The 56,298-nt window shown below is 57.9% G+C and carries 52 protein-coding genes, 3 pseudogenes and 1 riboswitch (1 of these 56 only partly in view); of the genes and pseudogenes, 32 read left to right on the top strand and 23 right to left on the bottom strand.

All coding sequences use genetic code 11. From position 1 onward, the window contains the following. The 8 genes from ligA to rsmH form a co-directional block, all read right to left on the bottom strand. Positions 1-303 carry the start of an NAD-dependent DNA ligase LigA gene (gene ligA / locus ACVWXF_RS05485; RefSeq protein WP_457473872.1) on the bottom strand. The gene continues 1,758 nt to the left of window position 1, outside the view, so only the first 303 of its 2,061 coding nucleotides appear in the window; it begins with the start codon at positions 301-303; its stop codon lies off the left edge, out of view. A 32-nt stretch (positions 304-335) separates the two neighbouring features. Beyond that, positions 336-2,372: an ArsA family ATPase gene (locus ACVWXF_RS05480; protein ID WP_457473859.1), complete on the bottom strand. Its 2,037-nt coding sequence runs from the start codon at positions 2,370-2,372 to the stop codon at positions 336-338. Between the two features lie 122 nt (positions 2,373-2,494). Beyond that, entirely contained in the window at positions 2,495-3,142 is a 648-nt protein-coding gene (locus ACVWXF_RS05475) for a hypothetical protein (RefSeq protein WP_457473858.1), read from the bottom strand. Between the two features lie 3 nt (positions 3,143-3,145). Further along, positions 3,146-4,015, bottom strand: coding sequence for a (2Fe-2S) ferredoxin domain-containing protein (locus tag ACVWXF_RS05470; RefSeq protein ID WP_457473857.1), 870 nt, complete (start codon positions 4,013-4,015; stop codon positions 3,146-3,148). A gap of 11 nt (positions 4,016-4,026) precedes the next feature. Next, positions 4,027-4,434 (bottom strand): DUF1636 domain-containing protein, encoded by a 408-nt coding sequence (locus ACVWXF_RS05465; RefSeq protein ID WP_457473856.1) that lies wholly within the window; start codon positions 4,432-4,434, stop codon positions 4,027-4,029. A gap of 128 nt (positions 4,435-4,562) precedes the next feature. Then, complete coding sequence (locus tag ACVWXF_RS05460) at positions 4,563-6,533, bottom strand: TonB-dependent receptor plug domain-containing protein (protein WP_457473855.1); 1,971 nt, start codon at positions 6,531-6,533, stop codon at positions 4,563-4,565. Positions 6,534-6,575: 42 nt separating this feature from the next. Then, positions 6,576-6,727, bottom strand: a riboswitch (cobalamin riboswitch). Positions 6,728-7,335: 608 nt separating this feature from the next. Further along, positions 7,336-7,884, bottom strand: coding sequence for a hypothetical protein (locus tag ACVWXF_RS05455; protein ID WP_457473854.1), 549 nt, complete (start codon positions 7,882-7,884; stop codon positions 7,336-7,338). 176 nt (positions 7,885-8,060) lie between these two features. Then, a complete protein-coding gene (rsmH, locus tag ACVWXF_RS05450) occupies positions 8,061-9,020 on the bottom strand; it encodes a 16S rRNA (cytosine(1402)-N(4))-methyltransferase RsmH (protein ID WP_457473853.1) in 960 nt (319 codons plus the stop codon). A gap of 186 nt (positions 9,021-9,206) precedes the next feature. On the opposite strand from rsmH, the gene aroA reads away from it, so the two are divergent. Together aroA and ACVWXF_RS05440 are read left to right on the top strand one after the other, a co-directional pair. After that, entirely contained in the window at positions 9,207-10,541 is a 1,335-nt protein-coding gene (aroA, locus tag ACVWXF_RS05445) for a 3-phosphoshikimate 1-carboxyvinyltransferase (protein WP_457473871.1), read from the top strand. Between the two features lie 35 nt (positions 10,542-10,576). Then, a complete protein-coding gene (locus ACVWXF_RS05440) occupies positions 10,577-10,927 on the top strand; it encodes a TIGR03792 family protein (RefSeq protein WP_011432948.1) in 351 nt (116 codons plus the stop codon). Here ACVWXF_RS05440 and ACVWXF_RS05435 read toward each other — a convergent pair. Beyond that, positions 10,924-11,700, bottom strand: coding sequence for a DUF502 domain-containing protein (locus ACVWXF_RS05435; RefSeq protein WP_238376947.1), 777 nt, complete (start codon positions 11,698-11,700; stop codon positions 10,924-10,926). The genes ACVWXF_RS05440 and ACVWXF_RS05435 overlap by 4 nt on opposite strands. A 294-nt stretch (positions 11,701-11,994) precedes the next feature. On the opposite strand from ACVWXF_RS05435, the gene ACVWXF_RS05430 reads away from it, so the two are divergent. The 3 genes from ACVWXF_RS05430 to ACVWXF_RS05420 all read left to right on the top strand — a co-directional run bounded on the left by ACVWXF_RS05430 (position 11,995) and on the right by ACVWXF_RS05420 (position 15,251). Beyond that, a complete protein-coding gene (locus ACVWXF_RS05430; RefSeq protein WP_414329520.1) occupies positions 11,995-12,462 on the top strand; it encodes an SRPBCC family protein in 468 nt (155 codons plus the stop codon). 73 nt (positions 12,463-12,535) lie between these two features. Next, positions 12,536-13,039: a GNAT family N-acetyltransferase gene (locus ACVWXF_RS05425; RefSeq protein ID WP_457473852.1), complete on the top strand. Its 504-nt coding sequence runs from the start codon at positions 12,536-12,538 to the stop codon at positions 13,037-13,039. A gap of 106 nt (positions 13,040-13,145) precedes the next feature. After that, positions 13,146-15,251 carry a thioredoxin domain-containing protein gene (locus tag ACVWXF_RS05420; RefSeq protein ID WP_457473851.1) on the top strand — a complete coding sequence of 702 codons (2,106 nt, stop codon included), beginning with the start codon at positions 13,146-13,148 and terminating at the stop codon, positions 15,249-15,251. 47 nt (positions 15,252-15,298) lie between these two features. On the opposite strand, the gene ACVWXF_RS05415 is transcribed toward ACVWXF_RS05420, so the two are convergent. After that, entirely contained in the window at positions 15,299-15,733 is a 435-nt protein-coding gene (locus tag ACVWXF_RS05415) for a Fur family transcriptional regulator (RefSeq protein ID WP_414351968.1), read from the bottom strand. A gap of 219 nt (positions 15,734-15,952) precedes the next feature. On the opposite strand from ACVWXF_RS05415, the gene ACVWXF_RS05410 reads away from it, so the two are divergent. The 6 genes from ACVWXF_RS05410 (at position 15,953) to ACVWXF_RS05385 (ending at position 20,219) form a co-directional block, all read left to right on the top strand. Further along, the gene (locus ACVWXF_RS05410; protein ID WP_041437268.1) at positions 15,953-17,146 is read left to right on the top strand and encodes a metallophosphoesterase; all 1,194 of its coding nucleotides are present in this window, start codon (positions 15,953-15,955) and stop codon (positions 17,144-17,146) included. A gap of 376 nt (positions 17,147-17,522) precedes the next feature. Continuing rightward, complete coding sequence (locus tag ACVWXF_RS05405) at positions 17,523-17,867, top strand: ArsR/SmtB family transcription factor (protein ID WP_414427828.1); 345 nt, start codon at positions 17,523-17,525, stop codon at positions 17,865-17,867. Positions 17,868-18,114: 247 nt separating this feature from the next. Then, positions 18,115-18,366: a hypothetical protein gene (locus tag ACVWXF_RS05400; RefSeq protein ID WP_457473850.1), complete on the top strand. Its 252-nt coding sequence runs from the start codon at positions 18,115-18,117 to the stop codon at positions 18,364-18,366. 89 nt (positions 18,367-18,455) lie between these two features. Then, positions 18,456-19,025, top strand: coding sequence for a DUF3110 domain-containing protein (locus tag ACVWXF_RS05395; RefSeq protein WP_457473849.1), 570 nt, complete (start codon positions 18,456-18,458; stop codon positions 19,023-19,025). Positions 19,026-19,066: 41 nt separating this feature from the next. Further along, positions 19,067-19,792 (top strand): hypothetical protein, encoded by a 726-nt coding sequence (locus tag ACVWXF_RS05390; protein ID WP_457473848.1) that lies wholly within the window; start codon positions 19,067-19,069, stop codon positions 19,790-19,792. 31 nt (positions 19,793-19,823) lie between these two features. Next, positions 19,824-20,219: a hypothetical protein gene (locus ACVWXF_RS05385; RefSeq protein ID WP_414343192.1), complete on the top strand. Its 396-nt coding sequence runs from the start codon at positions 19,824-19,826 to the stop codon at positions 20,217-20,219. A gap of 24 nt (positions 20,220-20,243) precedes the next feature. On the opposite strand, the gene ACVWXF_RS05380 is transcribed toward ACVWXF_RS05385, so the two are convergent. From ACVWXF_RS05380 to larE, 3 genes are all read right to left on the bottom strand, one after another. After that, entirely contained in the window at positions 20,244-20,528 is a 285-nt protein-coding gene (locus tag ACVWXF_RS05380; RefSeq protein WP_457392674.1) for a DUF1830 domain-containing protein, read from the bottom strand. A gap of 278 nt (positions 20,529-20,806) precedes the next feature. Next, positions 20,807-22,639 (bottom strand): DUF3769 domain-containing protein, encoded by a 1,833-nt coding sequence (locus ACVWXF_RS05375; protein ID WP_457473847.1) that lies wholly within the window; start codon positions 22,637-22,639, stop codon positions 20,807-20,809. 52 nt (positions 22,640-22,691) lie between these two features. Continuing rightward, on the bottom strand, positions 22,692-23,612 hold the full coding sequence (larE, locus tag ACVWXF_RS05370; RefSeq protein ID WP_457473846.1) for an ATP-dependent sacrificial sulfur transferase LarE: 921 nt from the start codon (positions 23,610-23,612) through the stop codon (positions 22,692-22,694). Positions 23,613-24,078: 466 nt separating this feature from the next. Between larE and ebsA the strand changes: the two genes are divergently transcribed. The 9 genes from ebsA (at position 24,079) to ACVWXF_RS05325 (ending at position 34,191) form a co-directional block, all read left to right on the top strand. After that, on the top strand, positions 24,079-24,450 hold the full coding sequence (gene ebsA / locus ACVWXF_RS05365) for a type IV pilus biogenesis protein EbsA (RefSeq protein ID WP_414343182.1): 372 nt from the start codon (positions 24,079-24,081) through the stop codon (positions 24,448-24,450). Further along, a complete protein-coding gene (gene cimA, locus ACVWXF_RS05360) occupies positions 24,440-26,158 on the top strand; it encodes a citramalate synthase (protein WP_457473845.1) in 1,719 nt (572 codons plus the stop codon). The genes ebsA and cimA overlap by 11 nt, the downstream gene beginning before the upstream one ends. 17 nt (positions 26,159-26,175) lie before the next feature. Beyond that, entirely contained in the window at positions 26,176-26,892 is a 717-nt protein-coding gene (gene coaE, locus ACVWXF_RS05355; RefSeq protein ID WP_414343178.1) for a dephospho-CoA kinase, read from the top strand. 36 nt (positions 26,893-26,928) lie between these two features. Beyond that, a complete protein-coding gene (locus ACVWXF_RS05350; RefSeq protein WP_414332021.1) occupies positions 26,929-27,447 on the top strand; it encodes a hypothetical protein in 519 nt (172 codons plus the stop codon). A gap of 122 nt (positions 27,448-27,569) precedes the next feature. Continuing rightward, positions 27,570-29,918 (top strand): DNA polymerase III subunit gamma/tau, encoded by a 2,349-nt coding sequence (locus ACVWXF_RS05345; protein ID WP_457473870.1) that lies wholly within the window; start codon positions 27,570-27,572, stop codon positions 29,916-29,918. A 53-nt stretch (positions 29,919-29,971) separates the two neighbouring features. Next, the gene (locus tag ACVWXF_RS05340) at positions 29,972-30,511 is read left to right on the top strand and encodes a hypothetical protein (RefSeq protein ID WP_414331790.1); all 540 of its coding nucleotides are present in this window, start codon (positions 29,972-29,974) and stop codon (positions 30,509-30,511) included. A gap of 517 nt (positions 30,512-31,028) precedes the next feature. Then, entirely contained in the window at positions 31,029-31,883 is an 855-nt protein-coding gene (locus tag ACVWXF_RS05335; RefSeq protein ID WP_457473844.1) for a PD-(D/E)XK nuclease family protein, read from the top strand. Positions 31,884-32,107: 224 nt separating this feature from the next. After that, positions 32,108-33,247, top strand: a complete 1,140-nt coding sequence (locus ACVWXF_RS05330; protein WP_148202818.1) for an ABC transporter ATP-binding protein — start codon at positions 32,108-32,110, stop codon at positions 33,245-33,247. After that, positions 33,241-34,191: an ABC transporter permease gene (locus tag ACVWXF_RS05325; RefSeq protein WP_457473843.1), complete on the top strand. Its 951-nt coding sequence runs from the start codon at positions 33,241-33,243 to the stop codon at positions 34,189-34,191. The genes ACVWXF_RS05330 and ACVWXF_RS05325 overlap by 7 nt, the downstream gene beginning before the upstream one ends. Here ACVWXF_RS05325 and ACVWXF_RS05320 read toward each other — a convergent pair. After that, the gene (locus ACVWXF_RS05320) at positions 34,174-35,193 is read right to left on the bottom strand and encodes an aromatic ring-hydroxylating dioxygenase subunit alpha (RefSeq protein WP_457473842.1); all 1,020 of its coding nucleotides are present in this window, start codon (positions 35,191-35,193) and stop codon (positions 34,174-34,176) included. The genes ACVWXF_RS05325 and ACVWXF_RS05320 overlap by 18 nt on opposite strands. Positions 35,194-35,396: 203 nt before the next feature. On the opposite strand from ACVWXF_RS05320, the gene crtH reads away from it, so the two are divergent. The 3 genes from crtH (at position 35,397) to ACVWXF_RS05305 (ending at position 41,148) form a co-directional block, all read left to right on the top strand. Then, on the top strand, positions 35,397-36,953 hold the full coding sequence (gene crtH, locus ACVWXF_RS05315; RefSeq protein ID WP_457473841.1) for a carotenoid isomerase: 1,557 nt from the start codon (positions 35,397-35,399) through the stop codon (positions 36,951-36,953). Between the two features lie 569 nt (positions 36,954-37,522). Next, positions 37,523-38,422, top strand: coding sequence for a hypothetical protein (locus ACVWXF_RS05310; protein ID WP_457473840.1), 900 nt, complete (start codon positions 37,523-37,525; stop codon positions 38,420-38,422). Between the two features lie 26 nt (positions 38,423-38,448). Then, the gene (locus ACVWXF_RS05305; RefSeq protein ID WP_457473839.1) at positions 38,449-41,148 is read left to right on the top strand and encodes a class I SAM-dependent methyltransferase; all 2,700 of its coding nucleotides are present in this window, start codon (positions 38,449-38,451) and stop codon (positions 41,146-41,148) included. A gap of 33 nt (positions 41,149-41,181) precedes the next feature. Here ACVWXF_RS05305 and ACVWXF_RS05300 read toward each other — a convergent pair whose 3' ends face one another. Together ACVWXF_RS05300 and ACVWXF_RS05295 are read right to left on the bottom strand one after the other, a co-directional pair. Continuing rightward, positions 41,182-41,907 (bottom strand): Uma2 family endonuclease, encoded by a 726-nt coding sequence (locus tag ACVWXF_RS05300; RefSeq protein ID WP_457473838.1) that lies wholly within the window; start codon positions 41,905-41,907, stop codon positions 41,182-41,184. Between the two features lie 23 nt (positions 41,908-41,930). Beyond that, entirely contained in the window at positions 41,931-42,659 is a 729-nt protein-coding gene (locus ACVWXF_RS05295) for a Uma2 family endonuclease (RefSeq protein ID WP_457384496.1), read from the bottom strand. A gap of 150 nt (positions 42,660-42,809) precedes the next feature. On the opposite strand from ACVWXF_RS05295, the gene ACVWXF_RS05290 reads away from it, so the two are divergent. Next, positions 42,810-43,235 (top strand): DUF1499 domain-containing protein, encoded by a 426-nt coding sequence (locus ACVWXF_RS05290; RefSeq protein ID WP_457473837.1) that lies wholly within the window; start codon positions 42,810-42,812, stop codon positions 43,233-43,235. Between the two features lie 53 nt (positions 43,236-43,288). Here ACVWXF_RS05290 and lpxD read toward each other — a convergent pair whose 3' ends face one another. From lpxD to ACVWXF_RS05275, 3 genes are all read right to left on the bottom strand, one after another. Then, positions 43,289-44,320 carry a UDP-3-O-(3-hydroxymyristoyl)glucosamine N-acyltransferase gene (gene lpxD / locus ACVWXF_RS05285; protein WP_457473869.1) on the bottom strand — a complete coding sequence of 344 codons (1,032 nt, stop codon included), beginning with the start codon at positions 44,318-44,320 and terminating at the stop codon, positions 43,289-43,291. Positions 44,321-44,335: 15 nt separating this feature from the next. Further along, the gene (locus ACVWXF_RS05280) at positions 44,336-44,854 is read right to left on the bottom strand and encodes a DUF4330 domain-containing protein (protein WP_414373270.1); all 519 of its coding nucleotides are present in this window, start codon (positions 44,852-44,854) and stop codon (positions 44,336-44,338) included. Between the two features lie 66 nt (positions 44,855-44,920). Beyond that, positions 44,921-46,444 (bottom strand): hypothetical protein, encoded by a 1,524-nt coding sequence (locus ACVWXF_RS05275; protein WP_414417184.1) that lies wholly within the window; start codon positions 46,442-46,444, stop codon positions 44,921-44,923. Between the two features lie 107 nt (positions 46,445-46,551). Between ACVWXF_RS05275 and ACVWXF_RS05270 the strand changes: the two are divergent. After that, a pseudogene (locus ACVWXF_RS05270) lies at positions 46,552-46,735 on the top strand (hypothetical protein); the annotation flags it as partial. Between the two features lie 46 nt (positions 46,736-46,781). Here the strand turns inward: ACVWXF_RS05270 and ACVWXF_RS05265 are convergent. Further along, positions 46,782-48,044, bottom strand: coding sequence for a class I SAM-dependent methyltransferase (locus tag ACVWXF_RS05265; RefSeq protein ID WP_457473836.1), 1,263 nt, complete (start codon positions 48,042-48,044; stop codon positions 46,782-46,784). An 86-nt stretch (positions 48,045-48,130) separates the two neighbouring features. Here ACVWXF_RS05265 and ACVWXF_RS05260 point away from each other — a divergent pair, with 86 nt between their 5' ends. Together ACVWXF_RS05260 and ACVWXF_RS05255 are read left to right on the top strand one after the other, a co-directional pair. Further along, on the top strand, positions 48,131-48,949 hold the full coding sequence (locus tag ACVWXF_RS05260; RefSeq protein ID WP_457473835.1) for a hypothetical protein: 819 nt from the start codon (positions 48,131-48,133) through the stop codon (positions 48,947-48,949). Between the two features lie 329 nt (positions 48,950-49,278). Next, positions 49,279-50,232 (top strand): PspA/IM30 family protein, encoded by a 954-nt coding sequence (locus tag ACVWXF_RS05255; protein ID WP_414418492.1) that lies wholly within the window; start codon positions 49,279-49,281, stop codon positions 50,230-50,232. A 63-nt stretch (positions 50,233-50,295) separates the two neighbouring features. On the opposite strand, the gene ACVWXF_RS05250 is transcribed toward ACVWXF_RS05255, so the two are convergent. Then, on the bottom strand, positions 50,296-51,051 hold the full coding sequence (locus ACVWXF_RS05250; RefSeq protein WP_414382819.1) for a 5'-methylthioadenosine/adenosylhomocysteine nucleosidase: 756 nt from the start codon (positions 51,049-51,051) through the stop codon (positions 50,296-50,298). Between the two features lie 221 nt (positions 51,052-51,272). Between ACVWXF_RS05250 and ACVWXF_RS05245 the strand changes: the two genes are divergently transcribed. The 5 genes and pseudogenes from ACVWXF_RS05245 to nuoK all read left to right on the top strand — a co-directional run bounded on the left by ACVWXF_RS05245 (position 51,273) and on the right by nuoK (position 55,113). After that, positions 51,273-51,737: a YbjN domain-containing protein gene (locus ACVWXF_RS05245; protein ID WP_414328810.1), complete on the top strand. Its 465-nt coding sequence runs from the start codon at positions 51,273-51,275 to the stop codon at positions 51,735-51,737. A gap of 17 nt (positions 51,738-51,754) precedes the next feature. Further along, positions 51,755-52,504 carry a lipoyl protein ligase domain-containing protein gene (locus ACVWXF_RS05240; RefSeq protein WP_457473834.1) on the top strand — a complete coding sequence of 250 codons (750 nt, stop codon included), beginning with the start codon at positions 51,755-51,757 and terminating at the stop codon, positions 52,502-52,504. A gap of 145 nt (positions 52,505-52,649) precedes the next feature. Further along, a pseudogene (locus tag ACVWXF_RS05235) lies at positions 52,650-53,998 on the top strand (TPM domain-containing protein). Between the two features lie 119 nt (positions 53,999-54,117). Further along, positions 54,118-54,726, top strand: coding sequence for an NADH-quinone oxidoreductase subunit J (locus tag ACVWXF_RS05230; protein WP_011432903.1), 609 nt, complete (start codon positions 54,118-54,120; stop codon positions 54,724-54,726). 81 nt (positions 54,727-54,807) lie between these two features. Then, the gene (gene nuoK / locus ACVWXF_RS05225; RefSeq protein WP_414328814.1) at positions 54,808-55,113 is read left to right on the top strand and encodes an NADH-quinone oxidoreductase subunit NuoK; all 306 of its coding nucleotides are present in this window, start codon (positions 54,808-54,810) and stop codon (positions 55,111-55,113) included. A gap of 452 nt (positions 55,114-55,565) precedes the next feature. On the opposite strand, the gene ACVWXF_RS05220 is transcribed toward nuoK, so the two are convergent. Next, the gene (locus ACVWXF_RS05220) at positions 55,566-56,000 is read right to left on the bottom strand and encodes a hypothetical protein (protein WP_011432900.1); all 435 of its coding nucleotides are present in this window, start codon (positions 55,998-56,000) and stop codon (positions 55,566-55,568) included. Positions 56,001-56,169: 169 nt separating this feature from the next. Continuing rightward, positions 56,170-56,298: pseudogene (locus tag ACVWXF_RS05215) on the bottom strand (RNA-guided endonuclease TnpB family protein); the annotation flags it as partial.

Below are 56,298 nucleotides of genomic sequence, written 5' to 3'. Positions count from 1 at the left end.
TCGCAGCAGACGCTCTTGCCACTCCTCCAGTTCTTCTGGGTTGAAAGCGTTTTCCAAACTGTAGAGGGGGATGCGGTGGAAGACGGTGGGAAAATGCTCTGCAGGTTTTTCTCCCACCCGCTGAGTAGGGCTATCGGGAGTGACCAGTTCAGGGTAAGCCCGCTCCAGCTCTTGCAGCTCGCGGTAGAGGCGGTCGTAAACGCTGTCTTCCAGGATGGGCGCATCGTGGACATAGTAGGCAATGCTGGCCTTCTGCAGCAGGGTGCGCAGCTCGCGGGCGCGTTCTTCCAACTTGGGATCCATAACGCTTTGGGTGAGCAAGGTCTACCCCTAGGTTAGGGCTCCTGAGGAGCCAATAAGTAGGAGCCGATATTCTCCAAGCTGGGAGGATGTAGGAAGGGGATGGTCAAGATGGCCTGCTGGGAAAATGGCTGGGGGAGCTGGGCCAGAAGAGTCTGGTGACGACGGCGGAGGGCCTCTCCAAAGGGGGTAGAATCCTCCAACCACACCCGATTGAGAACGGCGTAGGGATGAGGGATCCCCAAAGCATCCAATTCCGCCAAGAGACGCTCGGTTTCCGCCAGAACTGCTTGCTCGGGGTTAAAGACGGGGATAAAGGTAACAAACTGGGGATCCTGGAGCTGCTGCCGAAGCTGCCGCACCTGGGCCAAAAGCTCCCGCATCCGCTGCGCCCATTCCGGCCTGCCCACCACATCCCGATATTTCAGCCACAGCTTCAGGGCCAAGCTCACCCAACCTTCCAGAGCCTGGGGCATCTGCAGAAACCGCAAGAGATGGCCTGTGGGAGCCGTGTCCAGCACCACCAGGTCAAACTGCCCGCTCGTCTCCTGTCGGAGAACACTCAACAGGGCCATCACCTCATCCAGGCCGGGTGGAGGCATCTGCAGCAGTTGCCGCCACGCCTGCGGGTCGTATTGGACTTCCACCCCTGCCGTCCCCTCCCCCGCCAAGATGGCCGCCACCTCCTCCAGGTAATCCTGCCGGAATTGCTCCAGCACCACCGCCGCATCGATCTCCTGCCCCAGCAGGTTGGGCAGCAGGGGGATGGGATCCTGACCCAGTTTCGTCTGAAACAGATCCCCCAGGGAGTGAGCCGGATCGATAGAGACCAGCAACAGCTGCTTGTCGGGATGGCGCTTGGCTAAGGTCCAAGCCAGGGCCCCGGCCACCGTCGTCTTGCCCACACCCCCTTTGCCCCCCACCAACACCAGTCGGATCCCTTGGGTCAAAAAATCCGGTAGGGACGGGATCCCCCTGAAGGAAGGGAAGAGGGTGGAGAAGGGAGGCTCTCTCTCCGCTCTCTGCTCTGGGATCCCTTCCAACTCCAGCAGCACCTCTGGCAAGGGGCGAAGCTGCTGAACCAGCTCATCCAGGGCCGCCAACCCAACCGGCTCCTGCAGTTGATAAGGACAGACCCAGATAGAGTATCCGGGCAGCTCCTCCTGTAGGGCTTTGAGCACACGCCGCTGTTCCTGTTGCCGCGCCGAGTAGAGAGGAGAGGGGAGAGCGGTGGGCAGTGAGGATTGACTGGTATTTTCTCCTAGAAACAGCACCTGATTGACCAGAAGACCGCCGATGGGCACGCGGCGGCTTTGCAGTTGCTGACAAAAGCGGCGGGTTTCCGCCACGCTCAACTGCTCCGGGATCATCACCAGCCAAGCAGAAGTGCTCTCCGGAGTGGTCAAGCGGGCTTTGCCCCCCTCCAGTTCCCTCTGCAACTGGGCTAAAAATGCATCCGCCTCATCCGGTCGATAGGTGCCCGTCAGGGCTTGGGCGATCTCCCGATGCTTGGCCTGAAAGGTGGCAAACACAGCCAGCAGATTATCCAAAAAGTCGGGCAGCTCCAACAGCCGCAGGGTGTGCCCGGTGGGGGCCGTGTCCAAGATAACGGTATCCACCTCCTCCCTCGCCAGCAGCCGGTTGACCTCCAGAATGGCCATCAGCTCATCCACCCCCGGCCACGCCAAATCCCAGATCGGCAGCAGATCCTCTCGGCCAAACCAACTGCCCCGCTCGGCAATGAGCTCCAGGGCCGGCCCATAGGTTTGCCGAAAAGACCGCAGCAAAATCTCCGCCTGCAAAGCCCGCACCTGTAAATTGGGGCGATCCGGCAAGGGTTGGGCCACATCCGTAACCGAGATTTGCAGCACGTCCCCCAACGAGTGGGCGGGATCTGTGGACATCAGGAGCAGACGGCGCTGGGGATCCACCTGGGCCAGTTGGCGGGCCAGCGCGCAGGTCAAGGTTGTTTTGCCCACTCCTCCCTTGCCGCTGAACAGCAAGAGGCGTTGGGAAGCCAAGAGCAGAGGATGGCAGGAATGCTCCTCACTGTTAACGCGACTGAGTTGCAAAGGGATCCCCTCCCACATAGGTCGCCCCTATTTTGGCCTGGATCCCTCTTGGGGATGTTCCAGATCACTGCAAAGGTGCTCCGCACCGCTGACGGGATGGGAAGAGCTTGTACGGGAGCAGCTCACCGCAGTTTCTCCTCTCCAAGCCACACCCGGCGACGTCCTCTGTCCCACACCAGCAGCGTGTGGATCCCGATCCAAAGTCCTGTCCACAGCCAGTTGTGCAGCCAGATTTTGCCCAGAATGGGCAGGGTCAGGCCCTCCGTTCCCCCCAAAACCAGGCCGGCGGCCAAAATTAGCCCTTCAAAAGCCAGAAACCCCAAGATGAGCATGGCCGGGATCCAGAGATAGTTCAGCAGCAGTTGCCTTGGTCGAAGGGTCTTGGACTGGAAAAACAAAGGGCGATAGCTGGCAGCAAGAGCAACCCCCACCGTGCCGATCCCCAGCACCAACCCCCAGGCAAACGAATCGGGAGTGCGGGGATAGTTGTGCCAGGTGTAGCCAAAGATTTGGTTGGCCAGCCAAATCATCAAAGCACTAATGGCTGCCCTTTGGCGGGTTAAAGTTGTGCCCGCAACAATACCAACAGTTACAAAGGGAAGGGTACATGTATAAGCAATATTGCTGAGGCAGCCGACGGTGGTAAACAAGCTGGGCCAGAACCAGCCTCGGGCCAAATCTTGAGCAGCTTGTATCCAAAGTGGGGCTGGGATTAAGCGGCGAGAGCTGGGAATGGGGATAGGTTGAGCACTCGATTGCAGGCCAATCATGCTTTAATCTCCTGGAAAAAGGTGGTCTTTCAGAGGACAGCTATTAAGCAAATGCTCAAAAACAATTTGCCGAGCTACTTGGGGAGTAACCCGCTTGTACCAGGTGCGATCCCCAGAGTAAAAAACCACGGGCCCCTGTTGGCAAACTTCCAAGCAGCCTGAGGTGATAACCTGTACGTCCAGGTTGGCTTCTCGAAGGGCGGATTCCAGAGCTTCTACAACCGGTTGGTAGTTGCGGGAAGGATAACAACGGCTGGAACGACAGACGGCAAGGTAGGGACGTTTAAGAGGGTTATCCTCATAGGGGATCCGCTCTTTCCCCTGCACATAGATGGCGCGGATGCGCTCGTAAAGAGAAAGCTTTTGGTAATCTGCTTTGCCTTCCGGCAGGTAGTCTTCCTCTGGCCCCAAAAAGGGGCTGGGCAGAAAAATCTGCAGCAGAGGCTCTTCTGCTCCATTCCAGAATTGGATCCCCCACATGCGGGGCTGACCTTGGGGATTGAGGCGCCGGTAGAGAGCAGCACGGCTAACCAATCTTTTGCGGCGCAGCTCGGGTGGGGTCTTGCGATGGGGGCCGCCTTGGTGCTCCTCCAGGCACAAATGCAGGTGCCAAGTTTCGGTGGCAACGGTTAGATAGCCATCGTAGAGCACGCACAAAGCTGGAGGTTTCTTAAAATCCAGCTCCAGCACCCCGCCTTCCGCCACATGGCCCACCTGGATCTCGGCCCAGTGCTCTTGAAACAGCTCGTAGAGCAACGGCCCCAAGCAGTCAATATGGGCAGGGATCCCTTCATAAAGGGTTGTCCAACCCGTCAGAGAAACTTCCTGCCAAGTTTGATGGAGAGGGGTTATCCAGGGCGTGAAAGCGGCCATGAGAGAGCTCCTCAAGGTAGTGGTGGAATACGAGCAATCACCTCTTTTTTGAGAGGGCGCTCGGCCCAGGGTAGGATCCCATCTGGCTTGGTGAGGTAGAGCTCTGCTGTCTGCAGAATGAGATCCACATCTTTTGGATCGAGATCTCCAAAAACATAGGTCATCTTTTGAGGTGCTGCCAACGCAACGACACAAGCATGGCTGCAGCCGCTCATACAGGCAACCGGCTTCAGGGTCAGTTGAGGATTGAGGGTTTGAGATTGCAGGGCAGACAGCAGCATTTCTCCCTTGCTAATCCCTTCTTTTTGGCCGTTAACCCACCGAGATCCGCAAGTGACACAAACCCAAAGACAATGGCTGCTGGGTTGCTGGGCAGCGCTGCCAGCTTGGATGGGCAACTGGGAAGTTGATCGAGACATGGTGCTCCTTGATATAGTCATAGGTTTCTGTCCAAGCAAAGGGTGTGAGAAGAGGCAAAGACGATCTCAATGTCTTGGCCAAGGATTCAGCAGTGAGTTAGACAGCTAAAAGTCAGCCTCAAGTCGCTCTAAAATTGGCCCCTTAAATTAAGCCGAACGGTGCGACCCACTCCTGGGTAGCCGGGGAAAACCTCATATTGCTCATCCAGCAGGTTATCGACTCCCACCTCGAGAGCGAGATTTTCTGCAACCGGGATCCCTCCCCGCAGAGCCAGGTTGGTGTAGCCGGGCAGAGATTGGGTATTGGCGTTGTTGGTAAAGAAAGTGCCAATGTGATGCAGGAAAACTGAGGCATACCGATCCTCTGCATCGCGGTAGCTCAGGCCCAGGTTGAAGCTGTCTGCTCCCACGAAGGCTAGCTGTTTGCCAACCGCTTTGGGATCCAGCGCCGAGCGGATGATGGGATCGTTCAGGGTGTAGTTGGCAAAAAGAGTCCAGTTTTCCCCCAATCGCAAATCCAGGGCTGCTTCCAAGCCCGTGTATTCCACGAGCTCAATGTTTTCGTAGGTTCCCCTGCGCGGGCCAGTGCTGACAAAGGTAATGCCATCGCGGATGCGGTTATGGGCAAAGGTCAAGCGCAGTAGGCCAAAATCTCCCAAAGCCTGATCCAGGCCAATGTCAAAACTCTCTCCCCGCTCCGGGCGCAAATTGGGGTTGCCGTCGACTTCAAAAAAGCCCCGCAAACGAAAGAATAAGTTTGAGATCAAGGGGGTGCGAAAGCTGCCGGCATAATTGGCCCTCAGGGTGGTGCCTTCTGCCAAAACCCAGCGGATCCCTGCGGCAGGAGAGGTGGCCGAACCGTTGACCAGATTGCTCGAATCTTGGCGAACGCCTAAGTTGAGATAAAAGTTGGGCTGTGGCCTGTAATCCAGGCGGGCGAAGAATGCCCCCTGATTCACAGTATTGTCATAGTTGACGTTGGTGGATCCCCTGGCAAAGGAGAAGGTGGTGTTGCGAGCTGAAATGGATCGGTAGTCTGCTCCTAGAGTAAGCTCCAGGTTTTCAGCAGCCTTCCAGGTGTATTGCAGTTGGGATCCCCACCCCGTTCGCAGGATCTCATCCCGGGATCCCTGGCTTTGTGGGGCGCTGAAGCGATAGTTGAGGTCGTCAAAAAATACCCTGGCTTGCAGGGATCCCCTCTCTTGATCCCACAGCCAACTGAGATCTAACAGCAGGTCGTTGGTGTTTTGCACTGCATCGGGGGAGGGAAACTCGGTGCTGCCAGGCACCTGAAACGCTTTGTTGAGATAAAGGGCATTTCCGGTTAGGACTTGGCCTTCTGCCAATTGCCAGGTGAGCTTGGCTTGTAGGTTGTGGTACTCCACCGCCGAGTTTTCCCGCCTGCCGGCTTTGCCCAAACGCCCAATTTCAAAAGGAAAGTCGTTGTTGCTCTGCAGACGGCGATAGCTGACCACCCAGCCCAGATCCTGCACCTGGCCGCGGTTCTGGATCCCTTGCTCGTTGAGGCCGTAGCTGCCGATAGCCGCTTCCAGCACGGTCTCGGATCCCGGCTTTGGATCCAGCGTCACGATGTTGATGACCCCGCCAACGGCATCGGAGCCGTATAAGGTGGAGCCCCCACCTGGAGAGATCTCAATACGCTCGACCACATCTGTAGTGATCTGAGACAGATCGAACCCGCCAAAAAAGCCCAGGTCGTTAATGGGGCGGCCATCCAAGAGCACCAACACCTGGGCCGTTCGTCCTCCCCGCATAAACTGGGAGCTAAGGGCTCCCAACTGGGTTCCTGCCGTGCCGTCGCTGAGGATCCCGGGCAGGTAGCGCAGGGCCTCCTGAACCGTTCTTGCCCCTTGCTCTCGAATTTGCTGGCGGGTAATGACGTAAACCGGGCGGGAAGAATCCCGCAGCAAACCAGGACGGCGAAAAGGTGTGGTGACGGGTTGATTTAAAATCTCGGCGCTAACGCCGGTTTCCAACACCTCTTGAGCTGAGGGCGGGGAAGCTGCCGGCTGCGCCCACGCTGGGATCCCCAAAACAAGACCCCCCAGCGCCAGGCTGAGACCTAGAATGGGATTCATTTTCTTTCTTGAAGCTCCTGATTCCGTGCGACGCGGAAGAAATGCGAGCCAAAACCGCAGGCGGGCATCCTGACTGAGGGCATAGGTCTAGCCCAAGCCCATCACAGTTGCGGCACAGCGCCGGATTTGCACCGGACTTTCCCCTTTACATGCCCTGGCTGATCCCCAGGACAACCTGTCGGTACAGCTTTCTCTGCGATTGCTCCGAAAAAGCCGTGCTAGGCATCATACATCCCCTGCTCTGGAGTTCCTATCCTGCCAGGGGGGATGTCATCCCCAGGGGTGAACGGGATCCCAACGGCAATCCCAGGGCTTCGGATGGGCCACATCCCATTTAGGCCAGATTTCTTCACTGCTTTGTAAGCAGTTGAAGGATAGCCCGCTGCTACTCCAGATCGCGAGGCCCAAGGATCCCTTAGCCTTTTAGAGAACAGAGCATGACTCTAGTCAATAATAAGCTCAACTATACTGAAAATAATGTATAATATGTTCAGTACGGATTACTACCAGTTGATCTTTCTGTTTACTTTCGAGTCTGCCAACATGGTAGCCAAAGCAAAGCAGAAAATTGGTAGTAAGACGACACGGAAACTGCGCTTTGGGTATTCTACTCAAAGCTTTGCGGGATACCGCCATTCTGTTTGGAAACAAACAGAATGCTATCGCTGCATAGTTGAACAGTGATGTTCAGCAGTGTTCAGCGTAAATGTATCAGATACGCTGAGACTTCACAAGACCCACAGCTTTTGGGAAAGCAAGATGGGGACGCTGGCCTAGCCGTCATGGGCGGGATCCGTATGAATTAGTACCCAACCGGATAGAAAAGAGGGGCTTTTTCGGTCGCGTGAGCGGCGCGGAGCGCTCTTTCTGGCAAAGCCGTTGCCTGGTGGGCTGGATCCGGTTTAACTTGGCTGGGAGAGGCAATTGGCACCTCGATCATCCGATCCGGTACCAGCGGCACCATTTCGGAGCGGTCGGCGATTTCCCGGAGAGAATTGGCGATGGATTCCTGAGTCAGCAGAAACTGTCGTTCGTTGCGCTGCATCTGCTGCCACACCTGGTAACGCTGGCTCCACCGGCTTTGGGTATGCACAGTCCAACTGTAAAGGCTCAACACTGAAACGCCGGAGAGGATAGCCATCCCTGTGGAGATTTGCTTCCACCAGGCTAGGTGTTCTGCCCAAGCAAGATGCTGGCTGCGAGGATGGGCTGATTTCAACTTCAAATTCAAAGGTTGGGTGCGGCTGGCCTGAACTGTACCGGAGAGGGGTCGGCTCAGAGCAGAAGACCGTCTGTGGCGACGAGGGCTTTTGGGACGATCAAGACCTGCGTTCAAAGGCTGGCTAACCATAGGGCTTAACCTCACACACACCAAGGAATCCGACGGTGTGGGACCGCCGGTTCCGCTTCACCCTAGTTCCCCGCGCCCCCCAACAGCAACCCCCTTCTCCCGATTCCTGGTCTCGGCGGGCTAGCCGTCCGCTTCACGGTAGCCGATCTCTTGAGAGCGGGAGAACCAACCTAAACCTACATCTGACTGCTGCGGGCAGCCACTCGCAGTTTGGCAGAGCGGGCCCGTGGATTACGTTGCCGTTCCAGTTCGGAAGGGGACAAGGGCTTGGGGGTGAGCACCTGCCAACGGGGATCCCTGCGAAAGGCCCATTTCACCAGGCGATCTTCAAGGCTATGGAAGCTGATCACGGCCAACCTGCCGCCGGGTTTCAACCAAGTGGGGGCTTGGGCCAGCAAGGTTTCTAAAGCCTCCAGTTCTCGGTTCACGGCAATGCGCAACGCCTGAAAGACCCGAGTGGCCGGGTGAATGCGGCCTCGCCGAGCTGCCGGAGGTACCGCCTGCCAAACCACCTGGGCCAACTGAGTGGTTGTGGCGAGGGGACGAGCCTGCTCGATGTGATGGGCAATGCGGCGGGCAAATCGCTCTTCGCCGTAACGGGTGAAAATCTCGATCAACTCTTCGACCGGGCGATGATTAACCCAATCGGCAGCGGTTTCCTGAGCGGCACTGGGATCCATGCGCATGTCCAGCGGCCCCTCCCCGCGAAAGCTAAATCCCCGCTCAGGACAGTCCAGTTGCGGAGAACTCACCCCCAAGTCGGCCACGATGCCATCGAAGGGGATCCCCTGCCCCTGCTCATCCCGAAAGCCGTGCTGCTGCAGATCGAAATCGGCAAAATTGAGGTGCCACAGTTGGATGCGGCTGCCGGGGATCCCTTCTGCTGCAAAACGCGCTTGCGCCGCCTGTAGAGCCGCCGGATCCCGATCCAACCCCACCACTCGGGCAGCTCCCCCCCGCAGCAGCGCCAAGCTGTGCCCACCCCCTCCCAACGTCACATCCAGAAAAGTGCCGCCCCCCTGGGGTTGCAGGTAGGCCATCACCTCCTCGGTCAAAACGGAATCGTGTTGATACACCTCGCCAAGCACGGTCTGCGGGGGTTCTATTTCTGCTGCTACAAAGTTCAGTATCTGCAAAAAAAAGGCCGAGGCCAGGCCCCGACCGAGGAATCCATGTTGTTAAGGTGATCCTCTGGGAAAAGAGGGGTGGCCGTCAAAAGACAGGCTGTCTTGGGATCCCCGGCAAAATCTCTGGGGCGTGAGTCCCGCTCTGAGTATGATGAGACTGCTCCCGCTTTTGCCCAGTCTGCCGTCAGGGTTGCTGTGTTGACTCACTCTTCTGCTACTGATATCTTGACCCTCTCGCCGGCCAAGGGCCTGCGCGGCCAAGTGAGCATCCCCGGCGACAAATCCATTTCCCACCGCGCCCTGATGCTGGGATCCCTGGCCGAAGGAGAAACCACCATCCAAGGGCTGTTGCTGGGAGAGGATCCCCGCAGTACGGCAGCCTGTTTTCGGGCGCTGGGGGCAGATATTTCGGAGCTCAACAGCGAGTGTGTTCGCATTCGGGGAGTTGGCCTGGGCCGGCTGCAAGAACCGGCAGACGTGTTGGATGCAGGTAACTCCGGCACCACCTTGCGCCTGATGCTGGGGATCCTGGCGGGCCAGGCCGGGCGCTTTTTTGCCGTCACCGGGGATCGATCCCTGCGCTCGCGGCCCATGGGGCGGGTGGTAGAACCGCTGCGGCAGATGGGGGCCAGCATTTGGGGACGGGCCGGTGGGACGTTGGCACCCTTGGCCGTACAAGGGGGATCCCTCAAGGGCATTCACTACCGCTCCCCGGTGGCTTCAGCGCAGGTGAAATCCTGCCTCTTGCTGGCGGGTCTGCTGGCGGAAGGCACCACCCAAGTCACCGAGCCGGCTCTCTCTCGGGACCACTCGGAACGGATGTTGCGGGCCTTCGGGGCCAACATTCAGGTGGATCCGGAAACAAAAACCGTGGCCGTGGTGGGCGGATCCCGCCTGGTGGGCCAGAGAGTTCAGGTGCCGGGGGATATCAGCTCGGCAGCCTTTTGGCTGGTGGCCGCCTCCATTGTGCCCGAGAGCGAATTGCTGCTCCGGGATGTGGGCCTCAACCCCACCCGTACCGGTGCACTACGGGTGTTGCAGGAGATGGGGGCCGATATTCAAATTGAAAACTGCCGGGAAATGGCCGGTGAGCCCCTGGGAGATCTGCGGGTGCGTTCGGCCCGCTTGCGCGGCTGCACCATCGCCGGCGATCTCATCCCCACCCTGATCGACGAGATCCCGGTTTTGGCGGTGGCGGCGGCCTTTGCCGAGGGGATCACCGTGATTCGCGATGCCGCAGAGCTGCGGGTCAAAGAAAGCGACCGTCTGGCTGCCATAGCCCAAGAGCTGAGCCGCATGGGAGCCCAGGTCACTGAATATCCTGATGGCCTGGAAATCAAGGGAGGGATCCCTCTTCACGGGGCCGAGGTCGACAGCCACGAGGATCACCGCATCGCCATGAGCCTGATGGTGGCAGCTCTAGGAGCGCAGGGATCCACCCTCCTCAGGGGAGCCGACTGTGCCCGCATCTCCTACCCCGACTTCATTCCCACCCTGCAACGATTGACTGCTTCCCCCCTGGAGTCTTGAGAGGGCCCATCTTTAACTTCGCCGCCTCTGCTCCTATGTCGACCTGCCCCAGCCCGCCCGGCCCTATCGCCATCGAACATCTCTGCTTCCGGGTTCCTCCCGGTGGGCAAGCAGCCTTTCTTGAGCAAGACGAGCGGGTTTGGGGATCCGCCCTGCGCCGGCATCCGGGTTTTCTGGGCAAAGAAGTTTGGCTGGATCAAGAGGATCCCGAACTTGTCCACCTCATCCTCCGCTGGGCCAGCCGTGCTGACTGGAAGGCCTTTCCCTCCGAGCAAGTGGAGGCATTGGATCGGCAAATGCGGCCTTTTTATGTGCGCTTGGAACAGGCCAAAGAATACCAGCTCTGGCAGCCCGGCCCTTCTGCAGGGACAGGAAAGCAGGATTAAGGGATCCCTTCAGTCTCAAAACCTACCTCAGAGCCCACCGAGTCAGCCCTGGGGGATCCTGCCACCCGCTCCTGCTCCACCAGCTCCCGCAAACTGGGCATGGTCACGGCCAAAGCTCCTTCTCGCCGCTGCAGCCCCGCTTCAAAACTCTCAGGGGTGACAATGCCGCCGGAAATGAGCATCTTAAAAGCATCTTCCACCGGCATGAACACTTCCACCACCTGGTCTTCCGGCACAATGGCGTACCAGCCCGTCGTTGGATTGGGGGTGGTGGGCACAAACAGGCCAAGGGAGCGCTGCGGCCCATCGGGCCGAATAGGAGTTTGAATGGTGCCCGTCACAAAGGCCAGCGCCCAAGCTCCTGGTCGGGGATATTCCACCAGCACCACCCGCCGAAAGCGCTGATTGTTGGGGGCAAACAAAACACTGACCAATTGCTTCAAGGTCTTGTACACCAGCCCCGCCACCGGAATCGCATGGAGCAACTGTTCGCTGAGATTGAGCAGCCACTGGCCGACAATGTTGCGGGCCATGAAGCCAATCAACAGGATGAGCACAATCGGCGTCAACAGGCCCACCGCCAGATCGATGAGGTTGATCAAGATCGGGTGCAAACCCTGGATGGGATTGAACTGCTTCGGAATGCTGGTCAGAAAGCCAATGCTCCAGGTGGCCACCTCCACCGTCAGCCAAATGGTAGTTGCCAGAGGGATCACCACCAGCAACCCCGCCACGAAGTAGTTCTTCAGATGCTGTTTCCATTGAGAAACCATGGTGAGGTCGTTCCGTCAAGTCAACCGAGTGGATGCACCGAACCTTTGCAAGTGGAGCTTGCAGATGGCAATCATGATACCTGCCTTCTGCGTTGCCCTCATGGGGGGCAGCCGCAACTTGCCGGCAAAAGAAATCGGGCTGCCAAAAAGCGCAGAGCCCCAAACTTTCATCAGGCCGATAATGCTATCTTAGGTCGATATAAAATTTTGTAAAGGCAGGGATCCCGTCCCGAGGCGTTGTGGCCAAGCCCCTGGATGGTTTGTGTTTCTGCTGGGTGTTGCGTGGGAGGCCCTATGTCAGAGTCGGATTGGCTAGAGCATACCTGTCAGGTGGAGGTGCCTGTTCCCATTGAGCAGGTATGGGATTTGTGGGCCAACCTCACCCTCATGCCCCGTTGGATGAAGTGGATCCGCTCGGTGGAATTGCTGGATCAGGAGCTGTCCCGGTGGACACTGGATACCCGCGGCCTCACCTTCAGTTGGATCTCCCGCACCCACACGGTGGTGAAACACCAACACATCGGCTGGAGTTCGGTGGAGGGGCTGCCCAATCGGGGCGCGCTGCGCTTTTACGACCGCAAAGGCAGTACCATTGTGAAGCTGTCGGTGGCCTACAAGCTCCCGGGGATCCTCGGCAAAATCTTGGATGGCCTGTTTGTGGGCAAAGTGGTGGAGAGCACCATCCAGGCAGATCTGGAGCGCTTCAAGGCCTATGCCCTAGAGCAGGCGGGGCCAGCCGCCGACAATGCCTCGGCCAGCTAGTCTCCGTTCGTCAGGCCCAAGTGTTTCGCCGACCTTCCCCATTGTCAACCCTCGCCACTGCAAAGGCCGCTTCATGCCCGATCCCTCTCCTGAGCCTGTCATTGCCCTCTCTCGTCAGCCGGTGGACAACCGCAACATTCGCTTCTCTCTGGAGCGGGGCGAGCTGGATCTGGATCAACTTCTCCTGCTGTTGAACCGCAATGCCTTTTGGGCGCAGAATCGCCAGCGGCAGGAGATGGAGCGGGCCGTTGCCCACAGCTATCCGGTGGTCAGCGCCTGGGATGGGGAGCGCCTGATTGGCTTTGGCCGCGCCACTTCCGATGGGGTTTACCGGGCCGTCCTCTGGGATATCGTGGTTGATCACGATTACCGACGTCAGGGCATTGGCCGCAAGTTGGTGGAAACCCTGATCAGCCATCCCCACCTGCAGTCGGTGGAGCGCATCTACCTGTTCACAACCCATCAGCGTGGCTTTTACGAGCGAATCGGCTTTGTGGAAAATCCCAGCACCACCTTGGTCTTGCACGGGCGCCCTCTGGAGTTTTTAGTCCCGGCTGCCGAGCAGGAGCAGGCTTGACCGACAGGGATCCTGGGTGAGTGTATCTTGAACAACGGTGGGTTGGCTCTGCCTTGGGAGGAGGACGCGCTAGCCTGAAAAGCAAAAAGGGTGAGAGGGTGTACTCATGGCCAATCGCCTCGCCACAAGTTCCAGCCTTTATTTGCGCAAGCACGCCGAGAACCCGGTGGACTGGTGGCCTTGGATCCCCGAGGCTCTGGAGAAAGCGCGGGCCGAGGATAGGCCGATTTTTCTGTCCATCGGCTATTCCAGTTGCCACTGGTGTACGGTCATGGAGGGCGAGGCTTTTTCCAACCCTGAAATTGCCGCCTTTTTGAATGCCCATTTTTTGCCCATCAAGGTGGATCGCGAGGAGCGGCCCGATCTCGACAGCATCTACATGCAGGCGTTGCAGCTTATGAGCGGGCAGGGGGGGTGGCCCCTCAATGTTTTCCTCACGCCCGATGACCTGGTGCCCTTTTACGCCGGCACCTATTTTCCTGTAGAGCCCCGCTTTGGCCGCCCGGGGTTTCTGGCCTTGCTGCAGCGCATCCTGCAGTTTTACCGGCAGGAAAAGGAAAAAATAGAGGAGATGAAAGGCCAGATTTTGACGGCTCTGACCACCCTCAGCGACTTAGTGCCGGAAGACCACATTCCTGCCGACCTGCTGCGCTCTGGGATCCCTAAGATCCAGCCTTTGCTCTCCAATGCCGGGGCGGTGCAGCAATTTCCCATGATGCCCTACGCCCAGTTGGTGTTGCGTTCGGCCCGCTTCGACCCACCGGAAGGGATCCCCGGCTCGCAGAGCGCTCTGGAACGGGCCAAAGAGCGAGGCATGGCCTTGGTGCTGGGAGGGATCTTCGACCATGTGGCCGGAGGATTTCACCGCTACACCGTGGATCCCACCTGGACGGTGCCCCACTTTGAAAAGATGCTCTACGACAACGGGCAGATCCTAGAGTTTCTCTCCGATCTGTGGGCGCACGGTATCCAAGATCCGGCCATCGAGCGGGCGGTGCGGCTGACGGTGGAGTGGGTGGCGCGAGAGATGACCGCCCCTGCCGGGTATTTCTACGCCGCTCAAGATGCCGACAGCTTTGCCCGGGCAGAAGATCGAGAGCCAGAGGAGGGAGAGTTCTACGTCTGGCGCTGGCAGGAGCTGCAGGAGCTCTTGGAGGAAGAAACCTTCCGCGCCTTGCAGCAGGCGTTTGACCTATCGCCGGGGGGCAACTTCCCCGATCGGCCCGGCTGCATCGTCTTGCAGCGCCAACAGGGAGGAGCGTTGCCGCCAGAAGTTGAAGCCGCCTTGACCACCCATCTGTTTCAGGCACGCTATGGCTCTGCGGATCGACGAGTTCCCTTCCCTCCGGCAGTGGATGCCCAATCGGCCCGTCTGCAATCCTGGCCAGGGCGAATCCCACCTGTCACCGACACCAAGATGATCGTCTCTTGGAACGCCTTGATGATCTCCGGCCTGGCGCGGGCCTATCAAGTGTTCGGCAACGCAGACTATCTGCAATTCGCTCTGCGGGCTGCCCAATTCATCCTCAGCCAGCAGCGCCACCCTGAGACCGGATCCCTGTTGCGCCTGAACTACGATGGCACAGCTCAGGTGCCCGCCAAATCGGAAGATTACGCCCTGCTGATCAAGGCCCTGTTGGACTTGCAGCAAGCCTGCCTGCCCCTGGTGGGGGATCCCACCCCTCAAGACTGGTTGCAGGCTGCCCTCCAGCTCCAGCAGGAGATGGATGCGCAACTGTGGGATCCGGTTAGAGGAGGATACTTTGTCAGCGATGCCCAGAGTGCCCCTGAGCTGTTGGTGCGAGAGAAGGAGTTCCAGGACAACGCTACCCCTGCAGCCAATGGGGTGGCCATTGCCAACCTGGTGCGCCTTGCCGCCCTCACTGGAGATCTGGACTACCTGGAGCGGGCAGAGCAGGCCTTGAAAACCTTTGCCCACATCATGAGCACCCAGCCGCGCACCTGCCCCAGCCTTTTTGCCGGACTGGATTGGTATAGCAATTGGGTGAAAGTCACCCTGGAGGCCGATTCCATTCCCGCCTTTCAGCAACGATCTTGGCCCACCACCGTCTTTGCTCTCCCCACCGAAGCCGAACCTCTGCCGGAAGGAGCTCTAGGGCTGGTGTGCTGGGGCAACAAATGCCTGGCCCCTGCCAGTTCTCTCGAGCAAATCCAGTCGCAAATCGGCAAAGGCCAAAATCGAGCTTACTGACCTTTGCCCAACTTTTGCTCAGGGCAGCAGGGATCCCTTTGCCAAGGTTACGGCTGGGACTGCGCAGGCTTTTCCACCCCGAAAAACTCGATGCGGTAGCTCTGGATGCGGGTGCCCGTTTGTTGCTCCACCTGGGCCAGCAGTTCAGGCGGCAGCTCCACATCCACATCCAAAATGCGGTTGCTATCCAAGCAGTTGACATGGCTGTGGGGATGGGTGCGGTTGCCGTAGCGGCGCCCATCGGCACGATCCAAGCACTCGACAATGTTGTGGCTGGCCAAAGCTTCCAGGTTTTGATAAACGGACGTGTGGCCAATCGGTTTGCCCTGCTGATTTAGGCGATCGTAAATCTCGCGGGCGGAGAGGTGCTCGCCACACTGCCACAGCAGCTCCAGGATATAACGGCGCTGTCGGCTCAAACGCAGATTGCACTCCCGGCACCGTTCCAAAGCAGCTTCCAAAGAATCCAAGGGGCGAGGCATGGAAAACCTCAAGTCATACCGAGTCTGAGATAGGTAGTTGCTCATCTCTACCAAAGTAGCATTTGTGCGTCAACAGTTGTTCAAAAAACACCCCGAACTCTACAAGAGCTGCCGCGCATAGCCATCTTCGAGCCGAGTCCAGGCCGTGCGCAAATGGAAGAGCCCAACATCAGCCTTTTGATTTTCTACAATACCGCTGGAGTGTTGGGGGCAAAGATCATGCAGCGGCGCAAGGTAATTCTGGGTTTGTTGGGGTTGGCCAGCAGCAGTGGATTGGCAGGAGCCTATTGGGCCAGTCGGCAGCAGCCCTCTCATCTAGCCCCAGGGATGGGATCCCCTAGAGCCGCTCTCCCCTCTCCTACCCCCCAGCCCACCCCCACCGTCGTCCCCCATCCAGATGCCCCCCATGGCCTCTACATCCCCCCCCGCCGAGATCTGCGCCTCTTGGTCATCAGTGACATGAACGGCATCTACGGCTCGGTGGAATACGACCCAGAGGTGGATCGGGGCATCGGCCTCATCCCCTATCTTCAGCCGGATATTGTTTTGGGAGGAGGAGATATGGTGGCCGGTCAGGATCCCCGCCTGTCGGAGGAGCGCATTCGCGCCATGTGGGCAGCCTTCGACCGGCATGTGGCTGGCCCAATCCGTGCGGCCAAACTTCCCTACGGCTTTACCTTGGGCAATCACGATGCTTCCTGTGCCCGCACCACGCGGGGCGGCTTTCTCTTTCAAAAAGAACGGGATCTGGCCCGCGAGTTTTGGAACGATCCGGCCCACGACCCAGGTTTGAACTTTGTGGATCGGGGGGACTTTCCCTTCTACTACACCTTTGAAAAAGACGATGTGTTTTACCTAGTCTGGGATGCCACCTGCAATTACATCCCGCCCGAACAAATGGCCTGGGCGGAAGCGGCTCTGGCCAGCGAACGGGCTCAGAAGGCCAAGTTGCGCATTGTCATCGGCCATCTGCCCCTCTACGCCATCACTGTCGGGCGCGACGATCCGGGAGAAGTGCTGCTGGAGGCGGATGCCAAACGGGCTCTGCTGGAGAAGTACCGCGTCCACACCTACATCAGCGGCCACGACCACGGCTACTACCCTGGCCACAAAGGGCAACTGCAACTGCTTCACTGCGGCATTCTCGGCTCTGGCCCTCGTCCCCTCTTGGGCAGCCCTCTGCCCCCCCGCAAGACCCTCACCCTTATCGACGTGGATTTCGAGAGCCCAGATGTTACCTATTACACTACCTATCACATGCGGGATCTGAGCGTGATCGACCAAGCAGAGCTGCCCCGTTTCATCACTGGGCACAATGGCTTGGTGCTGCGCCGCGACGTCAATTGGGACAACCTCACCCCCCAAGAAATCGCCACCTGCCAAGCTCGTATTGGATCCCTGTGTCGGGATTAACGTCTCCGTCTTGGCAAAAGATTGATGAGCCGTTTGTAGATGCTCTCGCGAGGGTTCTGCACACTTCGCGAGCAGCCCAGGCTTTTCAACAGATGATTCAAAGCAGCTTTTTCCAGCAACACCAGCCATAGCCGGTGCAACTGTGTCTCTCGCATAACGGATGCCGGTGATTGATTCCAGCGAAACTGTAGAGAGCTTGTGAAGGCAGCAACAAGAAACGTTAAAGAGAACACAAAGTTGGCAACGGAATGTTGGCAGTGTTATCTTCAAGCGCGGTTGACCTACCGTCGCTGAGCCGGTTGACTGTTGCGCCTTTTCCCTGCCGTCCAACTGATCGACAACTGGAGCGCAAAACTCCTGCTACCCTGGTTGAATGATGGTTTCGTTGCTGGTCGAGGTAGAAGGGGATTGGATGGATGAGCAGGTGCGGGCGGGGTTCCACGCTCTCTCCGACCCGATTCGCCTGCGTGTGCTGCAACTGCTGCAGGGGCGTGAGTTGTGTGTTTGTGATCTCTGCGAGGAGCTGAAGGTGAGCCAATCCAAGCTCTCGTTTCACCTAAAAACCCTGCGGGATGCGAAATTGGTCAATGCTCGCCAGCAGGGGCGCTGGATTTACTACAGCCTCAACCCACCCGGTTTTCAGCTCCTGCAGCATTTTTTGGATAGATTGGGGCAAGCTGGCCCTGTCAAGGCCGCAGTTCCCTGTGTGGAAGACCTCTAAGGCGAGCAGGGATCCCAAAATGTCCCTAGAAAAACTGTCGGATCCCGCCCTTGTACATTCCGAAGACGGGCTTGCTGCAACACAAGAAATTACAGATGTGAATGGTGTTCCCTGCTGGCAACCCCAGGGATCCCGGCGGGTCAACTCGGAGAAAATGAGGATCCCATCTCCTAAAATCCATCAAAGTTCCCTGACACCAGCTCCCCTGTTGCTTAGTTAGGATTGATACAAGAGAGGTGGGAACAACATGATACGTGAACAGCGAGAAGAGTTGGAACGCATCCACCGAGCACACCTGTGGAATCGCCTCAAGGAGCGGGTGAAACGCGCCCAGTCGAATCCATCTCTGCTGGCTTTGCTGGCACGAGAGGCTTTTGAGTTGGGCTTCCCCCTTCCCTCTTTATCTGACCAACCCCAGGTCAATTCCCCTGCTGAGCAGCCCCAAGATGGAAGTCATCATCGCCGCACAAGGCCTCCGGCCCGCTGGCGCGAACGGTGAGTCCACCCTCTCTTCTGGCCGAGAAAGCGGGCAGCCACGATCATAGGAGAATTTCTCTCCAGAGACTCTCAAAGCAGCTAGTCTAGGCAATGATTTTGAATAAATCAGAGCCCATGATGAACACCGCCGAAGCCCTTCAGATTCTCAACCTTCCGCCGGACGCAACCGAGCGGCAGATCCGGGGGCGACTGTTTCAGGAATACCAAACCCTCAGTACTGCCCTCGCAGAACTGGAGGACGAGCGACAAAGACCCTTGCTAGAGGCGCAACTGGCGCGGCTGAATGAGGCGCGGGATGTATTGCTTAGCGGGGGATCCCAGGCTGAGAAGGGTTTGTCTTGGGTCAGCCCAGGAGACTTGCCCCCCCAGGTGATCGTGCTGCTCTACCAAGCCAATGGGCAGGAGGGAATCTGCACGCGCCAGGTTGGGGGTCAAGATATCGTCATTGCTTTCGAGAGCTCGTTTGCGGCAAGAAAATATGCGCAGCGGTTGGCTCAACAGGGACTGCCCAAGCCCGTGGCAGAACGCTTTGACACGCAGGAGATCGTCGATTTTTGCCGCAGCGGAGGGTATGGGTTGATGGTGGTTCCGGCCAGCGAAACGCTGGAGCCCCTACAAGAAAGCACGGAAGCTGCCCGTGATTGGCAGGGCAGGTCTTGATGCCGTTTGGCCTCGATCCACTTGCGTTAAGGGTGCCCTCGATGATTAGTGTGGAACCGATCTCTGTGGACGAGTTTCGCCAGCTCATGGCCGCCGATCTGGACGCTTGCTGCGAGGCCTTTGATTTGCGGGCGGAGTACCTGCGTCTGCAGCAACAGCGGCTACGCTTCTGGGGCATGCTGGCCTTTGGTTGGGTGGCAATAGCCTTGGTCATCTTCTTGGGGATGCGGGATCCCGGCTCTTGGGTGCCCTATGCCGCAGCTGCCGGGATCCTACTGCTGCTCCTGTTGGGGATCCTGAGAGTCAGCCTGCGCTTGGGAAAAAGCCTGCATCGCATCCGGCAGCGTTGGCAGGAAGCCCATCTGCTCAACAGCACCCCCGAGGTGATGAAGTTTGCCACCGATCTGGCCCGCAAGGTAAAAGACTACAACCACTGGGTCAACGAGCTCCAACAATCCCTGCAGGGGGGGCAGCATTGGCGGGATTTTCGGCAACTCAGTGAGGCTGAGCAAAAGTACATCCAGTCGCTGTTTTTGCAGGTGCGGGCCCAACTGGTGATGGCCCTACAGGTGTGCCGAGCTTTGATCGAGGATCCACAAGCCTCTGTGGCTCAGTATCTCAACCAAATGGTTGCCCGGGATCAGCAACTGCTGGAGCAGTTTACCGCCAAAAACCTGACCGCCAACCGCTACGTGACCTTGGCTCGCCAGCTATCTGTGCTGGAGGAAGATTTGCAAGCCCAGCTCAGAGCCTTGGGATCCCGATGATACCCTGTTGGAGGTGTCCAGCAGCGTACTCATGGGCAGTAGAGGCACTCGAAAATTGTACGGCCTGTTGCTTGCCGGCGGACTGGGCTTGCTGGGATGCGGGGATCCGAATGTACCTCTGACCCAACCGCCCCCCGATGCTTTTCGGGTTAGCACCCCACGGCCACCGCGCCTGGATCTCTATCCCACCCCACCACCCACGCCAACTCCTACGCCGACACCACCCCCCAGCTTGCTGGAGCTCACAGCCCGTTGGTTGGGGATCCCTTGGCCTCCCCAGCGGCAAGAAACCAGCCCAGTGAGGTTGAGCGCCCGCTTCCTGGATATCCCACTACCCCCGAAGCCGCGCCGCTCCGCCAGCCCCTCGCCTCAGCCTTCCCCCAGCCCAGAGAGTGAGGAGAGAAGGCAACAAGGCCGGGAAACCTAGTCCGCACCGCTGGCCTCTGGGGATTTAGGCGCCTACGGTCGCCGGCTCCGTTTCTCGAACGCGCAGCTTTTCACAGGGGATGGTGTCTGCCAGAATGGAGCTGGCCATCATGCCCGTGTGAATCTCTAGCTTGGCTCCAGGCACCGCTTCAAAGAGCAGCCGCTGGCCTGGAAAGACCACCCGCTCAAAGTACCAGTTTTCGATATTCGTGATGCGAACCACCTGAATGGAGCTGGTCGCATTGATGTAGCTACAGGTTATTCGCTCTGCTCGTTTTTTATCGGGGATTGCATCGAGTGTTTGCATAATTCAGATTACCAGCCCACGTTGCTCAGCCTACCATCTACCCTAACACCGTCTGGGGATCACTGCGGTAGTCTGCGATACGGCGATCCCAACTGGCAGAAATCAATCCTGGAAAAAATAACTTCTGTATTTTACCTTACTGTTTCGATTTCCAAGAGGGTTCTGCAATTCGAGGAAGATTTGAATTAGGATTTTTCCCCAATATGGGACAATTTCTCATAGAAAATCTCCGCAGAGTAGTAGTCAAGACTACACTTTTAAGCTGCCTTGGAGTTTGGGGATCAGGGCTCTTGGATCCTCGATCCCGTCGTCGGCTGCGGCGAGGATTGGCCGGGATCCCAGTTCAGGCCCTCCACCCGCAGCTCCAGAGCCCCCGACTGGCGCACCGGATTGTACTGCAGGCTGAAGCCATAGGTGCGGCGGTCGTAGCCCAGGCGATAGACGACATCCACCTGCTGGCCCGACTGCAAATCTACCGTTGTCTCTGCCCCTACCCGCAGCGGGCCGTACAGTTGTTGCAAAAAGCCCAGGACGAGCTGTTCCCGCGTGGTGATGCGGTCAAACAAAAATGGCGAGGCTCCGGCCAAAAAACCGTTGGAGTAGGTCACCCTCAGGTTGGTGTAGTCGAAGGTATCGGCCACAAAAGCCCCAATCACCGCATCAATGCCAATACTGCCGGCAGTATAGCTCTGGGCTCGGCCATTGGAGTAAAAAGACTGGCTGCTGCTCACACCAGTGCTGAGCCAGATCCCTTGCTCGATGGGCAGAGCGGAAAAGCGGGGTGGGGGATCCGCCGCCGTCTTGGGAGGGCTCCAGAGGGGAAAGGAGCGATTCAAGGTTGCCCCCAGTTGCAGGCGGGAGAGCTGAATGCGGTCGGTGGTGTTGGCTAAGGCCAACTCCGGATCCGTGTCGATTTCATCCGGCTGCCCCAAGGCATCAATGTAGTCGACGGCTATGCGGTAGCTGAGATCCAAGCCGGTATTGCCCAGGCGCAGGGTGGGTGAGCGGTAGCTGGCACCGAGGCGGTTTTCCACAATTTGAAACCCCAGGCGACCGCTGAAGAAGCGTTCCCGATAGGCGTAGGTGTAGGCGACTTCTCCGCCATCGCCGGTGGTGATGCGGTGTTCGACCTGGGCTCGCAAGCGCTGAGCAAACTCCTGGAAGACGATCCCCCGCAGCTCGGCAAACAGCGAGGTTTGAGCGTTGGCTTCCGGTTGCCGCCAACGAAAATCGGCCCGCAGCCCGATCCCATCCAAAAGGCCCTGCTCACTGCCCCAAAGACGTTGTGGATACAGTTGCGGGGAGAGCACCAAGCTCACGTTGGGATCCCGCAGCAGCTCAATGTTGGACTGGAGGATCAAGCCGCGCCGCAATTCTTCCCTGTCGAAATCATCGTAGAAGATGCTGACCGGAGGCTGACGGTTTAATGAGTCGAAGCGCAACCGAATGGGCAGAGGCAGAAACAAGACCTGGTCGAAGGCCAGTTGGCCGGCCTCGGCAATCAAAAGGCTGGAGCCATCGGCTTGCAGGGTGGAGGTCACCCGTGGGCTACGAATCTCCAACTCCGGCGGATCCAGCGGGTCGTTGGTCAGCCGCACCTGTTCTCCTTCCCAGGTGTTGGCATCGAAGCGGATGCGAACGGCACGAAAGCGCACCAACCGCTCTGGCGCCAAAGCGGCTGCCGGGGATCCACTGGCCTGCAACTGGCCAATATCCACCTGCCCGAAGGCCTCTTCCAAAAACCCCCGCTCTTGCTCAAAGTCGTACTCCAGCCGGGATCCCTGAATGCGCTGCCGATCCAGTTGAATAGAAACATTGCCCTCGGCCACAGCCCGCCGCTGTCGCAGTTCAATGCGCAGGCGATCCGCCCGCAACACAGAGCGGCCCAGCCGCATCTCCACATTGCCTTCCGCTTGGAAGACTTCCGCCCGTTGATCGAAGGTTTGCCGGTCAGAACGCAGCCGTAACGTTCGGTCGGCAAGGGCGCTGAGGTCGGTCGTACTTATGGGCTGGGCGCCCCCCTTCTTCTGGGACTCCACCTGAGCCGCAGCAGGGCCGGCAACTGCCAACCCCAGCACCCCCAAGCAGAGCCAGAGCAACCGCAACCCTCTCATAATCACCCGGCGCAAAACTTCAACACAGATCCCCTACGGCTTCCCCAGCCCGCTAGCTTGTGGCCAACTGGGAAAGGTTGAGGACTCGGTTGAGCTTGCCGCTGCGGTAGCCCTCCAAATCGAGACTGACATAGAGATAGCCGAAGGATTGCAGGGCCTTGACCAGCGCTTCCAGATTGGTTTTCTGCACAAACTCCACGATCTGATCCGGAGGAAGTTCGATGCGGGCGGTGTCCTTCTCCGAGCGCACCCTGACCTGCCGCCAACCCAAGCTGCGCAAGTAGCGCTCCGCCGCTCCCACCCGACGCAGCTTCTCAGGGGTGATTGCCTCCCCGTAGGGAAAGCGAGAGCTGAGGCAGGGTTGGGCCGGTTTATCCCACCAAGACAGCCCCAGGTGGCGAGACAATTGCCGCACCTCCAGCTTGCTCATCCCCACCTCCGCCAAAGGGGAACGCACGCCGCGCTCCCGAGCTGCCTGTGTCCCCGGTCGGTAATCGGCCAGATCGTCGGCATTGAGACCATCCACCACATGGTCATATCCCTGGGCTTGGGCCAACAGGCGCAAGGTATCGTGCAAGTGGCTTTTGCAGAAGTAACACCGGTTAACGGGGTTGGCGGCGTAGCTCGGATCCTCCAGCTCGTGGGTTTCGACGATCTGATGGCGGATCCCGATTTGCCGAGCCTGCTGAATTGCCTCCTCCAAATCTTCCGGCAGCAGCGAAGGAGAAGCAGCGGTGACGGCCAGGGCCCGCTCCCCCAACTGATCCCAGGCCAACTTGGCCACCAGGCTGCTATCAACCCCCCCAGAGTAGGCCACCAAGACCTGCTCCATCTCGGCGAAGATCTGGACAAGCTGCTGGAACTTGCGCTGCAGGACGGGATCCCACTCCAGCAGGGGGTTGGTCGCTATTCCTCCCTCTCTGGGGGGGAGAAGGTCGAGACGAGAGGCGGTTGGGTCTTGGGTTGTGTTCATGAAGCCAGGAGATGCCAAACGTTTGGAGAACCAAGCAAGGGCACCGTCTCGCCACCGCCGGCAGGAGAAAAGCCGGTTGCTATCAGGGGCAGGGATCCCCCCTCTTTCTATTCTTTCCCAGAGATCCCCGACTTTCCAACGCTTCTCCCCAGCATGGGATGCGGGATCCCTCAAGGAAAAGTAGACAATTGGGCAATCTATCCGTAGTCCGCTGACCTGCTGTCGCGATTGTGCTATGCCTCCGGCACCCTACCGGGAACCGCACCGCTTCGCGATACGCTGAATGAAATGGGTTGCAGTGGCCCCTTATAATTTTTTCTGGGTTCTCTGCCACAATTGACCTCACAGCTTTTTCCGGCGACACTTGCTACAGCCAATGCAGAGATCTCTCTTGGCTATGGGGATCCCACCTATTTTGTAGAACTTCATGAAATCAGAAAAAGCTGTACCCCTCTCCTAGCGCACTATGGCTTTGCAACTTGAACCCGCTAGCCCGCCAGAAGTGGCCGTCTATCAGCCCTATTACGCTGTTGCCCGCCGACAGTACCTAGCCCTCGCGGTGGGCCTCTACAAAAAAGCCAGCCTGGAAGGGCAGAGGGCCATCGAGGGGGAAGAGCCTGTCCGCTTCTTGGCCAGTTGGCATACGTCCCCGTTGCCTTCGGATCTGACGGTGGTTCAGGTCATCTTTGCTCAGGATGCAGATCTCACCTATCAGCTCTCCATCGCCAACTACGAGTTTGTGGATTATCTGATTGATGTCGTCTCTTTGGTGCAGCGCGGACAACAGCCGGATTTCTCCACCGCCTTTTACAAGAAACTGATGCGATATGAAGATTGATCTGGGTTGCTCAGCCACCATCACTCTCTACGACACCACACTGCGGGATGGGGCCCAGCGAGAGGGGCTATCGCTGTCGGTGCAAGACAAGTTACAGATTGCCAAGCTGCTGGATCGTCTGGGGATCCCGTTTATTGAAGGGGGCTGGCCAGGAGCCAATCCCAAGGATGTGCAGTTTTTCTGGCAGATGCGGGAAGAGCCCCTAGAGCAAGCCGAGCTGGTGGCTTTTTGTTCTACCCGCAAGCCGGGGCGGCGGGCGGCAGACGATCCCATGCTGCAGGCCATTTTGGCGGCGGGCACCCGCTATATAACCGTCTTCGGCAAGTCTTGGGATCTCCACGTCACCGAGGGCCTGGGCACCACGCTGCAGGAAAACCTGGCCATGATCCGCGACACCATTGCCTATCTGCGATCCCAGGGGCGGCGGGTCATCTACGATGCCGAGCACTGGTTCGACGCCTACCGCCACAACCCCGACTATGCCCTGCAAACCCTAGCGGCAGCGGCGGCGGCGGGGGCGGAGTGGCTGGTTCTCTGCGATACCAACGGCGGATCCCTGCCCCACGAGATTGCGGCGATCACGGCAGCTGTCTTGGCAGAATCCCATCACCTGCAGCACTTGCCCCTAGGGATCCACACCCACAACGACTCCGGCACTGCTGTGGCCAATGCCCTGGCGGCGGTGCAGGCGGGGGCGGGCATGGTGCAGGGCACCATCAACGGCTATGGGGAACGCTGCGGCAATGCCGACCTGTGCAGCGTCATTCCCAACTTGCAACTGAAGCTGGGCTATCGCTGTCTGCCGCAAGAGAAGCTGAAGCACCTGACGGAGATCTCCCGCTCCATCAGCGAGGTGGTCAATTTGGCCCCGGATGACCATGCGCCGTTTGTGGGCCTATCGGCCTTTGCCCACAAGGGCGGGATCCACGTCAGCGCCGTTCAGAAAAACCCCCTCACCTACGAGCACATCGCCCCGGAGCAAGTGGGCAACTGTCGCCGCATTGTGGTCTCGGAACAGGCGGGGCTGAGCAACATCCTCCACAAAATGGCCGGATTCGGGATCCGGCTGGAGAAGTCGGATCCGCAGGTGCGCTTGATTTTGGAGCGGCTGAAAACTTTGGAGCTGCAGGGCTATCAGTTTGAGGCGGCTGAGGCCAGCTTTGAGCTGTTGGTGCGGGGCTTGCTGGGACAACGCTCCCATCCTTTTGAGGTGCTCAGCTTCAACGTGACGACCACCACACGCTCCGATTGGAACAGCAAAGACTGGGATCCCAGTGGCGAGGCAACGGATGTGCAATCGTTGGCAGCGGTGAAAATCGCGGTGCAGGGGCAGACTCGGGTGACGGCGGCGGAAGGCAATGGGCCGGTGGCCGCTCTGGATGGGGCGTTGCGCAAGGCGCTGCTGGAGTTCTATCCCCAACTGGAGGCGATTCACCTGTCTGATTACAAGGTGCGCATTTTGGATGGGCGAGCCGGCACCTCGGCCAAAACGCGCGTGCTGGTGGAGTTTAGCGACGGTCACCGCCGTTGGACAACGGTGGGGGTTTCCACCAACATCATCGAGGCCTCCTGTCGGGCTTTGGTGGAGGGCTTTGAGTATAGCCTGCTGCCGCCCAGCTCTCCTTTGCCGGCTGCGGCAGAGCACCGTTCTAACGACTCCGTCCGAGTAGCGCAAACGGCAATGGCCGCACCAGCGGCCTCTTCTTGACTATGGCCTACAGCTCGATGAGGATCATCGGCCTGACGGGCGGAGTGGGCACGGGCAAATCCACGGTGGCCCGCATCCTGGAGCAGCACGGGATCCCGGTGGCCGATGCAGATCAAATGGCCCGCCAGGCCTTGGCGGTGGGATCCCCCATTCGCGAGCGGGTACTGGAACGCTATGGGAAGGCCATCCAAACACCCTCCGGGGATCTGGATCGCCGGCGGTTGGGCCAGATCGTGTTTGCAGATGCCGCTGAGCGGGCTTGGCTAGAGGCCCAAATCCACCCTTTTGTTAAAGCTCAACTGCAAGATTTTCTGTCCGCGTTGGCGGAGCAGAGCTCTAAAGTCCATGGGGTGCCGCTTGAGGAAGGGCCTGGTTCCCAAAAGAACAGCGGGCCAGGGTTTTCCTCTGCCCAGGGATCTCAAACCGTTTGTCTGATGATCCCGTTGCTGTTTGAAGCCCACATGGAAAATTGGGCCAGCGAGATTTGGGTGGTGACTTGCACTCCAGAGCAGCAGCGGCAACGCCTTGCCCGCCGGGATCCCCTGACGCCGGAAGAAATCGAAGCTCGCATTGCCAGCCAGTGGCCTTTGGCGGAAAAAGTGCGCCGTGCAGACGTGGTGCTGGACAACTCCGGATCCCTGGCTGAGCTGGAAGCCCAGGTGAAGCAAGCTTTGGCGTCGGCGGGCCAGAGGCCATTTGCCTCACCCCCGCGGGCCGGATACAGTGACGGATAGGGGATCCCCTACGCCCCGGTGGGACGGAGGGTAGCCATGTACGGGTGGGTTGAGGGAGAAACGATGCAGGAAGCAGGCTGCGTTGGCGAGACGGAGTTTGCTCAAGCTCTGGCCGCGCGGGAGCGGGAAATCCAGCTTTTGCGAGAGCGCAATCGCATCTTGCAGGGCCAGATAGACCTTCTGGAGCTGCGCCAAGAAAAGCAACACCGGCAAATTCGCAGCTATGAGGCGGAGATCGAGCAGCTTTACCAAGAGAAACAGTTGCTGGAGCAGATGATTCAAGAGTTGCCGGAGCTCTACCGGCGCAAGCTGCAGGCCCGCCTTCAGCCCATTCGCGAGCGCATCGCCGCCATCCAGGCCGAGAATCGCCAGCTTAGGAAGGAGTTGTACCAGCTCAGCTACCGCGTGCAGCACATGGATCAGCTTGACTCGCCCGGCTGGAGAGTGCAACTGCCCCAGCTTCCCTCTCTGCGTCGCCGGGATCCCAAGTCCTCAGCGGAGCGGAGCACAAAAGCTCTGCCGGTCTCCCCCCCTGGTGTCCAGCCCTGCTCTTGATGGGCAGGGAGGGATCCCGCCATCGAGAAGCCAGAATAGGGGAGCCCCGGTGGGATCGCGTCAGCAGAGCAGAGCTCTTGCGCGGTTCCGGTTGGGGCGCTGCTTGCTTGGAGATCCCGGAAATGGCCACCGCTGGCAACTATGAACCCCTGCATTTAAAATACCGCCCGCAGCGCTTTGCCGATGTGGTCGGCCAAGGAGCGGTGGTGCAAACGCTGGCCAATGCCATCCGGCTGGGGCGGGTGGCGCCTGCCTATTTGTTCTGCGGGCCGCGGGGCACGGGAAAAACCTCCAGCGCCCGCATCTTGGCCAAGTCTTTGAATTGTGAACAGGGGCCGACGCCGGATCCCTGCCAGGCGTGCAGCCAATGCCGCGCCATCACTGCGGGAGCCTCCCTGGATGTTCTCGAGATTGACGCGGCCAGCAACACCGGCGTAGACAACATCCGCGAGCTGATCGAGCGGGCCCAGTTTGCCCCGGTGAACAGCCGCTACAAAGTCTATGTCATCGACGAGTGCCACATGCTCAGCAATGCGGCCTTCAACGCCTTGCTGAAAACTCTTGAAGAGCCGCCCCCCCGCGTGGTATTTGTCCTGGCCACCACTGACCCGCAGCGGGTTTTGCCCACCATTGTTTCCCGCTGTCAGCGGTTTGACTTCCGCCGCATCCCCCTCGACGACATGGTGGCCCACCTGGGCAAGATCGCCGCCCAAGAAGGGATCCCTATCACGCCGGAGGCGCTGCAACTGGTGGCCCAACTTTCCCAAGGGGGCCTGAGGGACGCCGAACGCCTGCTGGACCAGCTCAGCCTCTTGGAAGGATCCATCACCCCGGAGGCGGTTTGGGACTTGGTGGGCGGGATCCCGGAACAGCAGCTTTTGGCTCTGATGGATGCGCTGCTGGCTCAGGATGTGCAGGCGGTGCTCAGCCAAACTCGGCAATTGTTGGAGCGGGGCAAAGAGCCCTTAGCCCTGTTGCAGAACTTGGTGGCCCTTTACCGGGATCTGCTGCTGGTCAAGACAGCCCCCCGGCAACGGGAGTTGGTGGCTGTAACGGACTCCACCTGGGCAGCCCTGCAGCAACGGGCCCCTCGCTACTCGGTGGAGATACTGCTGGCAGCCCAGAGCCATCTGCGCCAGTGTGAGCCGCAAATTCGTCAAAGCGGACAGCCCCAACTGTGGTTGGAAATTGCCCTAGTGGATCTGCTGGGCCAGCTGCGCCCAAGCATGGTGGCCGAGGATAAAGAACCGTTCGCGTCAGCAGGACAGAGTCCTTCCCCAGCCCTTGACCTATCTCCTGCACCCCAGATGACTCCCCCGGACGGGACAGCCCCTCCGGCCCCTGCTGCGACCATCAGCCCATCAAGCCCATCAACTGTTGGTGAGATAGATGAATTAACTGTTGGGCCTTCAGCCTCCCCTGCTGTTGCGTCGAGCCAGAAGGCAGATCGCGCTACTCGGACGGAGTCCTCGGAGCAGCCCAGAGAACCGGCAAGGGACGCCGCCACAGTCAAGCTGCTGCGCCCCCACTGGGACGAGTTCCTCAAGCGCCTCTCTCCCCTCACCAAGGCTCTGATGGGATCCGGCCACCTGCACCAAGAGACTCCTGAAGCAATTACCCTCGCCTTTCCCAGCAAGGGTCTGGTGGAAAAAGTGCGCAGCAAAGAAGCCGAACTGCGGTCGGTGCTCCACAACCTGCTGCAGCGCCCTGTGCAGCTCAACTTGATTGTGCAGCGGGGGCCGGATGTTTCCATTCGCGTCAGTGGGACGGAGTCCTCGGCATTGCCCAGCCGAGAAAAAGACCTGCCCCCCGCCCCCGTGGCCCCGGATCCTGTCACCACGCCGGGGTTGCAGAGCGATAGCACCAACAGTCGTGCTTCCTCAAGGGAGCCCAGAGCAGAACCGCAGAGCCACGGCCTTGCCCGGCGACAGCAACATTCCCCTTCTGACTCCAGCCCACCTTCGCCAGAGCCTGAGCGGGACAATCCTATGGGTGGCCCCAAGGTGGCCGGCTTGGCAACCCAAGGACTTTTTCCTGCCGGTGCGAACAAAGTGCTCCGCACCGCTGTCGCGACCGATTCTCCAAGTCGTGCAGAGCGCCGCGACACCCTGCACGGTGGGCAGTCCTTCGAGCTAACCCAGGAGCTGGCGGAGATTGCCCGCCGTTTTGCCGACCACTTCAACGGCAGCTTGGTGGATTTGGAAGGGGTGTTGGAGTCTGACGTGACGGGATCCACGGAAGAGCTCTCCTCAATAGAGGCTATAGAAGCCGAGGGATCCCCTGACCTGCTCTCCGGTGAGACCTACGGCTCGCCAACAGGAGCAGAGCCGTCCGCGTCAGCGGGGCGGAGTCCTCATCCCCTAGACTTTCCCAATCCAGTAAGGAATCCGTCCTACCGGCGTGAGCAGTCTTCTCAGCTTGCCGTTCGCCTCAGCGGGACGGAGTCCTTGGAGGAGGAGGTGCCTTTTTAAGCGCTATCTAGCGCTATCTTAAGTTTGATAAAGCCAGCCTCATCTTGCCGACGATGACCTTCCCCATCTCCCCCTTAATTCGCTGCGCTGTGCAGGCTCTGTACTGGGGACTGGTTCTGCCCCTACCCATCCTGCTGGCTCGGCAACAGGCAACACCTCTTGAGCTGGGATCCCTTTGGATTGCTCTGCTGCTGGGATGGGGGGTAGTCCTGGGATCCCTGAGCCAGCAGATTCAGTTGGACGAAGAGGGCATGCAGGCCACCTACCCCAGTTGGGTGCCGCCTTTTGTGCGGCAGGAGTGGCAGATCCGGTGGGCCGATATCGAGCGCATTGAGCCCCGCTCCACCAGCCAGGGTGGTATGGTGTATTACTTGGTCAGCCGAGGGGGGGATCGCGTACTTTTGCCGATGCGGGTGACCAGGTTCAAGCAGCTGTTGGCTGAGATTCGACGGCACGCTCAACTGGAGATTGGCGGGCTGCGCCCCTACGTTCAGCCTTGGATGTACGGGCTCCTAGGATGTTTTGCTCTGCTTCTGTTGCTCTGGGATGGGATGGTCGCCATCTGGGTCTGGGCAAGTCCGGTGGGAACCTAGCGCAACCACAGACGGTTCCGGGTCTAGCCATCCCGACAGGGATCCCAGCTCCAGCGGGCGGTTGCAGTCCAGATCCCGTCCACGCCCTTCTGCGCAAGCGTTGCGGAGCAGCAGGATGGAAATTTGGAGCAGGTTGGAAATGAGCTGATACATTTACGCTGAACACTGCTGAACATCACTGTTCAACTATGCAGCGATAGCATTCTGTTTGTTTCCAAACAGAATGGCGGTATCCCGCAAAGCTTTGAGTAGAATACCCAAAGCGCAGTTTCCGTGTCGTCTTACTACCAATTTTCTGCTTTGCTTTGGCTACCATGTTGGCAGACTCGAAAGTAAACAGAAAGATCAACTGGTAGTAATCCGTACTGAACACATTATACATTATTTTCAGTATAGTTGAGCTTATTATTGACTAGAGTCATGCTCCTCCGCTGGGCGACCCCTGGTGGCGGTGGGGGTATCCTGAGAGCAGTGGAACTTAGCCCCCTCTTGCCAGCTCTTCCCCTTCGCGACAGCGGTGCGGAGCACTTTGTCTGGGATCCCTGCTGCCCCTTCTCTGGAGAGGTTGAGTCTTGAGCAGGTCAACCTCTCCGCCTCTTCGCTGGCCCTGCTGGACCATTGCCCCCGCCTGTTTCGCTATGTGTACCTGGAGCGGTTGATCTGGCCCGCTGCCAGTGTTTTTGAGCACGAACTGGAGCAGAGGCGCGGACGGCAGTTTCACCGTTTGGTGGAGTGGCACAGCCGCGGGCGGCAGGTGGAGCCGCGTTTGTCTGCCCTGGATGAAGGGGTGCAGCAGTGGTGGCAGGTGTTCTTGGCCAGCTCCCATGCCCATCCCCAGGGACGGGTGTTGGCGGAGTTGCCCCTGTGGCAACGGATTGAGGGCTTTAAGCTGATAGCCCGTTTGGATCGGCTGGTGATTATCCCCGGATCCCTGCACATCCTGGACTGGAAAACTGAGCGTCAACGTCCTCGCGATGAACAGTTGGCCCAAGACTGGCAGGTGCGCCTTTACCCTCTGCTGCTCTGCGAGGTGGCCCAGCAGCTGCCCCTGGAAGGCCCTTTTGAGCCGGAGCAGGTGCAACTGACCTTTTGGTATGTGCAACATCCGCAGCAGCCCTTCCACCGGTATTACAGCGCCGCCGCCTATGAGCAAGACCTGGCCCACCTAAGAGCCACTCTGAACCACCTGCGGCAACTGGAGGCGCAAGACTTTCCCATGACCCCCCACACTGAGCGCTGCAACAGTTGTCTGTTTCGCTCCCGCTGCCATGGGCTGCTACCGGAAGGGATCCCTTCCCAAGACCTCGCAGATTGGGTTTGGCCCATGCAAGAGCCTGCGCCGCCTGAGGATCCCATCCCTGATACCTATTGAGGGCCGGGGCAGGAGCTGTTTTGGCAGCAACCCATGCATACCCTATTATGGGGCCGTTCGCGATAGCGAGACGGAGTCCTTTGTTCCCAACGTTTCCCATCTGGAAAGGCTACGGCCAGGGATCCCCGGTTGCAGGGCTTGGCCTGGAACTTGTGCCCCTGGTGTGGAGGATAACTGCAATTTTCTCGGAGACTTGCATACTGGGTTAGATGGTTTTATCAGCGCTGTCAACTGTGATCGCGAGTGTCATCTCCAGTACTTCCACCGTCCGGGATCCCGACTGGGATGTAGAAGTGGCGGGCCTCTACAAGCGTTTTGGCGATTTTGTGGCCCTCAATGGCATTGAGCTGAACATCCGGCGGGGGGAGTTTTTCGGCCTGCTGGGCCCTTCCGGCTGCGGCAAGACCACCCTGCTGCGCATCCTGGCCGGCCTGGAGATGGCCGATGCTGGGGAAGTGGTGATTCGAGGTCGCCCGGTGGGCCACTTGCCCGCCCACAAGCGCAATGTCAACACCGTGTTCCAGAGCTATGCCCTTTTCCCTTTTATGACGGTGGAGGACAACATCGCCTTCGGCCTGCGCATGCGGGGTGTGCGGGGAGAAGCTCTGCGCAAGCGGGTAGCGGCTGCTATGGAATTGGTGGAGATTGCAGCTCTGGCCAAGCGGAAGCCCCATGAGCTGTCGGGGGGACAGCAGCAGCGGGTGGCCTTGGCTCGGGCTTTGGTGAACGAGCCGGAAGTGCTCTTGTTGGATGAGCCGCTGTCGGCGTTGGATGCCAAGTTGCGCAAGCAGCTTCAGGTGCAGTTGTGCGAGTTGCAGCGCCGCCTGGGCATGACCTTTATTTTCGTTACCCACGACCAAGAAGAGGCTTTGGTGACCAGCGACCGGGTGGCGGTGATGCGGGCGGGGCGCATTGAGCAAGTGGGCCTTATCGATGAGGTGTACGAGCGCCCGGCGACGGCCTTCGTAGCCGACTTTTTAGGGGCCAGCAACCTGATCGAGGGGATCGCCTGTGGGACGGACTGTGTGGATACGCCCTTGGGAAAGCTGAAGGTCTTGGGGATCCCGGCCAGCTCGGAACCGGTGCAATTGGCTATTCGCCCGGAAAAGATCCAGCTCTCTCGCAGCGGCTGGGATCTGCTGCCCAACCAGGTGCCGGTGCGGGTGGAAAACCTCATCTACACTGGGGCTGAGAACCAATACCTGTTGCGGACAAACCAAGGTCAGCAGCTCAAGGCCACGGCCCTCAACACCGATATTGAGGATGCAGGGTTTGAGATCGGCGCAGCGCTGGTGGCCCACCTACCCCCGAAAAGCCTAATCCGTTTGCGACCGGATCCCCGTCAGGAGGAGACTGGATGTTGAAGCTGCCATCTCCTGTGGGCAAGTGGATCCCTGGCCAAGCCCAGGTGCGATTTGGGGAGCTGCTCACCCCTTGGCAGGAGTTGGGGCGCAGCCTAATTTTTGCCGGGCCAGGGGTGCTGTGGGTGATGTTTTTTCTGGTGCTGCCGGGGCTGTTGCTGTTGGTGTACAGCTTTCTCAGCCGTGGGGAGTTCGGCCAGGTTCAACTGCCCCTGACCCTGGAGAACTATCTGCGCATTCTCGGCTTTGGCCCCTTGGGATGGACGCCCATCTACTGGCAGATCTTGGGCCGCAGCCTGCTGGTGGCGGGGGTGACCACCTTTTTTTGCGTGCTGCTGGCCTACCCATTGGCTTTCTTCATTGCCGCCCACCCACCCCGACAACGGGATCTGTTGCTCACCTTGGTGGTGGTGCCCTTTTGGACGAACCTGGTGATCCGCACCTACGCCTGGATGGTGGTGCTGGCCCCGGAAGGGTGGCCGGCTCGCTTGGCGGCCTGGCTGGGCTGGATCCCACCGAAAACGGCTCTGTATCCCAGTTGGCTGGCGGTTTATCTGGGCATGGTCTACACGTTTTTGCCCTACATGGTCTTGCCCCTGTACACGGCGGTGGAGCGCATCGATTGGCGGCTGGCGGAAGCGGCACGGGATCTCTATGCCAAGGGTTGGCAGGTCTTTTGGTGGGTGCTTCTGCCCCAGACCTTGCCTGGACTGGCGGCGGGCCTCATTCTGGTGGGGATCCCGGCTTTCGGCATGTTCGTAGTGCCGGATCTGTTGGGGGGCAGCAAAACGCTGTTGATCGGGAATGTGATTCAGTTGCAGTTTGGCTCCAGCCTGGACTATCCTTTCGGGGCGGCCCTCAGCTTTTTGGTCACCGGCCTCACCCTGGGGTTGATCTACGCCTACAGCCGCTACGCTGGCACCCGCAGCCTAGAAAATCTGGTTTGAGGAGCTGCTGTGGGCTTTAAGCAGAGCCGCCAGTTGCTTGCGCATCAGGATCCCGGGCTTATCGGTGAGCATGTGCTGCTCGGCGCTGAGGGTGAGGGGCACGTCGGGATCCGTGGTCTCCAAAATGGCTTTGTCTTCCAAAGTTACAGCCCGGTCAAAGCGGATAACCTCGGCGGCTGGGGTATCGGCTTCGGTGTCGTTGCGCAAACAAAACTGCACCACTTGGGAGGCTCGGTCGTTGATGGGGGTGGGGATGTTGACGATGACATGGCTGCGGCCATTGGGGTAGCGGATGTGAAGGTGGTTGGTGAAGGGCAAATGCCAGGTTGAAGTGGTGGTGCGCTCGGTTTTGGCGGCAGCAATGCCCAGGTTTTTTTGTTGTAGCTCTGGGTTGGCTACACCGAGCACTGTGCGGGTGCGGATCCCGTAGTCCAGCTCCTCGACCTCGAAGTGGCTGGGTACCAAGTCTTCCATACTGCCAAAGGTGTTCTGGTGTACAAAGCTGATGTGGGCGGCATCGAACTCGTTCTCGCAGATGCGCAAGCTGGCACATTCCCAGCGTTCGTAGAACTCGTGGATGAGCCGGTAACTGGGATCCTCGGCTTCTGGGATGACCGGGATCCCCCGTAGAGGCTGGGGATGCAAGCACACCCAAGCATAGCCATAGCGGGCCTGGCAGAGATAGGCGGGAATGCGGTAGCTCTCCGGGATGCGGGACTGATCCGGCAGTTGCGGCACCTTGACACAGGCTCCCGTGCCATCAAACTCCCAGCCATGGTAGGGGCAGCGAAGGTGGCCGTTGCTAACGATCCCCTTGGACAATTGAGCCGATCGATGACAGCAGCGGTCTGCGGCTGCCTGGGGCTGTCCGGCCTCGTCCAGCCAAAGGACGATCTTTTCCCCCAGCAGCTCGAAAGGTTGCGGGGATCCCTGCTCCAATAGGCTGAGGGGCATCACCGGATACCAAAAGCGCCGAAAGACAGGATGCTGGGTCACCAACATGGCAAAACCATCTGTGTCGTGTGGCCGGATTCTGTATAGCAAATTCGTGAATTCGGTTCCGTAGCCCGCGCCACAATCTCTATTTGGGGATCTTGCAGATCTGGGCAAACTCATTCCCAGGGGAGCTCAACTCATGGGGAAACCCTAGAACCTCTGGTACGGTAAAGATACTGATCTTGCGTTTGAGTTTCCAGAGGGATCCCTTGACCTCAACTTTGCCTTCTCAGACCCTCTTGCAGGCTCTGTACACCCCTTCCCCTGCTTGGGATGCCATCGTCATCGGTGCGGGGATCGGGGGATTGGTCGCGGCCAGCCAGTTGGCTGCCAAAGGATACCGTGTGCTGGTGCTGGAAAAATACCTCATTCCAGGGGGCAGTGCCGGCTATTTTGAGCGTCCGGATCCCTTAGGCAACGGGATCTACCGCTTTGACGTGGGCGCTTCCATGATCTTTGGATTGGGCACCCAAGGCACCACCAACTTGCTGACCCGCGCCTTGGCAGCCGTGGGCCAATCCCTGGAGTCCATCCCCGATCCGGTGCAGATTGCCTACCACCTGCCCAAGGGGCTGAATCCCCGAGTACACCGGGATTACGAGCAGTTTTTGCAGGAGCTATCCGGCTACTTTCCCCGGGAAGCCGCCGGCATTCGCCGGTTCTACGATAGCCTGTGGCCCATCTTCAACAGCCTCAACGCCATGGAGCTGCTCTCGTTGGAGGAGTGGGGCTATCTATTTCGTTCTTTTGTGAGCAATCCCCTCGGCTGCCTGACCTTGGCGCGCTATTTGCCGGTGAATGTGGGCCAGGTAGCGCGGCGCTGTCTGCGGGATCCGGATTTGCTGCGCTTTGTGGACATGGAGTGCTACTGCTGGTCGGTGGTGCCGGCGGATCGCACGCCCATCATCAATGCCGGGATGGTGTTTTGTGACCGACACTACGGCGGTGTCAACTATCCCAGAGGGGGGGTGGGGCAGATCGCCCAAAAGCTGGCCCAGGGGCTAGAGGCCCATGGCGGGCAGATCCGCTACAAAGCACCCGTGCGGCGGATCCTGGAAGAAAGAGGTCGGGCGGTGGGCGTAGAACTGGCCAGCGGGGAAAAGCTCTTTGCCCGCACAATCATCTCCAATGCCACCCGCTGGGACACCTTTGAGCGCCTATGGCCGGGATCCCTGCCCAGGGCGGAGCGGCAGTGGCAAAAACGCTACCAGCAATCCCCCAGCTTCTTGAGCTTGCACCTGGGGGTGCGGGCCGAGGCCCTGGCCGGCGAATGCCATTGTCACCACATTCTCCTGGAAGACTGGGATCAGATGGAGGCTGAGCAGGGCACCCTTTTCGTCTCCGTCCCCACCCTGTTGGATCCCGACCTGGCTCCCCCAGGCCGCCACATTGTTCATGCCTTTACCCCCAGTTGGATATCCACCTGGCAAGGGTTAAGCCCAAGCCAGTACCAGACCCAGAAACAGCAAGCCGCCGACCGGCTTATCCGCCGCCTGGAGGCCCTTTGGCCCCAACTGGGATCCCACATTGAACTGAAGGAGATAGGCACCCCCCGCACCCACCGCCGCTTTTTGAGCCGCAGCAACGGCACCTATGGGCCTATCCCCAGCCGGGATCCCTGGGGCTTGCTGGGCATGCCTTTCAATCGCACCGCCATCCCCAACTTGTACTGCGTGGGGGATAGCACATTCCCCGGCCAAGGGCTCAATGCCGTTGCCTTCTCCGGCTTTGCCTGCGCCCACCGGGTGGCAGCGGATTTGGTTTAGGTTGCCCTTATCCTTGCTACTCCCTTCTCCCTCTGGGAGAGGGGCAGGGGATGAGGGTTGAGCGGCGCAGAGGGTTTGGGAGGCAGTTGATGGTCAATTCAAACAACAATGAGACGCTAGCCAGTAAGATAGCGTCCGTTCCCGAAAGCAGGCTGTAGGCCTTTGAATCAGGACATTGTCCAGAATCAACACAGATGTCCTCTTCAAACTCGGTATTCAGTATCTGATACATTTACGCTGAACACTGCTGAACATCACTGTTCAACTATGCAGCGATAGCATTCTGTTTGTTTCCAAACAGAATGGCGGTATCCCGCAAAGCTTTGAGTAGAATACCCAAAGCGCAGTTTCCGTGTCGTCTTACTACCAATTTTCTGCTTTGCTTTGGCTACCATGTTGGCAGACTCGAAAGTAAACAGAAAGATCAACTGGTAGTAATCCGTACTGAACATATTATACATTATTTTCAGTATAGTTGAGCTTATTATTGACTAGAGTCATGCTCTCCAGCCACCCCTCAAATCCTTATTGGCTATAGTTGCGGCTGTCCGGAAGTGATAGCAGCAGACTTGCTGGACCTGCCGCGGCTGGAGCTGTACGTGGAAGAGGGGTTTGGGGATCCCTGTGCCCTGCTGCAGCAGAAGGGAGTGCCCGAGCGAACTCACGAGGTGAGAGGGGAGCCAGCCAGTCGGCCTAGTTTTGATGCTGTGGTGTGCACAGCTGAGGACTTGCAGCGGCTGGGGCGGCCTGTGAGGGCTAACTTTGCTTTTGTCTTGGCAGAGGACCACCAACTTCTTTTGGCCAATGCCAGTAAGTTAATGGAAGCAGTGTTGACTGGCTTTGACTTTGGCAAACTCAGGTTTTCGGTAAAGCTCTACCCAGACACCGTTTTTTACGAGAGGACGTATCTTAACTTTCCTGTGTTTCTGTCTAGTCAGGTGCAGACGGTTATCGACATCGGAGCTGGGGTAGGCCTTGGTAGCGTTTGTTTTCGGGGTTTCTGCCCTGAGGCGGCCATTCATTGTTTTGAGGTGGATCCCTTGGCCTTGCACCTGCTGCAGCAGAATGCTCTTGGCCTGGGCAACTGCTTTGTGCATCCGGTGGGGCTAGCGGGGCAGAATAGCTGCAGAACTTGTCGGCTCTGGCCGGAGGATCCTCAGGCCGAGTGGGGAGTGGAGCAGCCGCTCCCTTTCCGAGAAGCCAGGGAAGCTTTGAAGGAGTTGGGTTTGGAGTCCATCGATGTGCTCAGGGTAGCTACGGGTGGGGATGAGGTGGAGGTATTGGCTAACCTGCAGCCGCAGCTTAGGGACATCAAGGTGATTTACGTGGAGTTTACCTCTGAGCAAGACCGCAAGCGGATTGACCAGATGCTGGATCCCTCTCATCTCCTCTGGCAGGGGGAGATCATAGCCGGTCAAAAGGGAGCTCTTTGCTACATAAACAGATTTCATCTTTTCGACAAGAAGTAAGGTCTTAGAGAGGAGAGATAGAAGTCATGAACTCAACTATCATCGTTACAAGTGCCGATAGCAAGTTTTTTGAATTGGTTCAGGGAACTATTCTCTCTATTCGAGAAAAGCCACAGGGCAACTCTGTAGATATTGGATTTTTTGATGTAGGGTGTACGCCAGAGCAGTTGCGATGGATAGGTCAGTACGTTGACTATATCGTAGAGCCAGATTGGAATTACAACGTTCCTGATGTCGATAAACAACCTAGGTACCTCAAAGCGCTGGTCTCTAGACCTTTTTTGCCTGAATATTTCCCAGGTTATGAAGTTTACATTTGGATTGATGCAGATGCTTGGGTGCAAGACTGGTCTGCGATTGATCTTCTTGTCTTAGGAGCAAAAAGAAAGAGCTTCTCAATAGTTCCAGAGTTAGTAGCTAAACATAAGAATAGACCCTGGATGCAAACTTGGATATCTTGGCACTACCACCTTTACTTCTACCACACGGAATTTGATCGTTTAGATATAGAGCCTCTGCTAAATGCTGGTGTGTTTTCTGGTGCCAGACAGTCTATTCATTGGTCAATATGGGGCAAAAGATTAGGTCAAGCTATTTCTAGGTGCCTTGATTTGTGGACAGACCAGTTTGCTCTAAACGTGGCTATTTATAGAGATATAGGTCTGGATAGAGTTGAACTTTTGCCATTAAATTGCAACTGGCTAGCCCATTATGAGATGCCCCAATGGGATTTGCAAAGGAAGATTTGGGTGGATCCTTTTCCACCTCACAATCCAGTAGGAATCATACATCTTACAGCCGACGTTAAGGTGAGACCAACTCATATTGCGCTTACAACTGAAGGTTTTAAGATTGAAGCTAGCTTGCGGTATGCAGGCATCATCTCCACTCCGGTCAAGAGATACGACTACGTATCGCCTAACCAGATTAGAATACATCTTGACCATAGCTTTCCTTCAATGATTGCGGCCGAGCCAAGCTCTCACCCCTGGCCTTATCTACGGAAAGAAGTTCCTCACCTTTGGCATACGGATCTACGTCAACCTACCATCGGCTTTGTTAGTCGGGACGAGGCACACATTCTGTACAATACTGCGCTAAAGTTTCGAGGAAAATCTGCTCTGGAGATCGGCTGTTGGTTGGGCTGGTCAACTGCTCACCTGTCAGCAGGAGGTGTTATTCTCGATGTTGTCGATCCAATTTTGGAAAATCCACTGGCTTATGAGAGCGTGAACCAGTCTCTCTGCTCGGCTGGAGTTCGCTCTAATGTCAATCTCTACCCTGGCTACAGTCCGGAAAAGGTAGAGGAAATTGCCCAGCAAGAGGATCGTCGCTGGTCTTTAATTTACATTGATGGGAATCATGACTCGCCGGCTCCCTTGCAGGATGCTCAAGTGGCAGAGCAATACGCTGCTGAGGATGCCTTGATTCTATTTCACGATCTGGCCTCGCCGGATGTGGCTGAAGGTTTGAATTACTTGAGAGACAGGGGCTGGAACACGATGATTTACCAGACCATGCAAATTATGGGAGTGGCCTGGCGAGGCAATGTCAGGCCCGTTGAGCATATTCCAGACCCTGCTGTGAATTGGACATTGCCAGAGCACCTCAAGGACTATCCGGTCTGTAACCTTGAGTTGTCTAGGGTGCTAGAGAAAGTTAAATCTTTTACCTTGCTGGGCTTTGAGCGTCTTTGGAGCCTTTATTCACTGGCTAAGCAGGTTTGTGAAGAAGACATTCCTGGGAACTTTGTAGAATGTGGTGTTTGCAGGGGTGGAAGCTCAGCTTTGCTGGCCTGGGTGATTAAGAACTATAGCCGTCGACCTCGCAAGCTATATGCTTTCGATACCTTCTCAGGTATGCCTGATCCAACAGAGGTGGATCGAGATTATCGAGGAGTTGGTGCCAACGATACGGGTTTTGGATCCGGTGCCTTAGCAGCACCCATTTCGGAGAACTTAGAGGTGATTGCCAGGGAACTAGGGGTCTGGGATCTAATTGTTCCTGTGCCGGGGCTGTTTGCCGACACCTTGCCTATCTATCGAGATCAAGTGGGCGAGGTTGCTCTGCTGCATGCAGATGCTGACTGGTATCAATCAACGATGGATATTTTTCATCATTTCTATGATCAGGTTCATTCCCAAGGATTCATCCAAATCGATGATTACGGACACTGGCAAGGATGTTGGAAAGCTGTTCATGACTTCGAGCAGGAAATCGGAGCCTTTTTCAGGTTGCATAGCGTCGATTACACAGGGGTTTGGCTGAGTCCTTCAGAAAACCTGGTAGTGATTAGAGTTAGAGATAGCATAACAGAAACCTCCAAACCACAAGGGATCCGCCTGAGCAAGATCAACGTGGGCCTTTTCCCCTACTGGGAAATGGAGACAGAGCAGCTTATCCAAGAACTGGAGGGCTTGCTGGAGCCAATTCTGCGCAGTCCTCAGCCAGAAGACTATGCTCTGATCTTCCTAGGGGATCCGGATCCGCAACTGGCCAATCAAACTCTGGAGATAGCTGCAGGCAACATAGCTCTCAGGCTCATGGAAGAGGGGTTAGAGCTCAGTAGAGAGCCGTTCTGTTCAGTGGTAGCTGGCTTGAACCCCTATCAATGGGAGAGACTTATTCCCCAACTCAACTATCGCTATCTCTTGAAGCGGGAGCGCTTTCCCAAGGGATTACGGCCTGCTATTCAAAAGCTACCTGTGTTGCTGTTGGCCTCCTAGGGATCCATCTGTTGTCTTGAGTTACTTGGCTGTCTACAGGGCGTCTGGATCTACCCCTAGCTCTTGTAGCTTCCGGGCCAGGCGCCCTGCCCGTTGTTCGGCCTGCTCAGCCCTTTGCCGCTCCAGTTCGGCCTCGGTGGGTACCAGTTCCCCAGCAGCAGTGGCCCAGCGAATCCAGGTGGCCTCGATGTCCCGAAACCTGCCCTCCCACTTCACTAGGCACAATCCCAAAACCTCGCTCGGCAAGCAACCCTCTGCATCCTCTTGAATTGGCTCATAGCGGCCGCCCCTTAGCCGAAACCCCGCCCAGTCTTCTGGATCAAACGGGTCAAACCAAAAGTACTCCGGCACCCGGATAATCTGCTCATAAAGTTGCTTTTTGCTTGTTTTATCCTCCTGGGCAGTGCTGGGAGAAAGAAGCTCAATCACCACGTCCGGCCCTTTGCCCTGCTCCCAAATCACCCAGCTTTTGCGCTCGCCTTTAGGCACGCCCAACACCACAAAATAATCCGGCCCTTTGAAATTGCGGCCGCTGGTCTGCTCCAAGCTGTAGTAGAGAAACATATTGCCACCGACAAAGCCATCAGGGCGCTGCTGCAACCAGGTTTGGGTAGTGGAGATGAGCAAGTCCATCTGGCACCTGTGCCGCCAGCTTTCCATAGGTTCGCTGTCGTCGTAGGGGAGCTCGTCTTGGGTGGGGGGCAACTCGGGTAGATAAACCGGATCCAGCACCTCCGTAATTGGGTTCGGGTTAGTCATTGCCAGTTCTCCTCTCTTTACCCTTACAAGGTATCGGGATCCACCCCCAGCTCCCGCAGCTTCTGGGCCAGGCGCTCTGCTCGCTGTCGCTCTTGCTCAGCACGTTGGCGCTCGATTCTCTCAGCTTCTTCAGGAGTAGGCACCAGCTCCCCATTGGGGAAAAAGTAGCGCAGTTGTTGGTTATGGATCCCCAGATACAGCTCCAGCATCTCGCTCCAGCGCCAGCCCTGCTCCGTTGGCTCAATCTCCTCGTACTTCTCCCCCCTCAGTCGCAAACCCATAAACTCCTGCGTCTCCGGAGAATAGTAAAAGTACTCCGGTGTCCTGAAAATCCTTTCGTAAAGCTCCCGCTTCTCACCCCGATCCACTTTGGCAGTCGATTCCGAAAGCAGCTCAATGATCAAGTCCGGGTATTTGCCACCTTCTTCCCACACCACCCAAGAAGGGCGGGGGCGGTTTTCTACCCCTTTGACCAAAAACAGATCTGGCCCGCGGAAGTCTTTATTTTTGAGTTGCTCTCGGCTGTAGTAGACGGTGAGGTTCCAGGCGAGGAAGTAGTCGTTGCGGTCTTGCCAGAGGCGGGCGAGGCAGCTGACCAGAATCAAAAGCTGCAGGGCATGCAGGGAGTGTTCCATTTCGGGTTCATCGCTGAGCAGCCCCTGGGCCGAGGGCATGAGCTCCGCCAGTTGCTGGCGGGTGAGGGGAGTAATCTTTTCCTCGGCTTTCTCTTGGAGTTTTTCTTGGGCCAGCATTTTTGCACTCGGGGCAAGTGAATTAGCTGTAGGCTAACCCATCGATAGAACCGCCGGCAGGTGCTCTGCTTCAGGCTGACAGGGTGATAACAGGAGCGTTCTACTAACTGAAAGGCATAATAAGAGATGTAAACTTCTCCTTTTGTCCGCATGTCTTTCTGGAAACTTTTGGTGGTGATAGCGGTGCTGCTTTTCGGCTTGGCAAGCGGGATCCCCACCGCACAAGCGGCCACCCTGGGTGGATCCCCCTACAATCGCGCAGAACAGGAAGTTGTGATTGCAGACAGCCCAGACCAGGTGTTAAAAGCGGCTGAGCAAGCCTTTCAAGTTTGGAAGCGGGGGGAACTGGTCTCTGTGGATGCTGAGGCGATGGAAGTGAAGGGGATCTCCCGCACCAACTTTTTTAAGTTCGTGGACGATCTAACGGTTTCGCTGTCGCCAATAGAAGGGGATCCTGGCCATACTCGTCTACACATTACTTCCGAAGGCCGTGTTGGGGAATATGATTTCGGCGGCAACCGGCGCAACATCAACGAGTACCTGAACACTTTGCGGTCGTTGCTGGAGCAGAGCTAGGGCCGACAGGACAAGGCGGGAGACTTATGTGGATCCGCATCTTTTGCCGTCTCTCATGATTCCCTGCTCTGTTCCAGCTTGGCCACACGAGCTTCCAGCTTGCGCAAGGTGCGTTGCAGCTCAGGCAAGTGCCGCTGGACAGCCATGCTCTTGCGCCACTCGGCAATGGGTTGATGGGGGTAGCCTGCTACCGTTTGACCGGCGGGAACATCGCTGGTTACACCTGTCTGGGCGGCTACACGCACGCCATCGCCAATGTGCAGGTGCCCGGCCAAGCCACATTGCCCGGCCAAGATGACGTGGTGGCCCAACTGGGTGCTGCCGGCAATGCCCACCTGAGCCACGATCAGGCAGTGGGATCCGGTGCGCACGCCGTGGCCAATTTGCACCAGATTGTCGATCTTGGTGCCGCGGCCAATGCGGGTTTCCCCAACAGCAGCCCGATCGATGGTGGTGTTGCTGCCTACCTCCACGTTGTCTTCCAGCACCACTCGGCCCGCCTGCAGCATGCGCCGCCAGGAGCCATCTGCCAGAGGAATGTGGCCAAAGCCGTCGTCGCCGATAACAGCGCCGCTGTGGATCAGACAGTCGTCGCCAATTTCTGTGCGCTCGTGGATGACGCAATTGGCCAAGAGCTGGCAACGGGATCCAATCCGCACGTGGGGATAGATGGTGACATTGGGGTGAATTTGGGTGTGGTCGCCAATTTTCACTCCCTCCATCACCACTGCGTGCGGCCCGATGGCCACCCCCTCCCCCAGCTCGACGCTGGGATCGATCACAGCGGTGGGGTGGATGCCAACGGGCAGGCGGTAGGGTTGGTAGAACAGCTCAATGGCCTGGGCAAAGAGCAGACGGGGATCCCTGCCCCGCAAGCAGGCAATGGAACAGGGCAAAGCCAGCCCTTCCTCCACGATGACGGCGCTGGCCTGGGTTTGCTCCAAGAGAGGTAGGTAGCGGGCCTCGCTGAGAAAGCTCAGCTCCCCTGGGCGAGCCTCCGCCAGGCTGGCCACGCTGTGAATTTCCAGGGTGGGATCCCCCTCGTAGGCACATCCCAACTTTTGGGCAATCTCCTGTAGCTGCATTGGAGTTGACATCCTCTACGATTGCAGCAGCCGCACGTCCATCACGGTGCCGCGCAAGTTGTAGTCAAAGGTCTCTAGCTCTAGGGGAACGCCAATTTTGACGCGATTGTTGCCCAGGACGATGCCATTCTCGGTGCGCTGGCCCCGCCCCCGCAACGTAAATACCAGGTCGAGGCGATAGGCTTCGGGATCGGGCAAGTTCTGCACCCGTCCATCGGGAAACACCACCGGCACGGTACGGCTGACATTCTCCACCCGTACCACTTCCACCTGGCCGTAGGGCTGATTGCGGATGATCAAGTCGGCCTTGTGCCCCGCCCGGAAGGGTTCTACGGAGCGGCTGCTGATCCCGCGCACGATCATATCCACTTCCACCGGTAGCGTGGGGCCACCTCCCACCTGGACTACACTGCCCGCCTGCCGACCCGGAAAGAACAAGACGGCAACAATGGCCACCACCACAATTGCTAGGGCTCCCAGATCCAAGAGGCTGACTTTTCCCAAAAGCCGCCCCTGTTCGTCAATGACCCGCATATCACCTCTCCTCGCACACCCTGTTTTGATTCTAGGCAGGTTTGCTCCCCAAGTGGCTTTCCCGCTCTAGGGGATCCAAGCCAGCGTGCTGCTGCCCAGCGGTAGGCGGCGTTCCCGCCAGCGGTGCGAACCACTTTGTCCATCAGGAATGGGCAGCCCGTCCTGCAAATCCACCAACCACACTTGCGAGGCCATGATGGCTTGCCCGCTACGGCTAAGGGGAGCCGAGGGATCCGGGATCCCTGGGAACGGTTCCAAGAGCGTGTAGGCCAGCATGCGTCCATCCGGGGAAATGCTGAAGTCCAGATCGACGGGATAGGTGGCTCGAACCACCTCTATGGCGTTGCCTGCTTCAGTGCCGAGCGTTATCGCCAGCAGGCGGGGCGACTCGGTGTAGCTGGGGGAGTCCATCGCGACCTCGCCAACAGAATCATGCTCCGCACCGCTAACGTGAGAGACCTCACTGACCAAGGCGTAGAAGATGGGCGCCCGAGGGGAAAAAGCCCCTTTCAGGATGGATCCCTGGGTTCTCAAAATCTCCTCGCTGTTGCCGGTATTGCTGACGATGGAGAGGCTGCGGGTGTAGTCGGGATTGAAGCGCAGCAAAGCCCCGAAAGCCCCATCGGGGCGGATGGCTAAGGTTTGGCCGAACTGGGCTAGAAAGCTCTCCGCTGCCGCCCGTGGATGCAAGGGTACGATCCCCACCCCCTGTCCCTGCGAGATGAGCAGGCTGCTCTCATCGGGGCTAATGAAAAAATCTCCCCCCACCGCCGTATCCAGCTCTAGACGTTCAAAGGGATCCCGGCTCGTTTTCTGGATCCACAGCTCCGTCTGGACGGCAGCCATGGGATCCCGTTGCAGCGGGATCCGCTCTGCCACCACCAGTTCCCCCGTCGGCGAGACTTGGAAGCGCAGGTTTTGGTAACCCTGATGATCCAGCAGCAACCGCGAAGACAGATCCTCCAGATCCAGCCGGTACAGATCCTGGTGCTGTAGGTTGGTGGCCGTGGCGAAATAGTACACGAAGCGGCCATCAGCACTGGGCTGCATTTGGGTTACCTTGACCCCAGCTGGAGTCAGCAGAGTAGCGGCTCCCGTCTCCAGGTTGAACAGAAACATTCGCCCTCGCTGGGCAGGTTCGGTGCTGATCCCCAGCAACTGCCGATCCGGCGTGCGGAATTCCCCCTCAAAGGGCTGGGCCATGGGCTGGCCCCGTTCATCCACGGCTGCCTGCAGGCGCACCCGGTAGGTCTGGCCGTAAGGGGCTGGTTCTGTCAGCGTCCAAAAAAAGCGGCGACCCAGCTTGCGCATTCGGCCTGGCAGAGGGGGCTGGATCTCCAAATGCTCTTCAACACTGACGGGATCCATCGGGCGGTTGAAGGTGAGCACCATCTGCACTTCTTGCGCCCCCACCCGTTGCTGTTGCCAGTTAAAGTCCCGCACGTAAGGAGCTGTGTGGTTGCCCAACACCACCAGGATCACCCCGATGGCCAGGTTGCAGAGGGTGATCCCGGCCACCCAGCGATCCAGAGGCTGTGGGAACCACCGCGTCAGGGTTGCGCGCCAGTAAGATCCCGACCGGGCAGACATCTGACTCATAGGTTACAAACAACAGACAGGTATGGGCAGCCAGAACTTGGGGAGCATGACTCTAGTCAATAATAAGCTCAACTATACTGAAAATAATGTATAATGTGTTCAGTACGGATTACTACCAGTTGATCTTTCTGTTTACTTTCGAGTCTGCCAACATGGTAGCCAAAGCAAAGCAGAAAATTGGTAGTAGGACGACACGGAAACTGCGCTTTGGGTATTCTACTCAAAGCTTTGCGGGATACCGCCATTCTGGTTGGAAACAAACAGAATGCTATCGCTGCATAGTTGAACAGTGATGTTCAGCAGTGTTCAGCGTAAATGTATCAGCTGCCTATTGCAGCATCAAAAAAAGAAAGTCTTCTAGGTTGGTTAGGAAGGTCAGCACCTCAGCGGTTGTTCGTTCTTCATCTGGGGATCCCAACTGGACGGCCTGTTGAATCAGCTCTCGAACCGGCGTTGGTCCTTGAAGCAGTGGCGCCAACCAGCTCACTTTCTCGGCAGGGATGCTGATCCGCCCGTGGGTGGCCCCTGTCCACTGCATTTCGTAGGGCCGCTTCCCTTGCAGGGCTTTGCTGTACTCCTGGCGAAAGCGGGGGTTGTCCATCAACAGGGGATTGAATTGTACGGATCCCGACAGCCAATCTTCGTCACTCCAAGGCAGCACCGGCGAAGAGCCGGCATGCTCCGCCCAAAAGTCGATGAGGCGATGGACAGGGCGAAGGAGTTCATACAGATGCAGCCGCTCCATGATGCTGAGGGTTGCCAACCGCTGCCGCACAAACTCAGGCACCTCTTTAAACAAAGACTCCACCGACCAGTCGGGCCTATCCACCAAGCTCAAAAAGCTCAACCCCGCCTGCTGCAACATGCGAAACAGGTCGGGGATCGTGAACCCCTTGTCGTTGGAGAGTAGGTAATTATTCATAATGGCCGCATCTTCGGCATAGTTGGCCGGGTTCCAGAGCACCGCCTGGGCCACTTCTTCCCGAAGGGATCCCATGAACTCCCGCACATTCTTGGCCCCTACTGCTGGCGGAACGTCAAATTGCCCCACCTTTTGCAACCCCTCTTGCAGGCGGAAAAACACCTGCCGTTGATAGCGGCTGTGGAGATTGGCCCGGATGATGCCATCGGGCTTGAGGACATTTTTCATGGCCCGCAGGCCCTCGGTGGGATCCTCCAGCAAATACAAAACATCATTGAGGCTAATGAAATCGAATTGGATCCCCAGGCGATCCAGCTCCAGCAGATTGAGGACATAAAACTCGGCATCTGCGAAGCCGTGGTGGCGCAGGCGTTCCTGGGTGAGCTTCACCGAAGCAGGAGACAGATCACAGGCAACGATCTGGGCCCCTGGATTGGCCTCAGCCATCATCAACGTTTCCCAACCGGAGCCACAGCCGGCATTCAACAAAACCTTGCCCTCTGGCGGGACGATAGCATGGGTGCGCAGGTACTGAGCCGTGGTATAGCTCATCTTGAACATCTCCGGCAGGGCGTTGCGGGCCGTCTGCGAGAGGGGCACATTAGGGTAGGGCAGAGCCTCGTAAAGGCTTAAAGCCCGTTCTGAAGCCGAGAGGGCAGAGCTGGCCATAGGCAGGGGAGAGGCTCAACGGTTCAACTTATGATTGAGTGTAGCCCCTGGTCGCGACAGCCTCAGGGATCCGCAAAAAACTTGCCATGGCTACTGCTTCCTTGCCCCGTCGTCGCTCTCGCTTCTCCCTGGCAGGCACTCTGGCCGCCGTTGGGGGGGCGTTTCTGTGTGGGATCCTGGTGGTGCGGCTGCAATTGCCGATGCTGGAGCGGATCAATCTGGGAGAATGGGAAAATGCCGAGGCCCGCAAAAACCGCAACATTGCCCTGGCCAATACGCTGGGGTGGCTGGGCTACCGTAACTTGGGGGCTTCCTGGCTGTGGCTGGAGCTGATCCAGTACTACGGGGATGCACAGGCTCGCACCCTGACTGGCTATGGCCTGGCCTACGACTACTTCGATCACATGCTGCGGCTGGATCCCCATTTCCTCTTGGGCTACCGGCTCTCTAGTTTGGTGTTGGCCTATCGGGCCGGCCAGCCGGAAAAAGCCGTCGAGATTTTGGATCGCGGCCTGCAGCAGTTCAACCCCCAAAACAACCCTGACGCCTGGCGACTTTATGTGGATCGCGCCCTACTTAACTTTATGTTTCTGGGGGATGCGGAAGCGGGCCGCAATGACTACTACCAAGCCGCTGCCTGGCGAGAGCAGGTGGGCCTGCCTGGAGATGAATTTCGCCAGTTGGGGGATAACATCGCCCGCAGTCCTCTCAGCCGCCGTTCCCAATTCGATGTTTGGCTGAGCGTGTTTAACTCCACCACCGACCGGGATACCCGCCTGTTTGTCTTGGAACAACTGGTCCAGTTGGGTACGGTGCTGCAAACGCTGCCTACGGGGGAGATCGAGATCCTGCCCCCTCCTCTGCCCGACTTCCCCGACGAAGAACCCTATCGCTTGCGCCTGTGATTTGATCAGGGGGACAAAGATTGCGCCTTAGGGCTGTGACGTTGCCCCAAAAGGTGAGCTAAACTCTAACCCAAATTAAGCCGACCCCACGAGCCGACTCTTCGAGAGCCGCAGCTTTTCGTGGGAGAGGTTCCCTTTTCCGACGTAGGGAGCAGCTGGCTCTGTTGCCTTTGCCAGGGAAGAGCAGCAGCCAGCCTCACGGCAATCCCCAAGGACGCTCTGGGATTCCGGTTTGTTCCCCCAAACTTCTCTATCTTATTATTTCTTAACTTTTGTTCTTGTTCTGCACAATAGGAGTGACCCCCATGACCTCAAGAACTTCCCTTCTGATGACTGTGGCTGTCCTTTCGGGCAGTTGGCTTGTTCTTCCAGCGGCAGCACAATCTTCCGGGACGGCACGGGTGCGGTCGGTGGTAGATGGGGACACCTTTTGGGCGGACTTGAACGGCAGGCCAACCCGTTTCCGTCTGGCCTATGTGGATGCGCCGGAGCTGACCCAAGGGCGCTGGGGGCGGCTATCCCAAGAGGCTCTGCAAAACTTGCTCCCGACGGGATCCCTGGTGCAGGTGGATACCCTCTATGTCACACCGGAAGGGCTTCACATTGCCCAGGTGTACAACGCCGATGGTTTGGTGAATTTGGAGATGTTGCGCCAGGGTCAGGCGGTGGTTTACGAGCGCTTTTTGCACGGGGCCAATCGGCAACGCTACCTAGAAGCCCAAGAGGCGGCCCAAGCGGCGCGGTTAGGCTTCTGGCAGCAACGCAATCCGGTGATGCCTTGGGAGTTTCGGGAGACGGCCACGCAAACCTCGGCCTTTGCGGGGGTCAATGTTTTGGATGGTTCTTTGATTCGTGAAAATCCGGCGGCGGCTGCGGGTGTGGGGATTGCTACCGCAGTGGTGGTGGTGGGTCTGAGCAAAGTGCTGTGGAGAAAGCCCAGCCGACAAAGGGTGAGCATCCGGCAGATGGAGCGGGATCTGAAACAATTGCAGCGCAGCCTCACCACAACCCTGGCCAGTCGCAAGCAACTGGAACGGCGGTACGACGAAATTTTGCAAAAGGCCGAAGATTGGTTTGTCAGGGCTGAGAAAGCCAGCCAACAGAACCAAGATGACCTTGCCCGCGAGGCTTTGGTCCGGCGCAACCAGCACATGAGCGCGGCAGAAGCGGTTCGCAAATCTTTGGATGAAGTTGAAGCGCAGGTGGCAACCCTTCGCGAAGGCATTTCCCGCCTGGAAAGCCAGATCTCGATGGCCAAACTGGAGCGGGAGATGAACAACTGACGCCAACGCGATCCAGCCCAACTCTTCCTTGGGAAAGGGGGTCCCCGGATCCCCACAGTCGGGCTAAGGCAAGGAGGGGGGCAGGTTTTGCAGGATGGTGCGGACGACTGCTGCTGAGTTGAGCGCTGCTGTTTGAAAAAAGCTCAAGAAATCCGTATCGTCCCCTGCATCGCTAACCGAGCGCACCAGCAAACAAGGGATCCCGGCTTCTTGCGCTACTCGCACCACGGCTGCCCCTTCCATCTCCACCACCAAAGCGCCGGTGCGTTCTCGGATTTGTCGGCGTAGGTCTGCGTCGGCCACAAACACATCGCCGGTGGCCACCAAGCCTTGATGGATGACGGGATCCCGGCCTTGTAGGGGGTGGAGAGGGATCCGCTCGGGATGGGCCACAATCAGGTCGTAGAGGGCGCTATCGGCCTCGGCCAGTGGGTGGCGCAGCTCTGGGATAAAGTCGATCCCCAAGACAAAGCCCTCGGGTCGTCCGGTGCCAAAGTCGTGCTCAATCGCCGCATGGGCCAGCACCACATCTCCCATGTGCAGGTGATCGGCCAAGGCCCCGGCCACACCGGTAAAAATGATCCCCTGCAAAGGGAAATGGGCCACCAACAGAGCCGCCGTGGTTGCCGCCCGCACCTTGCCCACCCCACCTTGTACCACCACCACCGGTTGCCCCGCCAGGGATCCCTGGTGGAACTGTCGCCCCAGATGGGTATGGATGGAGCAGGTTTCCATTGCTGCGGTGAGCATGGCCACTTCCTCGGGCAGGGCTCCAAGAATACCGATGGCTTTCTGGGGGAGATGAGATGGAGATTCCATAGAGCTTCCCTCAGGTTCTTCGAAAGACTTTTGAACAGGCTCTCTCTCCAGTTGGCGGGGGGGATCGCTTGCCCTCACCTGTCCGGCCACTTAGTGAACCATTGCCAACGGTTTCATTCTCGCCTGAGTTGAGGATCCCAAAGCGATGACCGGATAGGTCGGAGTCTTAGGCGGTATAGCGGTATAGTTGAGGTGGTTGGATAGGGAATAGGGGGAAGACCATGGTCTACAGTGAGCCGCTCATGAGCACCTTTAACCCTTCGCCAGAGGTTTTTCCAGAGCCCCTTCGCTGCGTTGAGGTTGTCTCGGCGGTGGTTTCCAGCCTCAAAGAGGATGCGGCCTACGAAAACCATGAGCAGGGACACACCTGGAAATTCACCTACGGCACGGCAGAAGTGTTCGTCCATCTGAGCGGCGAATCCCCAGAAGACACTCTTTTGGTATGGTCTCCCGTTCTCTCTCTGCCGGTGGCAGAACCGGCCAAGCTCATGCAGAAGCTCCTGGAGAAGAATTGGAGCGATACCCTAGAGGCGCGTTTTTGCATTTGGAACAACCAGGTGGTGCTGAACCACTACCGCACCTTGGAAGGGATCACAGCGGGCGAAATTTCCCGGGCCATCACCATTGTGGCCAGCTTGGCCGATGAATATGATGAGCCCCTCCAGGCCGAGTTTCCCAAAGTTTAGGGTCTGGCTTTGCCGGGATGGGATCCCAGGGATACTGGCTCCCCTACCGCGTGGCCTCTGGGGCCTGGCAAATGGAGCAGGACTTCCGGCTTTTGCACAGGCTTCGTCGGGATCCTCAGCCCTGCCTGCGCTTTTATGGCTGGGATCGGCTCACCCTCTCGCTGGGACGGCACCAGGTTTGGCCAGATCCCCTGCCAGGGATCCCGATTGTGCGCCGACCCACGGGGGGAAGGGCGGTGCTCCATCAGGCGGCTGAGGATGCAGCAGAGCTGACCTACAGCTTGGTGTTGCCCCTTTCTTACTTGCAAGCCAGGTTGCCCAGTTTGAAGCGGGCCTGGGTGTACGACTTCTGTTGCCGCTTTTGGGTGCAGGGGTTGGCGGAGCTGGGCGTTGAAGTGGATCCGCCTGTTTCTGCTCCCAGCCGGACGGGTGGTCAGAACCGCCCAACCCCAAATCCAGGCTACCGCAATAAAATCAGTTGCTTTGCCTCCCGTACCCGTGCTGACTTGAGCTGGCAGGGCAAAAAGCTGATGGGCAACGCCCAACTGTGGCAACCTTGGGGGATCCTGCAACAGGGATCCCTCCTATTGCAACCCAATCTAGAGCTGTGGGAACGGTATCTGCCCGGCTCGCAGGTGATTGGTATCTACGACATTTGCCCCACGGCGCCAGGGATCCCTGCTTTGATCGAACATTTTCTCCAGGCCGCCCGGGAGTGCTTTGAAGTGGAATGGCAAGAAGAAGCCTGGCTCCCTTGGCCGGACTGAGGGCCGGTTGCTGTTAACAATTACTAGCAACAAGAAGCGGCTTGTCTCAACCGTTCCCCAACTCCCCTCTCTCCCTGGGAAAAGGACTGCCAGTCTAGCCGAGACAGCTGTGCTAGAACCTAGGCAGCGCTCAGCCAGGTAAGCCATGCCGAAAGTTTGGGCGGCAGTTTTGCTAGTTGTATCCCTGCTGCCGCAGCCCGCTTGGGCCATTACCCTTGAACAAGTGCCCAACCCCCGCCGTCAGTATGGAGGGTGGGTTTCCGATACCGCCAACATCCTCAGCAGCAGCACCGAAAACGAGCTCAACCGTCTTATCACTCAGCTTGAGCAGCGCACCAGTGCCGAGATGGCAGTGGTTACCGTGCCGAATACTCAGGGATATGCAACACCAAAAGACTTCACACGCAGCTATTTAACTACTGGGGGATCGGCAAGGCAGGCCAAAACAACGGGGTTTTGTTTCTCATCTCGGTAGGGGATCGGCGGGTGGAAATCGAAACGGGCAGGGGCCTGGTCGCTATCCTCCCCGACAGCCGAGTCCAGCAGATTATCGACCAGCAGATCCTGCCTCGGTTTCGCAATGGGGATTTTGATGGCGGCACTCTGGCGGGGGTGCGGCAGTTGACCTCGGTGTTGCAGGGCCAGCCCGTTGCCAATGTTCCTGCGGCAGCTTCTGGAGTTACCACCTCAACGATTGCAACTTCTTCTGGGGCAGTGGCCCAGGGCATTGATTCTTCCCTGGTGGAAGGGATCCTGCTGCTGCTGGGGATCATCATTTTGGGACTGGGGTGGCAGCGCTCTCGCATGCCCGTCTCTCTAAGGGCTGAGCGAGGGGGAAGACAAGTCCTCTCCCTGACACGCAGAGATCCAAGAACAGGTGCTGTGCTCTCTTCGGTTCAGAGCGACCCCATTCGTCTCTTCCTCTATTCGGGATCCCTCTGCCTTGGCGTGTTCCTAGGATTGTCCAGCGGCAACTGGCTGGGGTTCGCTCTGCCGGTTGTGGCTGCTTTGGCCACTGACGGCACCTTGGGCCGGAAGCGTGGGATCCCTTTTCAGCCAGTGGTCTGTCAAGCCTGTGGTCGACCCATGCGACTCATCCAGCCCCAGCTTCTGGATAAGTACCTTCCCCAAGAGCATCGCCTGGCCAGGAGCCGCGGCAGAGCTCGCTACTACGGCTGGTTTTGTCCTACCTGTCAAGGAATAGCTGTGGTTGTGCGCGAAGGCACGCTCTCCCGACACCTTTACTGCCCTCGGTGCCAAGCCCTCACCCTCGACCTCACCACACAGGTTCTCAGGGAAGCCACCTATTCCTCTAGCGGCTTGAAGCTGGAAATCCTGAGCTGTCCTATCTGCGGGTACCGCAGCGAGCGAGAGGTGGTCATCCCCGAGCTCAGCGACACAGACACAGATTCAGACTTCGGTGGAGATTCAGGTGGAGATTCAGACTTCGGTGGCGGTAGCAGCGGAGGTGGCGGAGCGGGCGGCAGTTGGTGAGACCCAACTCTAGAGATTTCTCTATCGATCTGAAAAAGGAGTCGGGCTTCTCTTAAATCCGCCAGGACAGTACAGTGGTAAGGGAGCAGCAATAGAAACTGGCTAAGGACGGATCTCTCATGACCCTCGGAGAAGGCGTACAACTGGTTACGTTTGTGGTGCTATCGGCGATGGCCATTGGCTTCGCGCTAGGCGTGGTTTGGGCCCCCAGCATTGTCTATTCCGGTTTTCTCTTGGGGGGCGTTTTCCTGAGCATGGCCGGGTTGTATCTCCTCTTGAATGCCGATTTTGTGGCCGCAGCCCAAGTTCTGATCTACGTCGGCGCGGTTAATGTGTTGATCCTGTTTGCCATCATGTTGGTGAATCGGCGCTACAACTTTGCTCCTCTGAAGCTGGGCTGGCTGCGCAACGGAGTGACGGCGGTGGTCTGTTTGGGTCTGTTTGCCCTTCTAGCCGCGATGGCTTTGAACACCCCTTGGCCGCTGCAGCCGATCCAACCTTTGAGCAGTGTGTTGGTGATCGGCGGCCACTTCTTCAGCGATTATCTTCTGCCTTTTGAGCTGGCTTCTGTTTTGCTGCTGATGGCGTTGATTGGGGCCATTGTCTTGGCGCGGCGGGAGTTTGTTCTTCCCCAAGCCGGAGAAGGGGATCTGAGCTTGCTGGAGCGGGCCCGACCCCAGCTGGAATCAGAGTCAGAACGACCGGCAGAGCTGGTGAGCACCCGCTAAAGCTGACTGCTCTCGGCCATAAAACCTAGAGCTTTCCCGAGGCCCCTGTCATTGTGTATCTACATGGAGCTCATCGCGATGTTGCAACTGCAGTTTTTCTTGGTGGTGGCAGCGATTCTTTTCTGCATTGGTATTTACGGATTGATTGTGAGCCGCAATGCGATTCGCGTGCTGATGTCGATTGAGCTGATGCTCAATGCGGTGAATCTGAACTTTATGGCTTTCTCCAACTTTGTCGATTCAGCTATGATTCGTGGCCAAGTGTTCTCGGTGTTTGTCATCACTGTGGCGGCTGCCGAGGCCGCAGTGGGCTTGGCCATCGTGTTGGGGATCTATCGCAATCGCGCCACTATTGATATGGAGAGCTTCAACTTGCTTAAGTGGTAGCCTTTTTCCGTTGCTTATTTTGCATCAAGGCAAGGCTAGCAAGCTGAAGTCAAGTGAAGCCAGAATGCCTAAGTAAAGGAAAAGGATAGAGGGGTCAAGTGGTAATTTTTTCTGGGAAAAATAGGAGGGTGGCGAGAGATTGTAACCAGTATAGTCATTTTAAACAGGGATGAAACATTTCCGTTGTATTGCTTTCTAGCTCCCCTCTCCTCTGGGAGCGGTCACGGAGGCGAGGCGGAACGCTTGGGGAGTGTCCCAGTCTAGTTTGGAATGACTATAATTTGTAATTTTTTACAGAAAGAGGCGTTTTTCAAAAGCTGAGCTGGCACTTGTTCTCTCGTTTTAACAAGTTGGCCAGAAACTTCTTAAGCTTTCTCTACTCTGTAGGCACGCTCTTCTGGATCCAGCTGATCCAGCTAGACCAGGGCATGGGGTAAGACTACTCCAAGATCCTATTCTCCCTCGGGGGGTGCTGCCGCCTCAGAATCCAAAATGGCCCCTGCTCCGTAAGAGTCAATATCGATGGCCTGGGATCCACCGGCAGCCAACAGAGCCATCAGGGATCCCAACTGCCACCACACCAAGCCTGCCGTGCTCAACACTAGGATCCCACCGACGCAGGCGGCCAAGGCCATAGACAGGCCAAACACGTTCAGACACGCGGCCACAAACCCAGAGGTAAACAGGCAGCAGAGGCTGTAGGTGAGGATCACCCCAGGAGTGCGGTAGCGAATTTGCGCTTGGCTATCCCGGTTGAGCTGCCAAAGGGCTACCTGGTATTCCAAATTGTCCTTGAAAATGATGCCAAAGATAACAGCAAAAAAGCTGAATAAGGCGATGGCAGAGTAAATGGGGGGATTGACGAAGGGATCAGAAAGGGATTCCATAGGGCTGACCTCGGTTTGGGATCCAAGTCCTTAGCTTAACACTTCTTAGCATCACAGAAGATGTCTAGCAGGTCAATGTCAACAACACAACCGATAACGCCAGACCCAGTTGGGGCATGATGAGAACTGGTCGGGTATCACCTCATCTGCAAAAGGGCTGTAATGTAAACTACCCGACCCTGACTACTTCGCAGTACAGGGCAGGCTTTCGGTAGCCCTGCAGTTGGCAAGCCAACCACGAACCTCTAGGCTGGTTTACAGCAGCCCCCAAAAGCGCAATCACATTCGCACCATTCAA

The organism is Thermostichus sp. MS-CIW-40, from assembly GCF_054058315.1.
Note: the sequence above shows the minus strand (reverse complement) of the source record. Positions and strands in the feature narration are given on the sequence as shown.

Excerpts from the sequence above, each read along its gene's own strand:
- ACVWXF_RS05405 (WP_414427828.1), top strand. The coding sequence starts at position 17,523 with ATGGTTTCGTTGCTGGTCGAGGTAGAAGGGGATTGGATGGATGAGCAG.
- ACVWXF_RS05280 (WP_414373270.1), bottom strand. The coding sequence starts at position 44,854 with ATGCGGGTCATTGACGAACAGGGGCGGCTTTTGGGAAAAGTCAGCCTC.
- ebsA (WP_414343182.1), top strand. The coding sequence starts at position 24,079 with ATGGCTTTGCAACTTGAACCCGCTAGCCCGCCAGAAGTGGCCGTCTAT.
- ACVWXF_RS05295 (WP_457384496.1), bottom strand. The coding sequence starts at position 42,659 with ATGCTGGCCCAAGAAAAACTCCAAGAGAAAGCCGAGGAAAAGATTACT.
- ACVWXF_RS05290 (WP_457473837.1), top strand. The coding sequence starts at position 42,810 with ATGTCTTTCTGGAAACTTTTGGTGGTGATAGCGGTGCTGCTTTTCGGC.
- ACVWXF_RS05435 (WP_238376947.1), bottom strand. The coding sequence starts at position 11,700 with ATGGTTTCTCAATGGAAACAGCATCTGAAGAACTACTTCGTGGCGGGG.
- ACVWXF_RS05275 (WP_414417184.1), bottom strand. The coding sequence starts at position 46,444 with ATGTCTGCCCGGTCGGGATCTTACTGGCGCGCAACCCTGACGCGGTGG.
- ACVWXF_RS05245 (WP_414328810.1), top strand. The coding sequence starts at position 51,273 with ATGGTCTACAGTGAGCCGCTCATGAGCACCTTTAACCCTTCGCCAGAG.
- ACVWXF_RS05440 (WP_011432948.1), top strand. The coding sequence starts at position 10,577 with ATGTCGACCTGCCCCAGCCCGCCCGGCCCTATCGCCATCGAACATCTC.
- ACVWXF_RS05475 (WP_457473858.1), bottom strand. The coding sequence starts at position 3,142 with ATGATTGGCCTGCAATCGAGTGCTCAACCTATCCCCATTCCCAGCTCT.
- ACVWXF_RS05470 (WP_457473857.1), bottom strand. The coding sequence starts at position 4,015 with ATGGCCGCTTTCACGCCCTGGATAACCCCTCTCCATCAAACTTGGCAG.
- ACVWXF_RS05220 (WP_011432900.1), bottom strand. The coding sequence starts at position 56,000 with ATGGAATCCCTTTCTGATCCCTTCGTCAATCCCCCCATTTACTCTGCC.
- ACVWXF_RS05345 (WP_457473870.1), top strand. The coding sequence starts at position 27,570 with ATGGCCACCGCTGGCAACTATGAACCCCTGCATTTAAAATACCGCCCG.
- ACVWXF_RS05415 (WP_414351968.1), bottom strand. The coding sequence starts at position 15,733 with ATGCCTCGCCCCTTGGATTCTTTGGAAGCTGCTTTGGAACGGTGCCGG.
- cimA (WP_457473845.1), top strand. The coding sequence starts at position 24,440 with ATGAAGATTGATCTGGGTTGCTCAGCCACCATCACTCTCTACGACACC.
- ACVWXF_RS05455 (WP_457473854.1), bottom strand. The coding sequence starts at position 7,884 with ATGGTTAGCCAGCCTTTGAACGCAGGTCTTGATCGTCCCAAAAGCCCT.
- ACVWXF_RS05260 (WP_457473835.1), top strand. The coding sequence starts at position 48,131 with ATGGCTACTGCTTCCTTGCCCCGTCGTCGCTCTCGCTTCTCCCTGGCA.
- ACVWXF_RS05305 (WP_457473839.1), top strand. The coding sequence starts at position 38,449 with ATGAACTCAACTATCATCGTTACAAGTGCCGATAGCAAGTTTTTTGAA.
- ACVWXF_RS05425 (WP_457473852.1), top strand. The coding sequence starts at position 12,536 with ATGCCCGATCCCTCTCCTGAGCCTGTCATTGCCCTCTCTCGTCAGCCG.
- ACVWXF_RS05255 (WP_414418492.1), top strand. The coding sequence starts at position 49,279 with ATGACTGTGGCTGTCCTTTCGGGCAGTTGGCTTGTTCTTCCAGCGGCA.
- ACVWXF_RS05375 (WP_457473847.1), bottom strand. The coding sequence starts at position 22,639 with ATGAGAGGGTTGCGGTTGCTCTGGCTCTGCTTGGGGGTGCTGGGGTTG.
- ACVWXF_RS05460 (WP_457473855.1), bottom strand. The coding sequence starts at position 6,533 with ATGAATCCCATTCTAGGTCTCAGCCTGGCGCTGGGGGGTCTTGTTTTG.
- ACVWXF_RS05420 (WP_457473851.1), top strand. The coding sequence starts at position 13,146 with ATGGCCAATCGCCTCGCCACAAGTTCCAGCCTTTATTTGCGCAAGCAC.
- coaE (WP_414343178.1), top strand. The coding sequence starts at position 26,176 with ATGAGGATCATCGGCCTGACGGGCGGAGTGGGCACGGGCAAATCCACG.
- larE (WP_457473846.1), bottom strand. The coding sequence starts at position 23,612 with ATGAACACAACCCAAGACCCAACCGCCTCTCGTCTCGACCTTCTCCCC.
- ACVWXF_RS05385 (WP_414343192.1), top strand. The coding sequence starts at position 19,824 with ATGGGCAGTAGAGGCACTCGAAAATTGTACGGCCTGTTGCTTGCCGGC.
- lpxD (WP_457473869.1), bottom strand. The coding sequence starts at position 44,320 with ATGCAGCTACAGGAGATTGCCCAAAAGTTGGGATGTGCCTACGAGGGG.
- ACVWXF_RS05300 (WP_457473838.1), bottom strand. The coding sequence starts at position 41,907 with ATGACTAACCCGAACCCAATTACGGAGGTGCTGGATCCGGTTTATCTA.
- ACVWXF_RS05230 (WP_011432903.1), top strand. The coding sequence starts at position 54,118 with ATGACCCTCGGAGAAGGCGTACAACTGGTTACGTTTGTGGTGCTATCG.
- ACVWXF_RS05340 (WP_414331790.1), top strand. The coding sequence starts at position 29,972 with ATGACCTTCCCCATCTCCCCCTTAATTCGCTGCGCTGTGCAGGCTCTG.
- ACVWXF_RS05240 (WP_457473834.1), top strand. The coding sequence starts at position 51,755 with ATGGGATCCCAGGGATACTGGCTCCCCTACCGCGTGGCCTCTGGGGCC.
- ACVWXF_RS05320 (WP_457473842.1), bottom strand. The coding sequence starts at position 35,193 with ATGTTGGTGACCCAGCATCCTGTCTTTCGGCGCTTTTGGTATCCGGTG.
- ACVWXF_RS05395 (WP_457473849.1), top strand. The coding sequence starts at position 18,456 with ATGATTTTGAATAAATCAGAGCCCATGATGAACACCGCCGAAGCCCTT.
- ACVWXF_RS05465 (WP_457473856.1), bottom strand. The coding sequence starts at position 4,434 with ATGTCTCGATCAACTTCCCAGTTGCCCATCCAAGCTGGCAGCGCTGCC.
- ACVWXF_RS05400 (WP_457473850.1), top strand. The coding sequence starts at position 18,115 with ATGATACGTGAACAGCGAGAAGAGTTGGAACGCATCCACCGAGCACAC.
- ACVWXF_RS05350 (WP_414332021.1), top strand. The coding sequence starts at position 26,929 with ATGTACGGGTGGGTTGAGGGAGAAACGATGCAGGAAGCAGGCTGCGTT.
- ACVWXF_RS05325 (WP_457473843.1), top strand. The coding sequence starts at position 33,241 with ATGTTGAAGCTGCCATCTCCTGTGGGCAAGTGGATCCCTGGCCAAGCC.
- ACVWXF_RS05250 (WP_414382819.1), bottom strand. The coding sequence starts at position 51,051 with ATGGAATCTCCATCTCATCTCCCCCAGAAAGCCATCGGTATTCTTGGA.
- ACVWXF_RS05410 (WP_041437268.1), top strand. The coding sequence starts at position 15,953 with ATGCAGCGGCGCAAGGTAATTCTGGGTTTGTTGGGGTTGGCCAGCAGC.
- ACVWXF_RS05390 (WP_457473848.1), top strand. The coding sequence starts at position 19,067 with ATGATTAGTGTGGAACCGATCTCTGTGGACGAGTTTCGCCAGCTCATG.
- ACVWXF_RS05265 (WP_457473836.1), bottom strand. The coding sequence starts at position 48,044 with ATGGCCAGCTCTGCCCTCTCGGCTTCAGAACGGGCTTTAAGCCTTTAC.
- ACVWXF_RS05430 (WP_414329520.1), top strand. The coding sequence starts at position 11,995 with ATGTCAGAGTCGGATTGGCTAGAGCATACCTGTCAGGTGGAGGTGCCT.